Raw genomic sequence first — 49,195 nt, forward strand, 5'->3', positions numbered from 1 at the left:
ACCACCACAACAAAGATTAAATCCAAAATCTTTGAAATAAAAACAAAGATCAGGACTATAACTCAAATTTACCTAAATATTAAATTGTCAGCTTTCTCCTGAAACATAGTTTTAGGAGGGGACTCAATTTTACAATCTTTTAATTTTATAACTTAAAAATATAAACCCAAATGAAAGAAGTATATATCGTATCCGCAGTAAGAACACCATTAGGGAGTTTTGGAGGTAAATTAGCAGGACTGACAGCCATTGAACTAGGAAGCATCGCTATCAAAGGTGTAATGAGCAAAGCAGGCTTAGATCCAAAAGAGGTAGAAGAAGTGATCATGGGAAATGTGCTCTCTGCCAACTTAGGACAGGCACCAGCCCGTCAAGCAGCCATAGGTGCAGGCATTGGATATAATGTACCTTGCACGACTGTAAATAAAGTCTGCTCATCCGGAATGAAAGCGGTGATGTTTGCAGCTCAATCTATCATGACTGGTCAAAATGATGTTGTCATAGCTGGAGGAATGGAAAGCATGTCAAATGTGCCCTTTTATGTTCCGAAAGCTAGATTTGGCTATAAGTATGGAAATGCCGAATTCGTAGATGGTTTGGTGAAGGATGGCTTGTTTGAAGTTTACTACAAATTCCCAATGGGAAATTGCGCTGAGAATACAGCTAAGGAATTGAATATCTCTAGAGAAGATCAGGACAATTACGCTATCCAATCTTACACAAGATCCGCTGAAGCATGGAAAAATGGGTCTTTCAAGGACGAGTTAGTTCCTGTAGAAATTACAGGAAGAAAAGGTGAGAAAATCGTCATCGACGAAGATGAAGAATTCAAAAATGTCATGTTTGACAAAATACCTTCACTGAGACCTGTTTTTGACAAAGAAGGAACTGTCACTGCAGCAAATGCTTCTACAATGAATGATGGAGCATCCGCTTTGGTGTTGATGAGCAAGGAGAAAGTTCAAGAGCTTGGACTGACGCCTATTGCAAAAATCCGTGGTTTTGCAGATGCAGCACAAGACCCAATGTGGTTTACGACTGCTCCTGCCCTAGCTATTCCAAAAGCTATCAAAAATGCAGGCTTGACTGAGAATGATGTTGATTTTTATGAAATCAATGAAGCTTTTGCAGCTGTGGCAATCGCAAACCAAAAGCAACTAAACCTCGATAATGACAAGCTCAACGTGTTTGGTGGTGCAGTGTCTTTGGGTCATCCACTTGGAGCATCAGGTGCGAGGATTATTGCTACTTTGACCAGTGTGTTGGGTCAGAAAAATGGCAAAATAGGAGTAGCGGGAATTTGTAATGGTGGTGGTGGTGCTTCTGCAATCGTCATTGAGAAACTTTAAATAATCAAAACTTTAGATATCAATCTTTAGGAATGTAAATTCAGATAGATTCTATCCCATAAAGACAAAGGATTCCAAATAGTGAATTCTTTGTCTTTTTTCATTAATATTACCAAGTACAATACAAATCTTTGCCCACAAATGACAATAAAAACTATCTTCTTTGTCTTATTTTTAACTTTAAATACATGTATATTATTTGGTCAAAATCAAATGATTAAAACATACTATGATGAGCAAAAACCAGCAGTAAAGGAAATCATTGAGCAGCAAAATGGCGTTAAAAATGGCTCTTATTTATTTTACTACGAAAGTGGCAGTCTCGCAGTAAAAGGCAATTATGTGAATGGAAATAGAGAAGGAGTTTTTGTTGATTTTTTTCCTGATACGAATGACACATTGAGAATCACTCCCTATAGCAATGACAAAAAAGAGGGTGTTTCAAAATCCTTTTTTGAAAGTGGAAAGCCATCCCAAGTGGCTACTTACAAAAGTAATCAAATCGAGGGGGAATTGATTACATTTTACGAAAATGGAGAAATTCATAGAAAAGCTACATTTTCCAACAATACGCCTAATGGAATCACTGAAATTTTCGATGATAAAGGAATTTTGATTGAGAAGAAATCCTATCAAAATGGGGTTCTTGAAGGACTTCAAGAAAGTTACCATCCAAATAGTCAAATTCAAAAAACATCAAATTACAGAAAGGGACAAATCAATGGAGAAGTTCTCACTTATTATGAATCCGGTCGCCTGAGATCCAAAATAAACTTCAAAAATGGTTATCAAAATGGTGCTTTTGAAGAATATCATGAAAATGGACAAATTGCCAAACAAGGTAAATATAGAAATGGAGATCCCGATGGTGAATTTAAGAGCTTTTTCCCCAATGGGAAAACTCAAGAAATCACAAAGTACAAGCGGGGATTACCTATTGGTACATTTATGAGTTATTACGAAAGCGGTCAAATTCAGGAAAAGACGATTCATGACAAGTACTATGAAATAACAAAGATTATTGCTTACCATGAAAACGGCAAAGTTCAAAAAGAATTGAATTTCGAATTTGGAAATCAGCATGGCATAACCTACGTATATTTCCCTTCCGGTCAATTGAAAGAAGAGCTCCCTTACCAAAGAGGGAAAGTCCATGGAGTCCAAAAAGTATATTCGGAAAATGGAGAAATCATCATGGAGAGATTTTTCACCGAAGGTAAAGCAACTGGACTTAGAGAGCCGAAATAAAAAGAAAATGTCAATAATTCGAGCATTTCTGGTTTCAATCACAAATGCTTTTTCTATTTTTGTTCAAAGATTAAAACATGAATGGTGCAATAAAAGAAACCCATTTTCAATTTCCCGGACAAAAGGGATTTTACAAGGGTAAAGTTAGGGATGTGTATATGTTTGAGGAAACCATAGCAGTGGTCGCCACAGATCGTATTTCAGCATTTGATGTCGTATTACCCAAGCCGATTCCTTACAAAGGACAGGTTCTAAATCAGATCGCAGCAAAATTTCTCAAAGCAACAGCTGATATTGTTCCAAACTGGGTCACTTCCACTCCTGATCCGAATGTGACTGTAGGTAAAAAATGTGAACCTTTCAAAGTAGAAATGGTAATCCGTGGCTACCTTGCTGGCCATGCTGCCAGAGAATATGCTGCTGGAAAAAGACTTCTTTGTGGAGTAGCATTGCCGGATGGATTGCAGGAAAACGATAAGCTTCCAAAACCAATCATCACACCGACCACCAAAGCAGATGAAGGACACGATGAAGATATTTCCAAAGAATCAATTCTGGAAAAGGGCATTGTGAGTGCAGAGGATTACGATATCTTGGAAAAATATACGCATGCTCTTTATGAAAGAGGAACACAGATCGCAGCAGAAATGGGTTTGATCTTAGTAGATACAAAGTATGAATTTGGAAAATACGAAGGAGAAATCTATTTGATTGACGAAATCCATACCCCAGATTCATCAAGGTATTTTTATGCTGAAGGCTATGAACTAAATCAAAAACAAGGCAATACTCAAAAACAACTTTCCAAAGAATTTGTTAGACAATGGCTAATCTCCAATGGTTTTCAAGGAAAAGATGGACAGAATGTCCCTGAAATGCCTTTTTCATTTGTAGAAGAGATTTCTGAAAGATATATTGAGCTTTTTGAAAAAATAACGGGAGAAAAATTCATCAAAGCAGATACAGAAAATTTGGAAAAAAGAATTGAAAAGGCTGTTTTGAAGGAATTAAAAGGTTGAATTAATATAAAACACATACAAAAAATATCATTTAAAATACGAAAATGAAATACTCAGTAGATAAAAAAGAACAATACGTAGTGTTTACCCCTCTTGAGGAGAAATTGGATTCAGCACTTTCTCCTAAGTTGAAATCAGAGCTTTTGACCGTACATGCAGAAGGTTACCACAACTTAGTGATCGATATGAGCCAAGTGAAGTATGCTGATTCAAGTGGATTGAGTGCATTGCTTGTAGGAAATAGGGAATTTAGCCGTGATGGTGGAATTTTTGTGATTTCTGGACTTCAAGATCACGTTACAAAACTGATCAAAATATCAATGCTCGATAAGGTTTTCAATATCGTAGACACATTGGAAGAAGCAGCAGAGGCCATTTTTATCCATGAGATTGAGAATGGAGAAAGTGAAGAGGAAGAAGAAGAAAATTAATCTTGGAATTTGAAGTTACCATTTTAGGTTCCAATTCTGCGATTCCGGCCCATGGTCGAAATCAAACTGCGCAGTTGGTCAATGTAGGTTCTTCCTCCCTCCTTTTGGATTGTGGAGAAGGAACCCAAATCCAGCTGCGCAAATTTAAAACGAAATACAGTCGCATTGATTACATTTTTATTAGCCACCTTCATGGAGACCATTATTATGGACTGATGGGTTTGCTTTCCACCTACCACCTTCACAAAAGAGCTAAACTTCTTACAATCTATGGACCTGCTGGATTGGATGAGATTATTACAACCAACTTCAAATACAGTAATACACGATTGAATTTTCCATTAAGATTCATTGCCACCAACCCAAATGAAAAGGAATTGATATTGGAAGAAAATAACTTTAAAGTTTTCTCTTTTCCGCTCAAACATAGGATTCCTTGTACTGGTTTTATCATTCAGGAAAAACAAGGTATGTTAAGAATGAATAAGCAAATGTTGTTGGAGAACAAAATCAGTATTGAAGCGATCAACACCTTGAGGAGTGGTAAGGATTTTTTGGATAAAAATGGAGACCTTCTTTATTTGGTAAAGGATTATACCCTTCCTCCTGAACCGCTTCGTTCTTATGCTTTTTGTTCAGACACAATTTACGATCCTGTAGATTTGGTAGGGTATATCAAAAATACAAGTACAATCTACCACGAGGCCACTTTTGGTGATGAAGAAGAAGTCCGTGCGATGGAAACTTTCCACAGTACGGCCTCACAAGCTGGGAAAATCGCCCAATTAGTCTCTGCCAAAAAACTACTGATAGGCCATTATTCCACAAGGTATCTAGATTTAGAGCCTTTATTGCTACAAGCTAAAACCAACTTTCAGAATACCTTTTTGAGCGAAGAAGGTATTACCTATCAAATTGACTAAGGCATTTATCCATAACTAGCAACAATATGGAAATTAAAAAAAGCAACAAAGCTTTTCAATCAAAAAAAACAAACCTCTTTATCATACTGTCTGGAATCTTCCTGACCAATGCGATTTTGGCTGAAATCATTGGTGTCAAAATATTTTCTGGTGAAATGACCTTGGGCTTTGAACCAGTTGGATGGACGTTTTTTGGAGATTATGTTTTGGACTTTAACCTTACAGCTGGAGCAGTAATATGGCCTGTTGTATTCATCACTACTGATATTATCAATGAATATTTTGGAAAAAAAGGAGTTCGGAAAATCAGCTTTTTGACAGCCTTTTTTATAGCCTACATCTTTATTATCATTACAATTGTCACCAAACTTCATCCTGCACCATTTTGGCTCGATGTGAATAGTTCAGATCCTGAAGGCAATAGTTTCAATATAGACTATGCTTTCAATACCATCTTTAGACAAGGCTTGGGAATCATCTTTGGTTCTTTGGTTGCTTTCCTTTTGGGACAATTGATAGACGTTTTCGTGTTTCAAAAATTAAGAAAAATCACCGGGCCGAAAATGATCTGGCTCCGTGCTACAGGCTCTACACTTGTGTCTCAGTTCATCGATTCCTTTGTAGTATTAGGGATCGCTTTTTACATTTTCGGAAATTGGAGCTGGGCACAGATCGTATCGGTGGGAATCATCAATTACATCTACAAATTTAGCGTGGCAATCCTGCTTACTCCTCTACTCTATTTGGGACACCACTGGATTGACAGGTATTTGGGAAAAGAAATAGCTGAAAAGATGACAGAAGAAGCAATGGAGGATACTTCATTTTTATAATTTCAAGAATAAATTTTCTAAGAAAAGCTACCATTGGCCGAAGGTACAATATTGAAAAGAATGAAGTCTCGAATAGAACTCAATATCTTGTAAAGAATTCTTATACAAATGTTCTTGTAAATGAAGATAGAGTTGATTTGAAATCAAATGATTTTTTTTTGGGAAAAATTGTGGTTTGAAAAAAGGGCTTTGGATGTATCAGAAAAAGGATGGCAAAGTGAAAATAAATTTGAAATTTGTGAATCAACTGCTGTTTAGGTTCAATATGGATCAAAAAGAAACCACAGGATCATTGCGCTAGATCTCTCAACAATCAATATTGTTTTAATGGTCAACAGTTGAAACTCCCCTAATTTAAGTTTGGTAGCTACTCAACTGTTGACCAGATCCCCAAATAATCAATATTACTATAGAAACTATTAGGAATTTTTAGCAAACTTAAGAAGCGCTTGGAGGCATGGTAGGTCTCACTTCTATTTTACTTGGAAGTGTTCTCGAGTTCATTGCCATCAAGTCTGCAACCATTTGACCTAAATCTTCAATTTGGATTTTCCAAGCATCTTTTTCACTTGGCTGATGATCATTGAAGTAAGTAGCAACAGAACCTGGCATTATCGTAGTTACTCTAATTCCATGTTTTCTCACATCCAGCATAGCAGCTTGAGTAAAACCTGTCACGCCAAATTTACTTGCATTGTAAGCCGAACCATTAGCAAAGAAATTGGTCCCTGCAAGACTTGAAATTGAGATAAAATAACCTTTGGATTTCTTTAACCCTTCAAGACCGGCTTTGATGCTGTAAAAAACACCTGTAAGGTTCGTATCAATAGTTTCCTGCCATTGTTCCAATGAAATATCTTCGATGGAAGCAAAGTGACCAATTCCTGCATTTGCCACTAGCAAATCAAGCTGTCCCCATTTTTCTATCACTTTATCTACAGCTTGCTGTTGGGAATCGAAATTCCTAACATCAGCTTCCAAAGCTAGTGCTTCTCCTCTTCCCAATTTGTTCAATTCTTCTACAGCTTTGTCTGCTGCTGCTTGAGATCTACTTGTGATCGCTACACGCATTCCTTTTGCCATTAGCGCTGCGGCGATACCGTATCCGATACCTTTACTGCCGCCTGTAATCAATGCTGTTTTGTTGGTTAAATCTTGCATATTTTCATTTAGTTGGTTTATATCTACTTATTCCAATACTGCATAACAACCAAGAGAATTCTAAAATAGTTTGCCAATAAAGACTGATACGAAATGATGAGATAAAAAAAATGGGACAACATTTATTTAAAGATAAATGCCACCCCAATTTAATAAATAAATTTTTCTAAGTTTTTACTTTTTGCTAAGCTTGGAATAAATAAATAGCAAAAGAACAGCTCCTGCAATCGAAATAATCCAATTCATTGGACTCCAAAAACTTCCGTTGACTACAATTCCAGCAAGACCTGCTATCCACCTACCTACTACAGATCCTAAGATTCCGAGTAATATTGTGATAATCCATCCACCTGGATCTTTACCAGGATGAAGAATTTTGGCAATGACACCAGCTATCAAGCCAAAAATAATGTAAGCAATCCAACTCATAGTTTTTAAAATTTAGATTTTTTGAAAAATTAAAAGTATAAATAAATTCTAAATTTCATCAAGAAAAAACTACGCAAAACAACTGCACATTTAGTATTTAAACATGGTTATACCTCTTTCTTATTCCTTGATCACAAATCGGACTCATCCTTGAGAGCGATAACAAATTCTATCTCAATTGGCAATGATTACTTCCACATTATTTCTTTCCAACATCTTGACAAATTCTGGTTCTATATCTTTGTCCGTAATGACTTTATGGATTTTTTGGAAACCAGCGATAAAAGCAAAGCCAATTTTCTTGAACTTTGACGAATCCGCAACTACAATAACTTCTTCCGCAATATCTATCATCAGTTGATTGAGATAAGCCTCTTCCATATGGAAAGTATATACACCAACATCAGACTTGAAACCATCTACACCTAAAAACAATTTGTTGCAATGAAGCTGCTTAAAATTTCTCTCAGCCATCGGCCCTACCAAAGACATGGAGAATTCCCTCAAAAATCCACCAGGAACCATAACCTCTAGATTATCATAGTTTGCCAAATTGTTGATGATATCCAATGCATTGCTGATAACAGAAAGTCGGGTGAATTTTCCAAGGTTATTGGATATTTCAAATGTGGTCGTTCCTGAATCCAAAATAATAGAATCATTCTCTTGGATCATTTTTGCAGCGGCTTTACCGATCGCTTTTTTAGCATCTAGATTGATCTTTTTCTTTTCGGTAACAGGAATTGCCAATGAATTTGTTTTGAAAGCGCCACCATGGGCTCTCACTAAGAGTTTATTTCTTTCGAGATTAGCCAAATCATTTCTAATCGTAACTTCACTGACATTGAATTCTTTACTCAAGTCATTTACATTCACTTGTCCTTGACTTTCTAATGCATCTAGTATTTTTGAGCGTCTTAAGGCTGTTTTTTTCATTTTATATTCACTTTTTTATATCTCCAAAAACTTTGCGAGTTACCATATTCAAAACTAAAATATCGTATAAGCATTTTGAAATATATACAATTTTCTTTCAAATTGAAAAAATACGTAAGGTTTTGAGTATTATTCTTTTTTGAAAAGATCGGAAACCAAACTTTATAGACTCAATATATGTGATAACAAAAAGTTTCATATGGCGTTTTTTATTTATATTAAAATTTTCATTTTATTGTTTTTAAAAATAAAATATTTACGTTATGTTTGTTTTGTAAGCAAAATGTTTGCGACCTCATATTTTGATTATTGGGTTATTGAATTGGAAAGCCGGTTGGGACTGAAACCAGCCGGTTTTTTTCTTTCAATACTCCTATCATTTATTCAATCCACCACTCCTAATAAAAACCCAAAATGAAAACACTGTACCTTAAATTCATTCGATTAATGTCATTGCTTTTATTGATTTCATCCTAAAAACCCACCCAAAAGTGGATCTGTGGTAGAAGTTGATTTGGTGTCCACCCATCCTGCATAAGCCCATTCAAACCTGTTTTCTGAATCTGAAATCCTGAAATCATACCAACCTTTTACTTTTGAAATCTCCAACGAAATCACTTTTGTTTGCTGAGGTTTGATTTCGATGATGTTTCGTCGGGTTCTATTTGTTGATTCTTCCAGCTTTACACTTTGAGTTTTTGAACTTTGGTTTGTTATTTCTATAAGTAATTCTGCTACGCTATCTATTTGAATCCCTTGAAGCATCGTTAAATAATATATGTATCCGCCTTCTTACACGTAGCCAAACAATACATTGTTGGATTCGAAACACATAAAACCTCGTTTGATCCAACGTGCAACATTGCGGATACTCATATTAAATAATGGGTTAAATATTAAACCTAAAAATTTCAAAACATTATTATTAAATCATGATATTTTTAAGATGTCACCTAATTCTTTTTGATTAAAAAGAAGATGGAGATAATTAATTCCTAAACCAAAGCATTTATCGATATAATATTTCCTTTTCTAATTTTTTTTCATAAAACCTTTCAATTTCTTTCTATTTTATTTTTGAATTTTAAAAACATTATTTAGATTTAGAAAAATCTTTCCATATCCTTATAAATCAAGCGAAAAGAGAAAGACCACTCATTTTATCAAAACCTTATTTAATTATGAAGAAAAATTTATCTAGCATCATGCTTCTTTTGCTATTTCTATTTAATTGGGGAGCAAAAGCACAGTCTGTGCAAGTCACAGGGCAAGTATTGGACGCCCAATCATCAGAATCCCTTCCAGGTGTAAATGTATTGGTAAAAGGCAGTTCTATCGGAACAGTAACCGATATTGATGGAAAATTCAACATCGAAGCTGCAAGTGGAAGCACCTTGGTTTTTTCATTTATTGGGTATAGCACTCAAGAGGTGAGATATACAGGACAATCTTCCCTTACCATTTCACTTTCTTCGGATACGAAAGATTTACAGGAAGTAATCGTAACAGGTTATGGAACTCAAAAAAGGGAAAACCTGACTGGTTCAATTGCCACTGTGAGTGGAGAAAAACTTACGGATATCACATCTCCAAACATTGGCAACATGCTTCAAGGTAAAGTCGCCGGTGTAGATGTGGTAGCAAACTCTGGTGCTCCGGGTGCAACTCCCACAATTAGGATAAGAGGCCGGTCTTCTATCAGATCTTCTGCTACACCTATCTGGGTTGTGGATGGAGTAATTTGGCATGATACACCTATATTGAACCCAAATGATGTAGAGTCTATCTCTGTATTGAAAGATGCCGCTGCTGCAGCGCTATATGGTTCTAGAGGTGCCAATGGGGTAATTGTAGTGACGACAAAAGGCGCCAAAGCAGGCACAAGCAGCATTTCCCTAAATGTAAAAACTGGTGTCAGTATTTTCAATCGAAATGACTTTCAAGTAATGAATTCAAACCAGTTAGCTGATCTTTGGGATCAGTTCCCTAATACTAATGCAATTCCTGGCTGGTATGATGAATCTTTGAGAGAAAGAAATACCGATTGGCTAGACATTGGTACCCAAACTGGTCAAGTAAGGGATTACAACCTTTCATATTCCGGTACCACAGAAAGAGCAAGACTATTCACTGCTTTCAACTACTTCAATGAAACTGGGACAGTCAAAGGTGATACTTACGAAAGACTTTCTGCAAGGATAAATTATGATTATGACGTAAATGAAAAATTAACTTTCAAACCCAAACTAGCAGCGACTTATACGACAAATGACAATGCCAGACACAGCATTTACGACATGTACAGAAACCTTCCTTGGGATCAACCTTTCAATGAAGTCGGTGCACCAATCAATACGCTTGCCCCAGGTGCCAATTGGAGAGGAAGAGATAACAGAAACTACCTCTATGACTTACAGTGGAATTATGGAAATTCAGCTACTTTCAATATCCTGAGCAATTTGGATTTCCAGTATGATATCAATGAATACCTATCTTTCATTTCTACTAACAACCTTACTTACTTCAATTCAGAGTCATTTGGCTATACTGATCCAAGATCCAATTCAGGCTTGGCAGACAATGGCAGAATGTCTGTTGGAATGAACAAAAGGATCACACGATTTACAAATCAGATGCTTTCTTATACAAGAACTTTTGACAAGCATTTTGTGAATGTATTGGCTGGATATGAATTCAATGACTATATCTTCAACAATGTTTCTGCAACTGGTAGAGGGATTGCAGCTGGTGCACAAGTAATCAGCAATGCGTCAGAACCACAAGCCATTGGCGGAACCAAAAACGACTATGCATTCCAATCTTACCTTTTGAACGCTAATTATTCTTACGAAAACAGATACAGTGCCCAAGCATCCTTCAGACGTGATGGAGCTTCTAGATTTGGTTCAAACAATAAGTATGGTAACTTCTTCTCTCTTAGTGGTGCATGGAATATTCACAATGAAGCATTCTTCAATGTTTCTTCTATCAACTATCTGAGAGCTAAAGTTGCTTACGGACAAGTAGGTAATACACCTGACAGCTTGTATCCACAATTTGAGCTTTTTTCCCTTAATGCGCAATACAATGGGATGCCTGCAGCTGTAGCTTCCGCACTTGGAAACCCAAACCTGACTTGGGAAAAAACTGCAGCTTCCAATTTTGGTATCGAATTAGGTTTATTCAATAGAATTGATTTCGCAGCTGAGTACTACATCAAAAATACCACTGATTTACTACACTTTGTACCACTTCCAAATATCTCTGGTTTTGATGGCTACTTCGACAATATCGGAAGTGTGATCAATAGAGGTCTTGAACTAACCTTAGGAGCTGATATTATCAAGAGCAATGGTGCCAACTGGAGATTGGATTTCAATATTGGTATGAACAGAAATGAAATTACCGAATTGTTTGAAAACAGAAGACAAATATCAGGTAACAGAATCATTGAAGTAGGAGAAGATATCGATACTTGGTTTATGAGAAAGTGGGTCGGAGTAAATCCGGAAGATGGTACACCACTTTGGGAAAGAGTAGATCCTACTACAGGAGAAGTGACCCAAGTAGGAAACTACAACAACGCAACCTTACAAAAGGTTGGTACCTCAACTCCAAACTTCTTTGGTGGCTTGACTTCATCTTTTGATTACAGAGGCTTCTACTTAAATGCAAATATGGCATTTACCCAAGGTGCTATGGTGTATCATAGTGCAAGAGAGACTTTTGACAGTGATGGAGCTTATCCTACTTACAACTATATGCAGCTTCAACCAGGCTGGTCAAGATGGTCTCCTGAAAATCCGAATGCTACTCACCCACAGCCGATTTTTGGTGGAAACAATGAAGCACATAGACCTTCTTCAAGATTTATCGAAGACGTGAGTTTCTTGAGGATTAGAAATATCACTGCTGGGTACAGGCTTCCAGTAAGTGTAGTTGAGAAATTAAAACTCACAGGCTTGGAAGTATTTGTTTCCGGTGACAACCTATTCACTTTTACAAACTTCTCAGGTCTTGACCCTGAGGCTGCAATATATGGAGACACAGGGTCTCAATATCCACTTCCAAGAAGAGTTAGTGTTGGTTTGAACTTGAACTTCTAAATCAAAAACAATCATGAAAAAATTAAGCTATATATTTATAATTTCCCTTGGAATCTTTGCTATAACGTCTTGTGATATAGACAAATCCCCTTATGATTCCATCACTTCTGATGATCTTGCTCAATCAGAAACGAGTGCCATGAATGTAACCCTAGGTACTTACAGCAGAATGAAAGCTTGGACAGAAAATTGGCACAGGCTTTTCGAATACCCTGGAGACAATGTTGCTTTGAGTGGTACTACTTCAGATCCTTTGTTTTTTACTTATAATTACCAAAGAATCCCGAATGGAAGTAGAGCAGCTGGATTCTGGAGAAGTTCGTATCAAATTGCAGTATCAGCGAATCAGGTAATCGGAAATGTGGTAGAAGGAAGTTCAGAAAGCAACGACCAAATCTTGGCTGAAAACTACTATATCAGAGCCCTGATGCACTTTACGATGGTAAACATCTTTGGAAGACCTTACAATCAAGGAGTAAATAATCCAGGTGTTCCGCTAAAACTTGATGCAGAACCATTGAATCACCCTACGAGATCTTCTGTGGGTGAAGTTTATGATCAGGTAGAAGCCGATTTGTTGAAAGCAGCTGCATTGTTTACTGAGAGCAAATCGAATGTTTTTGCATCAAAAGAAGCAGCTTGGGCATTATTATCAAGACTATATCTGTATAAAGAGGACAATCAAAAGGCTATTGAATACGCTGATTTGGTATTGAATTCAGGTAGATTTTCTTTAGTTCCTACTCAGACATTGGGTGATTACCCAAAACTTTCACCAGAAAGCAACACCGAAACCATCTTTGCGGTGAAGTTTGTGAGAGATGTTGATTATGAGTCAAATGGCTGGTATACAATCGGATCATTATATGCCAATCTTCAAGGAGCTGGCTGGGGTGAATTGTATGCTTCAAGACCATATTTGGAGCTTGTAAGGGAATTTCCTGAAGATCAGAGAAACAACTTCATCCTGCCATTTGTGGTGAATGAGGATATTACTTGGGGCTTTTATGTAAGGGATAATCTCAATTATGGATGGACACCTTTGACTCCTGTAGGCGATGGATTTGAATATACTCACAATGGTACTACCAAAACTGTGGAAACATCCCTAAATGAAAGAGGTGGAATCAGCTATTACATGGATACTGACGAAGGTCGAAAAAGAATCCTCATAGACAAGCAGTTGGATCTTAGGAACAATTTCCCTAAGTACTTTATCACCAAATGCTCTGGCCAAGATGATCAAGCACACTTATGGTCACCAGTAGTATCAAGGCTAGCAGAGATGTATCTGAACAAAGCGGAAGCAGCGGCCAAATTGGGTCAAAATGCGGAAGCACTTGAATTGGTAAATGTAATCAGATCAAGAGCAGGTATTCCAGCCAATGGACTTTATACCATGGCTAACCTTGGTGGCAAATCTGTAATGGATGTGGTAATGGAAGAAAGAATGTTGGAATTGGCATGGGAAGGGCATAGAAAAATGGATGTTTTCAGAAACGGAAAAACCATGGACAGAAGATACCCTGGCACTCACTTGGTAGGAAACAATCCTAAAACTATGATTCAGCCAAATGACAATGCGATCATTGAATTTATTCCTGAAGCACAACTTCTTGTACATGAAGGATTGACACAAAATCCATCATAAATCAAAATGGTCTAGAGAGTTGAATCTCTAGACCATTTTTTTACCCAAAAATCAAAATTTGAGGAAATATCCAAAAAAAATCGATTTTAACAATCGAAACCTTGATGGATTGGTCGGTGAGGACACCGACCAAGGTGCTGATTGGTCGGTGAGGACACTGACCAAGGGGATGAAGGAAACCAACCAAGGTGATAAAATAATTTTCTCAATATTAATTTTATAATCATGCAAAAAAATATGCAATTATTCTTAATGCTTCTCCTTGCTTTTTCTTCTTGCAAAGATCCGGAAGACAATGTACCTGTGGATAATAATTATGACAATGAAGTCACGATTCCTCTAGGAGGTAACACTTATCAAGTATCGGGTTCAGTTTCAGAACCTATCAACCAAAATGGGATTTCAAGCTGGACTGACAACAATACTGTTTACAATGTTTTTGTAAAAACAACCGGTGCACAATCTATCGGTGTGATTCTCAATATCGAAAACCAACCTGATCAAGCTACCATCAAAGTCAAAATTGGGGAGACCGAAAAAGAGGTAACCATTGAAAACAATACCTCTGGAGAAATCAAAGTTGGAGATTTTGAATTTAAGCAAGGATATGAAAAAATTGAATTGACTGGTGTTTCCAAAACCGGGGATAATTTCGCTAAAATCAGAGATATTATTTTAGAACATTCAGGTGATATCAATGCTGAATATGTCAAAAACAATGATGACAACAATTTTTACTGGGGAAGACGTGGCCCTTCTGTTCATTTGGGATATCAAGTTCCTGAAGGCAAAGATTACCAATGGTTTTACAATGAAATGACAATTCCAGAAGGTGAAGATCCTTTGGGTTCATATTTCATGGCAAATGGATTTGGTGAAGGATATTTTGGGATTCAGGTAAATTCCGAAACGGAAAGAAGGGTTCTATTTTCTGTTTGGAGTCCATATGTCACAGACAATCCAAATGATATCCCTGAGGATGAAAGAATAATTGTTCTCAAAAAAGGTGAAGAAGTTTACACGGGTGAGTTTGGCAATGAAGGATCAGGAGGTCAGAGTTATTTGAGATTCAATTGGGTAGCTGGCAACACTTATAAATTCATCAATTCTGTGGAACCTGATGGAAATGGAAATACGATCTATACAGGTTACTTCTATGCACCAGAGGTAGGTGAATGGCAAATCATCGCAAGCTTCAAAAGACCGAAAACCGATACCTGGTATAAAAGACCACATTCGTTTTTGGAGAATTTCAATCAAAACTATGGCCATATTGGAAGAAAAGTTCACTATGACAATCAATGGATTAGGTCTACAGAAGGTGAATGGACGGAGTTGACCGAAGCTAGGTTTACGGGTGATGCCATTGCTACTATTGGTTTCAGGATGGATTATGCAGGCGGATCCGATGAGGGGAAATTCTTCCTTCAGAACTGTGGGTTCTTTGACCAAAACATAACCTTGAACAGCATGCACTCAAGATCTGCCAACAATCAGACTCCACAAATTGACTTTGAATTTTTGGAGACACTTGGGGTAGAAGTAATAGCACCAGAAAAAATTGATGAAGCGGATAAAACCAATTGGACAATTGTGGATTTCAGTTCTGAAGAGACATCAGGTGAGGGAGATACAGGTAGGGCAAATGATGTGATTGACGGGGATCTGACTACTTATTGGCATAGCAGATGGTCATCTGATGCTGCATCATATCCACATCATTTTACAGTGGATATGTCAGAAAATAAGGAAGTTGAAGGATTTGTGATCTCACAGAGAAATGGCTCAAGGAAAATCAAAGATTTCAAGATCTATGTAAGCCAAGACAATGAAAACTGGACAACATTGGTTGATAGCCAATTGCTCAATGATGCGTCCCAGCAAGTGAAGAATCTCGATGAAAAGACAACTTTCAGATACTTCAAATTTGAAGGTCTGAATGCACATGATGGACAGCAATTTGGCGCTCTTGCCGAAATCGGGGTTTACTAAATTCATAAAAAAGGGGGTGGCGAGTAATTGCCACCCCTTTTTTTGAATTTATTTTTTACACATTAAACCCATAGCCCCGATTGCAGTGGAAATCCTTTTTTGAGAGGAACGAACAAAAAAGATTGTAACGGAAAGCGGGAAATAGCTCCAAAAAAATCAGTACTTATAACTAGCTAAAAACATAGCAATTTTCCATCTACCACCCATGTCCTGTGTACTCACAGAACATTCAAATAAACTACTAGGATTTCGGTCTGTGAGGACACAGACCGAGGTAAAGAGGTAAAATTCAACAAAAAAACACCGAAGAAAACCCCGGTGCCTTTTTTCAACTAAACTAATTTACCCTATTAACAAATCATATTTACACTATTACTTTTGTGGTACCGCCACCATTGAGCGTGATATCCAAAGGTTTATTGGTTTTCCATGAACCACTGGTGAAGTCAGGTACATCGATAGAATTGGATCTATGGGCCACAGACCACTCACTCAAAGGTGATAGGGCCGACCATGATGCTGCATCATAGACATCTTGATCCAAAGGAAGTCCATTCCTTAGGCAATCGACCAATCGCCACTCCATCATGAAATCCATTCCTCCATGACCTCCGATATTTTTGGCCAACTCCCCTACTTTCTTCACAATCTCCGGAGTGTATTTTTCCTGTAATACTTTCATTTCATCGTCTTTGATCCACCCATGACCACTGGATATCTTCTGCATTGGATATTTCTGGGCAAAGGCCTTTGTACCACTCAATGCATGAAGTCTAGAATATGGCCTAGGTGAAGTCACATCGTGTTGGATCATCATAGATTTGCCATGCTTGGTCCTTACAATAGTAGTGTTGATGTTTCCACCAAATTTCTTTTCTACAAATGAGGAATAGAAATTATCCTTCTCTGCCAACTCTCTCGCTTTGTCAGCCATGTGGAAATCTGCCGAAGACAAAGATGTCAAGTAATCCATTTGGTCTCCTCTGTTGATATCCAAAAGTTGGGCAATCGGGCCTAGCCCATGGGTTGCGTACAAGTTTCCATCTCTATAATTTTCCTTCAATCTCCACATATCTTCATACGCATTTTTGGCAAAATTCAAGTCCAATAGATCATGAATGTATGCTCCTTCTGCATGGAGAATATCACCAAAGAATCCATCTCTTGCCATATTCAAGGTCATCAGTTCAAAGAAATCATAGCAGCAATTTTCCAACATCATGCAATGCTTCTGGGTCTTTTCGGAAGTCTCTACGAGTTGCCAACATTCCTCTAAAGTCTTGGCAGCAGGGACTTCTACAGCTGCATGTTTTCCTGCCTCCATGGCATAGACAGCCATCGGAGTGTGCCAATCCCACGGAGTGGCGATATAGACCAAATCCAAATCATCACGATCCACCATCTTTTTCCATGCATAGGCACTTCCTGAATATTTCTCAGGTTTGTGGGCAGTGTTTTCCAATGACTTGGCAATTTTGTCCACTTTCTCAGGTACTAGGTCACAAATAGCAATGATCTCTACTCCTTCTATTTTGCTCATCCTATTGACAGCCCCTGGGCCTCGCATCCCAAGACCTATGAAGCCAACTCTCACTTTGTCCAATTTGGGAGCAGCAAATCCACTCATGTTGAAATGTTGGATGCGTTTCCTTTTGATCATTTCTGGAAGTCTCTCCATTTCTTCGGCAGACTTAAAGCTGCTCATACCTGTTCCGATCAAACCCAATCCGGCCAATCCAGATAATTTGAGGAAGTCTCTTCTATTATTGCTCATGGTTATTTTTGATATGGTTAAATTAAAATTTGTACATTTTCCTTGCATTCTCGACAAAAAGCTTCCTGTTTACCTCCTCAGGAAGCTCCAAGCCAGTAAATTCCCCCTTAAATTCTGGTGCTGTCATTTTGTTGTTCGTAGTGAAATACTCCTGATGATATTCCCACAATGATTCGAACCTTTGAGCACATTGAACCTCGGTCAAAGAACCATCGTCTATCACATCCGAACCATAGATAATCCTATCCTGGTATTTGATGAAAAACTCCCTTACTTTTTCTCTGTCAACCATACTTTGAAGCTGAACATGGCAAATTCTTTCTGCCAGATCAACATGGAAGTTGGGATACAAATCAAGCCTTTTGGCAACTTCATCAAGATTCCATTCCATGCTTCCGAGATGTGCCCCGACAAAAACCAAATCCTTATGCTTTGCCAAAACCCTATCTCTTGCTGCTATTTGTGCATCATGATTTGGGACTTTTTGATTCAAATACATGTGGTATTCTGGATGATGAGTGAAGTATTCCCTATCGGAATCAACAGACATCTGATCCAATGGCAGCCAGCAGTTTTTGGGTTCACCGATATGGCCTATCATTGGGACTTTTTGTTCCGCCAAATACTTATAAATCGGGTCTAACCTTTGATCATCTGCAAGTAAATAGGTTCCGTCATTTTCTTGCAAAGCCATTCCAAAATTTTTCCAGATTTTGATGGCTGTAGCACCATTGGAAATTGTTTTTTTGATTTGGTTTAGCGCTTTGTTGATCCATTGATCCGAACCAAAGCCAGCTGATTCAAAAGACCCTATGTACCTCACTTGGTTAGGATATTTTTGCTTTAGTTCCAAGACTACAGCTTCCTGCTTTTCCAATGATTCAAAGAATGGAATATCAGTATTGATGGACACAAATGCGGCTCCTTTCTCCAAGGCCTTTTCTAACTTTGCTTCGGAGTTGGTATTCAAATGACAGTGTGCATCAATCAAGTTCATCTTATCTATTGTTTACAATGTTCAATTTGCCTTTTACCAATTCGGTAACTGCGTTTGTTGCTTTTGGAAATACTTTTCTTAAATCTATTTCCTCGTTTTGGGTTAATATATCCTGAAGGGTCTTCATAAAGATGTTTTTGATCTCCGTAGCCAAATTGACTTTGCAGATTCCATTTTGTATAGCTGTGCGAAGTTGTGATTCTGGTACTCCAGAACTACCATGAAGTACAAATGTAGCTTCAGTCACTTCTGCGACTATTGATTTCAATAAATCTATTTGGAGCATTGGTTCTTCTTTGTAAAATCCATGGGCAGTACCAATAGAAATTGCCAAAGCATCCACTCCTGTTTCTTCGACAAATTGTTTCGCTTCTTGGGGCTGCGTAAAACCATTGTGTGCGTGTGATTGTCCAAGTTTTGCGACAAATCCCAACTCAGCCTCAACATGAGCTCCATAGGATTTTGCTCTTTTCACGACCTCTTGTGTGAGCTTTACATTTTCGGAAAATGGCAACTCGGATCCGTCAATCATTACTGAATCAAACCCAGCATCCAGACAACTTTGGGCTAAGTCCACAGAGCCTCCGTGATCCAAGTGGATCCAACCTTCTACACCAAATTGCTTCAACCCTTCCCTTCCCATAGCTACAGCAGTATTCAAACCCATGTAGTCTATGGAACTTTGCGTCAATTGCAATATAATAGAATCTCCTGTTTGTTGTGCAGCACCAAGGACACCATGCAATGTTTCCAGATTGTAGAAATTGGTGGCAAGAAGTCCTCTTTTCTCTTCTGTAAGTAGTTTTAATTTATTCTTAAGATTCATAAATTATATATCCTGATTGAAAATTTCTTTAGCTATTTTGGTGAGTTGGGAGTTTGATTGAAATGCACCTGTACCACCTGCAGCTGTAGTATTGATCGCTCCAATCAGATTCCCGAATTTTAGGCAGTCAATTAATGGATCTCCAAAGAGGAATTTTGAAATAAAACCAGCATTGAAACTGTCTCCTGCACCAATGGCATCTACAAAGGAAGAATGTGAATATCCTCGTTGAACAGTTTGCTTTCCATTAGATACTAGGATACTGCCTTCTTCCCCCATTTTCAAAGCCACTTGATTGGCAAATGGACTTATTTTATCCAAAGCTTCTTCGACAGAATCAACTTTAGTGATACCAAGCAACTCAGATTTGTTTGGAAGGAAAATATCAACAAAAGGCAAGCATGCGGCATAGTCAAAATCAAAAGCTCCTTCGGGATCAGTCTGAAGGTCAAGGGATGTTGTCAGTCCAGCATCTTTTGCTTTTTTGAACAGTTGGACTATATCATTTTTGATGTTTTTCTGAAGAAAAAGGTTGGAAAAATGCAGGTGGTCAAATTGCTTTATCTCACTCCAGGGCACATCCTCTATGGTAAGGTTTTCCATAGCACCACAAAACGTGACATTGGCCCTGTCTTGATCATAATTCATCACTACGGTAACCCCTGATTGTTTATTTTTTACTTTTCTCAAAAAAGAACAATCAACTCCCCTATCTACCAATACCTTTTCAATAAATTCTCCAAAATAATCACTGCCCACCATTCCGCAAAAGGAGGTATCAATACCCAGAATCGAAATGTTCGAAGCAAATATTGCAGAACTACTTCCCAGAGTAAGATTCATATCATTGGCGATAATTTCATCTCCAATCTTTGGAAAGCCTTCTATATTATTCAATATCAGATCGACATTCAACTCCCCTACAACCAGAATTTTCTTGTTTCCCATTTCTCAGTTTTTTATTTCAACTCTGTCATAGAGCGTTTCAACATCATTTTTATACAGCATACCCAAATCTTCCCTAAGACAGTTGGCAGCTCCGCATGCCACGCCGAATTTTGCAATCTCTTCGATAGGCATACCTTTATTTACAGCGAAGCAAATCCCTGCTGTAAGACAATCACCACTTCCAACAGTGCTAATCACCTTATCCAAAATCACCTTAGCATGTATTTGACGATTGTTAAACCTTAGCTCCAAACCTTCTTTTCCTTTCGTCAATGCCAAGCATTCAATTTTCTCAAAAGCATTCTCACCAAAATCTTTACAGGTTTCCAAGTATTCAGATTCATTTAAATGAAGTCCAAAAACATCCTCTTTCAAGGCATTTTCCAATTGTTCCCCTGTGCAATCCAGAAAGACTTTTACATTTCCTTGATTTGCCAACTTTACCAATTGCTGACAAGCATCCCGAGGGCTCCCACTTGGCCAGGAACCTGAAATACAAACCATTGAGGCTTTTCGAAGTGAGTTTTTATAATTTTCCAAAAACTCCTTGAAATCAATTTCATTCAATTGTGGACCAGGCTCTAGAATTTCAGTATGATCTGATTCTGATTCTGTTGTGATAAATGTGAAGCATTTTCTATTAGATCCCTGAATGTCAATCCCTGATAACTTCACTCCCTGATTTGTGCAAGAATTTTTTATCCAGCTCCCAGTTGCTCCTGCCCAGATACCCATCAACTCCACATCCGCAACTAGCTCTTGGAGTGCCAATGCGACATGAATCCCTTTTCCTCCAGGAAATTCTTTTATTTTTTCAATCCTGTTGCTTAAACCCAATTTAATCGAAGGCAAATAAGCAAAAGTATCTATGGAAGGGTTTGGACAGACTGCTAAGATCATTTTAATGCTTGTTATAAATTTTCACTCCTTGAACTACCCTAGAAATAGCTCCACTTACAGAAGGACTATCAGGATGAAGACCTAAAGCCAACGATTTGTAAAATCCTAGTAACTGACCAATTAGCGTAGCTACCAACACATTGAAATCCCCAACAGTATTATCTGAAGAGCTATTGGAAACATTCAAAATGGAATCAAAATCATCCTTTTCTTGAATTCCAAAACTAATGGAAGGAATCTCCCTCAAATCCGATGAAATGCTTTTGGCTAAATCTCTTTCATACTGATATACATGTGCATCATGAGAAAAAAGGAATACTACTAAACTCTTTTCATTCAATACAGCTCTTGGCCCATGTCTAAAACCCAAAAATGAGTCATGCTTACAGACTACTTGACCGTCAGTCAGCTCCTGAAGTTTCAAATGACATTCTCTGGCAATTCCCAATAATGGCCCTGAACCCAAAAATATGACTCTTTCAAAGTCCAAATCAGCTATTTTTTGAAATTTGGGAGGATAATTATTCAAGATGTATTCAGCATACTTAGAGGCTGATGCGACTTCTTCTTTCTTCGAAATCATTGCCTTCAAATCTGAAATCAGCAAAACTGAAAGCAACATTGAAGTAAAACTGCCAGTCATAGCCAAGCTTTTGTCATTAGCTTCTTTGGGCAATTGCAGACAATGAGTATTTGATTTGTGTTGCCTCGCATATTCAGCCAATTGACCTTCTTCATTGCAAGTGATGATAAAATGGTATAGGTTGCTTGCATGTAAATCAGCAAGTCTTACCGTTTCCACACTTTCGGGACTGTTGCCTGATCTCGCAAATGAAATCAAAAGTGTAGGTACATCATCCATGAAAAACAATTCAGGATGCGTTACCAAGTCTGTAGTAGCAAGAGCCTGAGTGATTTTCCCTGTATTCTTCTGAACCAAACCTTGTGCTGCTTCGCCAATAAATGCCGAAGAACCAGCACCGGTGAGAATGATTCGGAGGTTGGGGATTTCAAAAATCGGGTCTAAAAATGCTAAAATTTGACTTTTGTTTGTGTCAATCAAATTCAATACATCTAACCAAAGATGAGGCTGATGCGCAATTTCCCTTGCGGTTTCATGTGCACCAACTCTCTCGGCTTTTTGATGGTCTAAGTTTAAGTAGGTTGTTGATATCATTGTTTTTTGGTTATTCTTTGTCTATTAATTTATATACAACTGCAAAGGCGAGGATGGATCCTAAAAGCATCCCATACCCTAGATTTGGTTCTCCTAATACAATTTTTCCAATCCCTATCAGTAAGGCATAAATTGCGATAACTCCTATGGCAAAAGAAAAAATAGCTTTTTGGAATCCAAACAAATTCTCATCCACTACAATCCCTGAATCTGTCTTGGCCAAAGCACGAACTTTCGCCCAGCCTCTACCAGGTACTTTTGTTATGGTCAAAAAATTCACCAATACTTTTTGATCTGTTGGCTTTGAAATGAAAGTAACTAAAACCCAACTAATAGTGGTAATAGCAACACCAATAACTAATTCAATATGAGTAGGTAAAGGATTGAAGTAAAGCTTGTGGACAAATGAAAAGTACAATGCCACCAAGAATGAAACGATCATAGCTGCCAATTCACTTGCCGCATTGATTCTCCACCAATACCATCTCAAAATGTATAACAGACCAGTTCCAGCACCGATTTGCAATAAAATACTAAAGCTTTGCAGTGCATTCTCCAGTTGTAGGGCAATCAATCCACCCAAAAGCATAATCAAAACAGTAGCGATTCTTCCAACATTCACGAGTGTTTTTTGGGAACTGTTTGGGTTGATGAATCTTTTGTAGAAATCATTGACAACATAAGATGCTCCCCAATTTAAATGAGTGGACAAAGTGGACATATACGCTGCCACAAGTGAGGTAACGACCAAGCCCATCAGTCCCACAGGCAAGAAAGATAACATCGCTGGATAGGCTATATCATCTTGGATAATATTAGAAGCAGTATTCGGAAATGCTGCACTGATGTCTGATAAATTTGGAAATACGATAATGGAGCATAATGCAACAATGATCCATGGCCAAGGCCTGATTGCATAATGCACTATGTTGAAAAGCAAAACTGAGCTAAAGGCATGTTTTTCATTTTTTGCCGCAAGCATCCTTTGTACTACATATCCACCACCACCAGGCTCAGCTCCTGGATACCATACAGACCACCATTGAATAAACAAAGGGATAAAAAAGACCATAACTGCCAATTCCATATTTCCGAAATCAGGCAGAATATTCAATCTTTTGCTCACTTCAGGATTTGCCAATAGATTTTCCATTCCTCCCACTGCAGGATGAGTTACTGCTATATAAGCTGCCGCAATAGCACCCCCAAGAGAAAGTCCAAATTGGATAAAATCTGTCAAAACCACTCCCCTCAAACCTCCTAATGAACTATATATAACTGTTACTACACCAGAAATCAAAAGCGTTTGCAATGGACTAATCCCCAATAATATCCCTCCAATCTTTATCGCAGCAAGAGAAACTGAAGCGATGATCACAACATTGAAGAAAACTCCTAGATATATAGCGCGGAAACCTCTTAAAAAGGCAGCGATTTTCCCACTGTAGCGCATTTCATAAAACTCAATATCGGTCAAAACCCCAGATCTTTTCCAAAGTTTTGCGAAGAAAAATACGGTCAACATGCCTGTCAGCAAAAAACTCCACCAAACCCAATTTCCAGAAATCCCATTTTTACGGACAATATCAGTAACCAAATTTGGGGTGTCTGTAGAAAAAGTGGTGGCCACCATAGAGATTCCCAAAAGCCACCAGGACATCGTACCTCCTGCATTGAAGTACTCCTCCTGACTTTTGGAAGCTTTCTTTGCTGTGTACAAGCCAATGACAAGCGAAACTGCAAAAAAGGCAATCAATATGATCCAATCAATCTGTTGTAAAAGCATTATTCTTTCGAATCTTTATGTTATATATTTTCTTATTAATTCTTAAATTTTAAAGGAACCGCTATAATTTTCCCCTAACAAATGCATTTTCCTTTATCAAATTTTGAGAATTGTGCCCAAACAAACTGATTCGGCCATAAAAACTCAAAAACAAACCCTTTTTTATTCAGCAAAGCTTAAGTTTTGTTTGATAGTTTCGGAATTTATCGAAATATAAAAACTTTCATTATTATATGAAACGAAATTAAAATATTTTCATTTTATTTTTTTAATAAAACAAAAAAACCCTGACAAGCGGTAGCTTATCAGGGCTTAAATAATAATGGAAAATGTAGTTTATTTTACTTCTATAGAATACACTGCACTTTCACGATTGGAAGGTGTCACAATAATATATTTTAGTTTTAAAGGACCCTGCCCATCTCCAGGGGTCGGCATCAAAAATTCACCCCTGTACAATTGTGAAGTCCTATCTGCCTGATGGCCATCATAAGTATAGTAGATTTGACTTCCTTTTACACTTGGTGTCATTTTGATAAATTTCTTTCCGTCAGCATCCGAAATTTCAATTTTTGCTTCTGGAATTCTAAAATTCACTTCCTGATATTCAAGTTCCGCTAGTCTTTTTGGAAGCCTTGAGGTAAAAAATGCATCATAGTCTTTATTCTCCTTAGGCATCCAAGCTACTTCAGACAATGCCAAAAGCCTTGGAAAAACCATATACTGCATCTTTGCAAATGAAGGGACATATTCTGTCCACATATTTGCCTGTACGCCCAAAATATGCTTTTGCTGCTCTTCAGTCAGTGACTCAGGTTTTGGATAATAACTGTAAACCTTCTCCAAAGGCAACAGACAACAAATAAATAAAGGCTCATCAGCCTGAGAACCTTGTCCGTGATCAATGTACATGTGACTGTTTGGAGTCATGATCACATCATGGTTCATCTTGGCTGCTTCAATACCTCCAGCTTCTCCCCTCCAACTCATCACCGTAGCATTTGGCGCTAACCCTCCTTCCAAAATCTCATCCCAGCCAATCAGGTTTCTCCCATTCTTATTCAAAAACTTCTCAATTCTCCTGATAAAGAAGCTTTGCAACTCATGCTCATCTTTCAATTTGTTTTTCTTGATGAAATCCTGGGCAATAGCGGAAGTTTTCCAATGATCTTTCGGAACTTCATCTCCTCCTATATGGATATATTCACTTGGAAAGATATCCATCACTTCTGTCAAAACATCTTCCAAAAACCTGAATGTAGATTCCTTTGGACCATAAATATTGTAAAGAACACCCCAATAGCCTGGTACTTTTGGATAAATTTCATTGTTATATAAATTACCCTTTTCATCTTTTGCTACAATTGTACCTTTTTGAACTCCACCATCTTTCACCTCAAAACTTCCCAATTCGGGATATGCTGCCAATACTGCGGATGTATGGCCTGGCAGCTCAATTTCCGGTATTACTGTTATTTTCCGATCGGCTGCATATTGTACCAATTCTCTAGCTTCCTCTTGCGTATAGTAGCCACCATGTTTGATCCCATCATAAATAAATGGTTTGAAATCTCCGTATTGTCCAATAATAGTCTCATCCCTCCATGCTGCTATCTCTGTAAGCTTTGGATACTTTTTGATCTCCAATCGCCATCCCTGATCATCCGTCAAATGCCAATGAAGTCTGTTCAACTTAAAATGTGCCATCAAGTCTACAATCTGCTTCATTTCATCAAGCGTCCTGAAATGCCTACTTACATCTATCATCAATCCCCTGTAACCAAACTCAGGCTTATCGTCAATTTCCAAAACCGGAACTGTCAATTTACCATCGCTTTCTTCGATTAATTGCAATAAAGTCTGAAATGCATAAAAAACACCAGCTTCTCCTCCTTTTATCTCAATTTTGCTTTGATCTACTACCAAATGATACGCTTCCGGATCAAGATTTTTATCGTAGGAAACTGAGATAAGTGTATTGGTTTGATTTTGGGATGAAATGCCAAGGTTTACGTGATATCTATTTTTTAGGTAGTCATTGAAGAGTGAAGCTGATTTTCTTAGTCCAGCACTTTCAGCAAAAACCAAAGCTCCATCTCCAATCTCCACATTACCTGTACCCATATTTACTTTCAATGGATAAGGAACTACAGATAAGGACTCACCTTGTTGTCCATATAGTAAAGCAATATTGAAAAAAATAGAAAGGCATCCTGCTATCACAAATTTAAATTGTTTCTTCATTTCAAATATTAATTAGATTTTAAATTGATCTACTTCACGATAAGCTTTGATCAGTGCTTTTTCTCCTTCTATTCCAGAAGAAGCATTTCCATGTTCCATCCCAACTATTCCCTCAAAGCCTTTTTCCGCTAAAAATTTGAAAACATTTTTATAATTGATTTCGCCAGTTCCAGGTTCTTTTCTTCCTGGATTATCGCCAACTTGGATATAGGCAATTTCATCCCAGCATTTTTCCATATTTGGTATTAAGTTCCCTTCGTTTCGCTGCATGTGGTAAGCATCATAGAGGATTTTGCATGCAGGGCTTCCTACCGCTTTGCAAATTGCATAGGATTGATCAGAGTTTCTTAGGAATAGTTCTGGAGTATCACTCAAAGGTTCAAGCACCATAGTCAAACCATGGGGTTCTAAAATTTCAGCTCCCCTTTTGAGTGCTTCAATGACATTTCCGGTCTGTATACCCAAAGGCAAATTTCTTTCATAAAAACCAGGGACTACAGTCATCCACTTTGCATTGACACGTTTGGCAACCTCTACAGATTTTTTGCATGTATTGATGAAGTTTTCCAAAAATTCTTCTTTTCCAGTAGTCAGAGAAATCTTCCAATTATCACCTCCATCTACTACAAATACACCCATGGTCATCTGAAGTCTCTCAAGTGCTTTCGCTATTCTCTCTTGTTCTTCTACCGGCCTTCCCAACATCCCATTATCTTCCAAAGATCGAAAACCTTGATCTGCCATAAAATCAAGCTGAGAGACGAGATCTTTTCCAGCATGATTTTGGAACATCCCAAAATGCGGTGCATAATCCAAATTAAACCTATCTGCTTTTCTCACAAAACTTTCTCCAGCAATCAGGTCAAACCCTGTCAATCCACCTATAATTGAGCCCAAAGAAACGTTTCTAATAAATTTTCTCCTTTTCATCCTTCTTAAATTACTTTGGTTTTACCAGGAACAGCAAAAGGATAAAATCCATCTGAATTGGGAAGGACTTTAGGATCAGCATCCCATGCTAATTTTTCAGGTTTCAAATCTATTTCGGAATTGATGGCATCTTCCCACAAAACAGTCTTACCTGAATAAGTAGCATATCGACCCATGATGGCTGTCATGGTACTTTTGGCTGCATTTTCTGCATCAGAGAATTTAAATTCGCCATTGAATATTGCCTCAAAAAGTACGTCATGCTCTTTCTGGTATGGATTTTTGTTTCCTCTACCATTGTGCTCATATATTTGGTTGCCATTTGCATCCCATAGCAATCCTTTATTCCCAGCACTTAGGTATGCTCTTCCTTTGGTCCCTTGAAAAGACTCATCGACCCTGTTGTGTGCACCTGGAAAATGTCTGCATTCCCCTAAAATAACCGAACCATCCTCATAGGTATAAGTCACTGAATGATGATCAAAGATCTCCCCATGATCTTTTCCTGTCCTGATCATTCGACCTCCAGTCCCCTCTGCTTTTACCGGATATCCTCTTTTCACCCAATTCACAACATCGAGGTTATGGACATGTTGTTCTACAATATGGTCACCACAGAGCCAATTGAAATAATACCAGTTTCTCATTTGGTACTCCATTTCGGTTTGTCCCTCCTCTCTGGGTTTTACCCAAACTCCACCGTCATTCCAATACACTTGTCCCGAAACAATATCTCCTATAGAACCATCATGGATTCTATTGACTGTTTGAATGTAATTATCCTGATACCTCCTCTGCAATCCTACTACAACATTAAGTTTTTTACTTTTTGCTTCTTCTGCTGCTTTTAGCACTTTTCTAATTCCCACGGCGTCAGTTGCCACAGGCTTTTCCATAAAAATCTGTTTGTTTTGGCTAACAGCTTCTTCGAAGTGGTCAGGGCGAAACCCTGGAGGTGCAGCAAGAATTACAACATCTGCTTCTTTGATAGCGCTTTTGTATGCATCAAAACCTACAAACTTTCTATCTTCTGGAACATCAACTTTGTCTTTTCCGAATTTATCCAAAATTGGCTTGAAACTTTGATCCAATCTATCTCTGAATGCATCAGCCATGGCTACAAGCTTGATGTTATATCCTGTTTCGAAAGCTTGGAAAACAGCACCTGTTCCCCTTCCACCGCATCCTATCAGGGCAATTTTGATGGTATCTGTTCCCGAGGCATATGCACCAGCAAATGAATAAGGATTTATCAATGCACCACCTGTCAGCAATGCAGATGTTTTGAGAAAATTTCTTCTTTGGTTCATGGTTTGGTTATTTTAGTAATCTAATATGGGTTGAGTATTATAATATTGTTCAATTTCTTCTTGTGAAGGAGTTTTCAATGGCCTCACCAACCTCAAACCTACAAATGGTGCTTCGGGAAACCACCATTTACTCTTTGGGATCTGAGGATCAAGTTGTTTCCAAATGGGGTCTGACACGAATCTTTTAGCTACTCTCAATTCACCTTCAATACTTTCATAATGTCCACCCCTGAGTACTCTTGGGTATAGGTTTTCGGGATTTTTGACAGGATTTTTGAGAATTCCTTGAGCTATTTCGTAAGGCTCATATTGGTCATATGTCCATTCCATTACATTGCCAATGATATCAAAAAGTCCCCATGGATTTGGATTCTTTTTTCCTACTTCATGAGTAGTACCACCACTATTATCTTCATACCAAGCATATGTATCCAATAGTCCTCTATCATTTCCAAAAAAATACCTGTCACTTGTGCCAGCCCTTGCTGCATACTCCCACTCTGCTTCTGTAGGTAATCTGTAAAATATCCCTGTCTTCTTATATAACCAATGACAAAATTGAATTGCTCCATACTGGGTCATGCCTATAGCAGGTTTGTTCTCCTTGCCCATACCGAATGTCATATCCAAATAAGGTGTACTTGGCCTGCTCAGACCATCTACATTTTTTGGCAATGGCTGGGTACTTATTGCTTTTTCATAATCTTTATCCAAAAACATTTCAAAGATATCCCATGTCACCTCGTGCGTTCCCATCCAAAACGCATCAATTTCCACCTCCCTTACTGGCGATTCATCTTCATCATGTCCTTCTTCACTTTTTGAACTCCCCATCATGTAGCTGCCCTCTGGTATTGGTGTCATGCTAAATGAAACTGTAGTATTGGGAATGTTTTGTTGATAAGGTTCAAATTTTTCTGATTGCATTCTGAATGAAAAAGCCAATATCAAAATGGCAACAGAAAAAAGAATTGAATATGGTTTATTCATTTTTTAGGTTTTGGGAAATCGCTGTAGGAAAGATGATTTTTAAAATTCAAGAACTTAAATATAAAAAAAATTAACAAAGCATTAAATCATTTGAAAATTTATCGAAAGAGATTAGAAAGAAAAAGAAATTATTCTGTTTTTTTTATGTGTATTGTTCCTAATAACAACCTGTGAATGATTGTCATTTGCAAAAAAGAGGTGTTTTTGATTGAAGATACTCTTCAATTAAGATGTTGAGACAATGGAATTTGAAGGGGTTTCGAATTTACGTTTACAGAAATTTTCCCGTCGCTTATCTAAATATTTTAAAGGCAAAACAACATTTTTACAAAACCTCAAAAGCCAACCTGGAAAAGTTTGGAAAACCCATTGATTAAGAAAAATTGCGAAACCATGGGTAAAGAAGCGAAAATACATGAAAAATTATATTTTTAAATTTAAAAACACATTATTTCATTAAAATATGCTTTTTATAAACACTATTATTCAATGTATTATAACATTTTTTGACTTTTTTTAAACATTTTTTGTAGCGTTTTGAGGAATGCTGTCGTATTGACTTCGTGAGCGTTCCACAAACATTATACAAACCAAACTAAAAGGATTATGAAGAATTTACTAAGAAAACTACCAACATTATTAATCGCCGCATTTGTCGTAATGAGTTTCAGTAGCTGTAGTGATGATGAAAACCCATGTATAGATGAAAATCTTGTTTCGTTTAAATTAGTGGTAATTGATGCTGAAGGCAACAATATTTTTGGAGAAGAAAGCGTATGGGACGCTGAGAATGTGTTGATCACATATTTGAACGAAGAGAATGAAGTAGAATCTGCAGACATTGAAGTGAAGCAAGATGCGGATGATGCAATTTATTTTGAATCAGCTGAGATTTCTGAACTAAGTCTTGATGGTGTTTTGGATTTTACGTTGGTTCTTGACAATGATAATAGCATAGATTTCGAATTTATCGTTACTGAAGTAAGCGGAACTGATTGCCTAGCTTTTGAATATGTTGCAAATGATGTAGAAGGAGAAAGCTTAGAAACGACTGGTTCCAATCCGACCGTCTATATTTTAACTTTTGACGCAACTGAAGAATAATCAATCTGAATTTACTTTATCGATTATGGAAAGCTGCTCACTTAAAGTAAATTTAAATTGATACATTTCTGATGTTTCATCAAAAACAAAAAAGGGGCTCATATTGAAGCCTCTTTTTTTGCTCGGCATTGTTCTTGTAAGGTTAAAAAAAACAAATAAAAAACACCATGAGTCGATTTTTGATCAGTTGCTTTGTATTAGTCTTGACATTTTCATCTTGTAGCCAGAAGGCAACTCAATTAGGAAAAGCATCCTATTACAATGATAAGTATCATGGTAAAGCAACTTCGAGTGGTGAGAAATATAGGAAAAACAAATTGACCGCAGCGCATAAAACACTGCCTTTTGGGACAAAAGTGAAAGTCATCAACCAAACAAATGGAAAGAAAGTTACAGTTAGGATCAATGACAGGGGGCCTTTTGTAAGTGGAAGAATCATAGACCTTTCAAAAAGAGCTGCAAAGCAAATAGATTTGATAGATGCTGGCGTAGCAGATGTAAAAATCAAATACAAGAAATAATGTAGCTGGATTGCTTATCTTTGCCGTATGACAAATCACACGGAAGCGACCCAGGAAATACTCAATCACCTTCAGATAAATGCCCTCAATGAAATGCAGTTGGATTTCATTGAGAGAGCAAAGCACCACGACAACCTTATGCTACTGGCTCCTACAGGATCCGGAAAGACTTTGGCATACCTATTTCCACTTTTAGAATTTCTGCAATCAGATCTTAGGGCAGTTCAGGCACTGATTGTCGTACCTTCTCGAGAATTGGCCATACAAATTGAGCAAGTTTTCAAAAGTATGAAAACTACTTTCAAAGTAAGCACTTGCTATGGTGGTCATTCCATGAAAATAGAGCAAAATAGCCTTGCTGAAGGACCTGCTTTAGTGATAGGAACTCCAGGCAGACTGAAAGATCATTTTGAAAGGGATTCATTTGACCCAAGTGCCATAAAAGTTGTGATTTTGGACGAGTTTGACAAATCCTTGCAACTTGGTTTTCATGATCAAATCAGAAATATCTTAAGGCCTATGGCTAGTACGCTTAAGTACTTTCTGACTTCAGCTACCAAAATGGACAGACTTCCTGAGTTTATCCCTTTCAGTGACCCTGAGACAGTCAATTATTTACAAGATGAAGACGAATCGAAACTAGAACTAAAATTGGTAAATACGCCAAGCATTGAAAAAGCAGAAACATTGATGCGCTTGGTAGCAGAGTTCAACAATGAGGCTTGCATTGTTTTTTGTAACCACAGAGATGCTGTAGATAGGATAAGCACATTGTTGACAGATTTTGATTTCCCCCATGGAATTTTGCATGGAGGAATGGAGCAAATTGACCGAGAAAAAAATCTTATTAAATTTAGATCTGGCGCACACAACTTGCTGATCGCGACAGATTTGGCTTCCAGAGGACTCGACATACCAGAAATCAAGCATGTGGTACACTATCAGTTGCCTCCAAAAGTAGAAGCGTTTACCCACAGAAATGGCCGAACTGCAAGGATGCATGCAGAAGGTCAAGGATATTTGATTTTGGCAAATGACGAAATGCTTCCTGAGTATATTGACAAAGAAGTAGAAGAAATATATCCTTCACAAAATTTTGTCAGTCCAGAACTCCCGGATTTTGAGTGTTTGTACATCAGTGCCGGAAAAAAGGATAAAATAAGCAAAGGAGATATTGTAGGTCTTCTGACCAAAAAAGGTGGACTTGATGGTAAAGACATTGGAGTCATCAGCATTTTGGATTTCTCAGCTTATGTAGCTGTCAAAAGAGAATTGGCAGAGAAAGTCCTCAAAAAAGTCAACCAAGAGAAATTGAAAAAAATCAAAGTCAAAATTGCTATTGCAAACTAAATAAAAGCGCCCCAAAAAGATTACTTTTTGGGGCGATTTCTTTTAAGTAAGCTTTAAATTTTCAAAATCAATTGGCAGGTAGTACTTTGGCACTCACCTCACCAAAACCTACTCTCACTCCGTCTTTTTCACAGTACCCTCTCATGACAACAGTGTCACCATCCTCGATAAACTTCCGTTCTTCACCATCTTCCAACTGAACAGGTTTGGTTCCTTTCCAGGACAGCTCCAACATAGAACCATAGCTATCCTCTGTTGGCCCTGAAATAGTACCAGAAGCATACATATCTCCTACGTTGATATTGCATCCATTGACCGTGTGATGTGCAAGTTGCTGGGCAATGTTCCAATACATATATTTATAATTGGAGCTACATACTTTATTTAGATTTTTACCTTCAGGCTGAATGAACGCCTCTAAAGTAATATCAAAAGCATGATCTTTTTCGCATTGCAAATACGGAAGTACTTCCTGATCTTGCTTGGGACCAGTCACTCTAACATACTCCAAAGCTTCCAAAGTTACTATCCAAGGAGAAATACTGGACGCGAAATTTTTCCCTAAAAATGGCCCTAAAGGAACATATTCCCAAGCTTGTATATCTCTAGCTGACCAATCATTGAACAAAACAAATCCGAAAATAAACTCTTCGGCATCTTCGGTTTTTACAGATTCACCCATTTTGGTTTGTCTTCCTGTAATGAAAGCGAGTTCCAATTCAAAATCCAATCTTCTGGTAGGTCCAAATTCAGGAACTTCCATATTTGCGTCTTTAAATTGACCTTTTGGTCTTGTGATTGGAATCCCGGAGGGAACGATAGACGATGCTCTTCCATGGTAGCCCACTGGCAAATGTTTCCAATTTGGCAAAAGTGCATTTTCCGGATCCCTAAACATTGTCCCCACATTGGTGGCATGCTCAATACTGCTATAAAAATCCGTATAATCGCCAATCTTTACAGGAAGGTGCATGATCGCTTCCTTGCGATTGACCATTGCTTTGCCCCTACATTGATGCTCTTTCAAATTTTCATTTTCTTCATCCAAAAGATCCTGAACCCGCTCCCTCACCTTTCTGGTTACTTGCTTTCCAAGGGAAATAAAATCATTGAGTGCATCACGTAAGAAAATGTCATTAGGCAATTGGGTGATATCAGAGAAAAAACCCTCATCGTGAAGTACCGAAAGATCTACGATTTTGTCGCCTATTGCTATACCTGCTCTTGCTGAAATTCTTTTGGTTTCAAATATTCCAAAGGGAAGATTATAAATAGTGAAATCTGAATTTTTGGGCACTGTAACCCAGCTGACTTTGGGTTTAATATTCTGGTGATTCATTATTAAAAATTTGTTTCTGTGGCAAAGTTAAGATTTAATATCACAAGTTAAAAAATGATTACAAAATTCATTGAAATAGTAAATTGATTAGAGTTCAAACAATAAAAACAAGTTTAAATCCAAACTATTTCGAGTCATTTTTGTGGAGCTTTCTTTTTATTTCCTTGACATTTTTTAGAACAATATCTCACTTCATCCCAATTCTTTTCCCACTTTTTTCTCCAAGAAAATGGTCTATTACAAACGATACAAATTTTAGAAGGCAAGTTTTCTTTTTTCACTAAAATCCAACTTACAAAATCTAGAAATTGTTTGTCATGGAAATACGCTATTTCGCCAATAGCTGTTTAAAATTATAGGTGTGTCCACAATATTGCACGTTGAATAGGAAGTAGCTTTGTAAGTTGTGGATACTCATCAGCAGGAAACAAAACCTCAATTCGTTCATCAAGCAATCTGTTGATTGGCTACATGCAAGAAAGCAGATAGTCATAAAAATCATGTTTTCATTACAACTAGTACTATCGACTCTCGCCGATTATCCGCCGGATTTTATATGAAAATTCACCCATAGTTTTCATTGCGGGTAATCACATTGCTCACTTCAATTTTTCATTGTTTTGGTGTCTGTCTTTGTCTCTTATATTTTTCTTTTCAAAATTTTTCTCAAGCGCCTCTGTAAGATTCACTCCAGTTTGATTGGCGAGGCAAATCAAAACCCAAAGCACATCTGCCATCTCATCAGCCAAATCCCCTCCTTTGTCTGATTCTTTATAAGATTGCTCACCATATTTTCTTGACATGATTCTAGCAAGCTCTCCTACTTCTTCCATCAGAATCGACATATTCGTCAATTCACCAAAATACCTGACTCCCACAGTTTTTATCCAATGATCTACATCCTTTTGGGCTTGTTCTATTGTGATTTGCTTTGATTTCGAATCCATAAGCTTTCTAGTTATATTTTATTTTGGCTGTCAATAGTGATTGTCACAGGGCCGTCATTGATCAGTGACACTTTCATATCAGCCCCAAAAACACCTGTCTGAATCGGCTTACCCAATTCTATTTGCAAAGCTTGTATGAACTTCTCATACATTGGAATAGCAAATTCCGCTTTTGATGCTTTGATGTATGAAGGTCGATTGCCTTTTTTGGTACTGGCATGCAAAGTGAACTGGGATATCAGAAGAATGTCTCCTCCAATGTCCAAAACACTCATGTTCATCACTTCATTAGAATCTGGAAAAATCCTCAAATTGACAATTTTCTTCGAAAGCCAATCTATATCTTCTTGCTTGTCTGCATCTTCTACCCCTATTAGGACAAGAAGTCCCTTCCCTATTTCTCCGCAAATTTTCCCCTCAACTTTTACAGAGGACTCTGTAACACGCTGTAAAACTGCCTTCATGACTTTTAAAAATTTTGCATTTCTTTTGATTGGATGACTTCTAACTTTATTTGTTTTGGTTCGTTAGCATGAAAAATCATGGCTCTAGCTACTTTATAATCATAAATAGGTCTGATTTTGTTCAAAACCTTCATCCAAGAGAGGGGTTTAGATAATATTTTTGCTACTTCTTCACCAAGTCTGAATTCAGAACGAGAGCCCAATAATAAAGAGGGCTGAAAAATCCCCAGATAATCAAAATGAATTATCTTTAGATCTTCCTCAATATCACCTTTGACTTTATTGTAGTATATTTTTGATTGCGGGTCAGCAGACATGGCACTGACAAACAAAAACCGCTTTGCTCCCAACTCAAAAACCCATTTTGCGAAATTGAAAACAAAGTCATGATCAACCATGTAAAATTTCTCTTTTGACCCAGCCGCTTTGATCGTTGTCCCTAGAGCACAATAAGCATGGACATCTACTTTTCTATCTTTTATACTTTGAATAGTGGGAAAAGTTATGCCACCCAAATCAGCCTCTCTCAATTTGCTTTCCCAATCCAAATTGATAATTCCTTTAAAATCCACCTCTAACTGAATCAATTTCTCGTGTTTCAAAGCCAAAGTTCTTCTTCCAACCGAAATGACTGTATCATAAGTCGATCCTTTCAACAACTCGTGCAAAAGTTGCATTCCGATCAATCCCGAAGTTCCTGAAATTATCGCTATTTTTTTCATTGTTTTCTGTTGTCTTTAATTAAATAAAATTTGTATCCGCTTATACATCAGTAGCCATTTCAAGCATTGTTTGAAGTTCCTTTCAAACACCTAACGTCGGATAAATGAGTACTCTTGTGTGCCGCGGCATAGTTGTCTATTATTCGCTTCTTTGCCAGTAGCTATAATTCCATGGTCGATTGCTTTTTTATGTTCAATATCTAAGAGTATCTAATATCAATTTATTCGGATCTAGGCTAAATCAAGCTTCTCTTTAGATAGTGGCAAAGTTCCGTATATCCATATAAATAAATTCACGTAAGCTATTTGAGATGCGTTTTTTCCCAAGCTTCAAAGTCCTCAATTTCATTTTTCAAAACGTTAAAAATTGCAATCACAACAGAGACATCATCTGCAAAACCTATAAAAGGAAGAAAATCAGGAATAATATCAATTGGCATGACAAAATACAAAAGTCCCAAGACCAGCAATCCGAGGGTTTTAGTGGACAATTTATGAGTCCCATTTTTGTGGGCATAAATCATCCTTTTGAAAACCATTATTGGTTCTATTGCAGCTTTCACATTGGGATTGTTTGAAAAGTCCTTCACTCTGGTTGTTGCCCTTTGAAGCAAATCTTTAAGTTTGCTCTCTTCACCAGCAATGATTTGGGCTTTTTCCATATAAAGCGTTTTAGCTTTTTGGTAAAAACTTGTCGATTTATCTTTAAAGGAAGCCATATTTTTGATTTAGAAGTAAATTCTTATTTCGGATTTGACTTGAGAAAGGGCAATTTGAATGCCATCATTTCTCTCATCCAATGATCTTTGGAAGATTCTTTTGGCTAAATCTATCCCTCTTGCCTCTTCATTCATGTCTTGGAATGAAGAATTCACAACAGTAACTACCCCTTCTACGGCGCGTTTTACTGCCTCCCATGTTTCATCAGAAAAATAAACCTGTTGGGACAGGTTATGGTTGAATTCCTCTCGAACCTCACGAATCAATTGCGTATGTAGATCTCTTGCTGAATATTCTGTCTGATTAATTCTCCTGACAAGATTGTTTGGGGTGATCCTTTCCAACAATAAACAGAGCCTTTCACCTGCCTGAAGCCGAATAGGCAAAATTGTTTGCGTATTTTGAGTTTTGAGATTGATAAGCAACTTTTCCCTTTCCTTATTTAAGAAAGAAACCACAGTCAGGTACATTCCATAAATAACCAATGCTGCAGGCAAAACTATTTTTAAAAGATCGGCGACGAAATCCATTTTGAAATTTTGATTGAGACGTGAATATCTGAAATAATTAACGATTTAAAACAAAAAAAGACCATGAATGAAATCATGATCTTTTTACTAAAGTGACTTTTACTCGATTTTCAAACAAATGCTTCTTTTGAAAAACCTTCAATCTCCAACAAATTCTTTTCAAAATCAGAGTAGTTAATTTCTTTGATCAGCATAATCAAAGTATGTGCAAATTCTTGTTTACACATCTGAACAGAAAACTCTTTTTGGTCATTATTGCTTTCCGCGATCCTTTTTTCATCAAAAATTCTCATCAATTCCTGCTTGTTTCTAGCCTTAACCAACAATTGATCCTGATTCATTTCACTTGTCACAATCGTAAAAATACCGTGGAGAGACGTAATTACCATAATTGTAAATTGTTGCTTTATTTTTGAGTCCTATTATAATAATCTTAAGTAACAATCACATTCGAAGTCCTATTTTCAACAAACTACTCACAAAAGACATCTAAATTGTGGTTCCTAAACTTTTTTGTAAATCTAAGAAATCTAAAATACTCAAAAAATACCCAGTAGTTGGTATTTTTCTACCCCTCAACCAAGAAATATGATTTTTTGTTACTATAAGAATATCAAATGTAAAAATTTATAGTAAATAAAAACACTATTAGACTTAATAACTTTAAAATTAATTATAAGTTAAAATAATGATAACAATAAGTCTTATTCAAGTTTCAATTTAAAAAGAGAATTTTTGAGTGATTTTAAAAATTTATTGATTGATAAACAGCATATTAAAACAAGCCCAAATAAATATTGATTATTTTGGACGTTTTAAGGGAAATCTATTTTGCTTATTTGAATAATATTCCTTTATATTTGCATCGATTTAGATGTTTCACAGTTCTAAAAAGTAGAATTAGAAATTTTCCAAAATCAATCCACTGGATATTCTATCTGTATTCAAGAAGATATTTAGACCGTATCAGTGAGTGGCTCAAACCACTGCGAAATTTCGGGATAAACAATTCTACGGACAAGATAAATAGAGAGTTGGGTGAGTGGCTTAAACCAGCAGTTTGCTAAACTGTCGTACGGGTAATTCCGTACCGGGGGTTCGAATCCCCCACTCTCTACCAAAACGGTGTTTAAACCTTTTAAATTCAATGATTTAAATGTCTTGATTTTTGTAAGGACTCACCAAAAAAACCTTTAAAACGGCTTAAATAGGCAGAAAACAAGGTTTTCAATCAATATTTTACAGATTTAATAGCAAAAAACTCACATTCAAAAGATGTGAGTTTTTTGCGTTTTAAGACTTCTTTTTATCAAATATTGCAAATATTTCAATCTTAAAATGCGTAATTCGGTGAGTCATTTTTATTGATGAAAATGACTCACCAGAGCGCTTGTAAAATATTGTTTTACAGGATGTTATATGATCGAATCTCTTGCCGAAGAACTCACTTTTTATTAAGTTTAAACCTAAAAAGTGAGCAAAAATGATTGAAAAAACATTCAGTATTCTCTTTTATCTCAAAGCTGCCCGAAATTTAAAGGGAAATCAAAAGCATGTTTATGCCAGAATAACGGTTGATTGTTTGCGTGTAGAAATCTCGACCAAACTTTCATGCGATAGTGTGACAAATGGAGTTCTTTGGCAAATAGGGCAATTGGAAAATCCGAAAAGTCTAAACAGGTAAATACCTACCTTGAGGCATTTACGATGAAGGTCCATCAAGCCAGAAAATACCTGATGGAGAATGAACAAGAAATTACAGCTGAAAACATAAAAAATATATTGCGTGGAAATACTCCTGACAACAGGATGATCATGGATGTTTTTACAGAACACAATATACAGATAGAAGCTTTGGTAGGGAAAGATTTTGCACCAGGTACCTTTATAAGGTATAAAACATCCTTTGATCATACAAGGTCATTCATCCAGTGGAAATACAAAAAAGATGATATACCAATTAAAAAGCTTGATTATGACTTCATCAGTGATTATTCTTTTTGGTTGAAAACTGTCAGAGGGTGTTCACATAACACTACTTTAAAATACCTTGCGAATTTCAAGAAGGTCGTCTTAACTTGTGTCAAAAAAGGTTGGCTTTCTCGGGATCCATTTATCGGATTTAAAATGACTAAAAAAGAGATTGAAAGAGACTATCTTTCATCAGAAGAATTGAAATACCTTACTGAGAAAGTTTTTAGGATTGAAAGGCTTGCACAGGTTAGGGATATATTTCTTTTCAGTTGTTATACAGGCTTGGCGTATATTGATGTAAAGAACCTCAAGAGAAATCAAATTGTAATTGGTATTGACAAGGAGAAGAGGATAGTTACAAAAAGAAAAAAAACTGATTCAACAGTTAAACTTCCATTGTTACCAACTGCACTAGATATCATCAGTAAATATAAGGTTCATCCGAAATGTACTTCTGAAGGAAGTGTACTTCCTGTATTAAGCAACCAAAAAATGAATGCTGATCTAAAGGAGATTGCTGATCTCTGTGGGATAGAAAAAGAATTGACCTTCCATATCGCCAGACATACCTTCGCAACGACTGTGACACTGGGAAATGGAGTTCCTATGGAGACCGTTTCGAAAATGCTTGGGCACAGCTCTCTTAAACAGACACAGCATTATGCCAAGATTTTAGACACAAAAATCAGTTCTGATATGCAAAAATTAAGAAATCTATTGGAAGAATAGAAGTGGTTTCAATTCATTAATCAGATCAATTGCATACGCTTATAAATTCAATTGAATTTAAGCGTATGTAAATTGTCTTTAAATTTTCTGGATAGGATAGATTTTGAAGATAACATTTAAAAAATTACCATAAAGAGAGGATGGCGTTCGAACCAAACCTATAAAATAATGATTATTAAACACTTATTTTCATTATTCAAAACCTACTATACGAACTAGAAATAGCCAATTTTTTAGGTAATTTTGAAACATTTAATTACTTAAAAAATTATTTTAATCAAATTTTAAACTATCCATGTGATCTGTACTCTTTGAAATTTTCGAGTGTTTTTGAAATTTCATTGACATCCTTACCCTATTTTCAAACAAAATGAACCACACTTCTTAGCTTTGGGTGGTAGGAAGGGCTGTAGGTGATGATGTTTTTCCTCACCAAATCTTTCATACATCTGTGGTAAGTACTCAGAGATTTGACCTGTAAGTTTTTCATGATCATTTTTCGGGTGATCCGAAAACGGCTCCTTCCCTGATTCTTTAGGAATTCTCCAATAAGGGCCATGCAGATTGCCATGTGGGATAATTGTATTGATTCATCCTTTTGAAGCTTGCTGTAGATTCCCAAGATCTTGTCTTGGGTTGATTTGAGATTATCATTGGCCATAATCAATTATTTGAATAGGTTCTCGATCTCTTTTGACTGATAATAATAGGAACCCCCAATTTTCTTGGGATTCAGAAGCCCTCTTATCCTTAGGTTCTGTAATGATCCAGGAGAAATTTTGAGGATCCTTCTCACTTCATCACTCTTTACCCAATCCCTATGATCTTTTTCCTTGGGCTTGAGCTTGAGCAGTTCTTGGAGATCTTCCAAGAGTTGTAATCTCAATTCTTCGAAATCTTCTTTGGTGATCAGTTATATCTTGGTCATGTGTAGGGACTTTGATGGATGGGTAATTTGGTATGCATGGGTAATTTGGTATGCATGGACTGGAAATGTTCACCCTTTGGCCACAAACTGTGATTATTTTTTTGTGAAAATTATTTTTTATTTTGTTGTATAAGAGAAGTTTAGACACTTAATTAGTCTTTAGGTTTTTGAAAAAAATATGTGGATGAATATATGGACTTGTAATTTGGTAGAATAGATTATCTGTTAAATGTTAATAAAGCCGTCTATATTTCTTTTAAATTGTTTTATATTTAAATACATATAAAATAAATATTTTCTTCATAATTATACTTTTTTACATATAAAACAATATCTTTGAACTGTATTATATTCAAATACATATAATGAAAAGACTTTCAGCCTTTGTTAAGGAACGAAGAAAAGAAACAGGAATGACCCAAGAGGAATTCGCAGATCGCTGTGGTGTAGCCTTAACTGTAATCAGAAAGATAGAACAGGGTAAGACCAACCTGAATCTCGATAAAGTAAATTTGGTGCTCCAAATGTTCGGACATGAACTGGCTCCGGTAAACAGTAAAATTATTAATGATGCGACAGGCGGAGATTTATTATAAAGATATTCTGGCGGGAATGCTTATCGAAACGGATGATGGGGAATACACCTTTCAATATACTGAGAATTATATTCAATCATTTCCCAATCAGTACATCACCTTCAGCATGCCGGTGATTGACAAACCTTATGTGAGTAACAGGCTGTTTCCTTTTTTTGAAGGACTGATCCCTGAAGGCTGGCTTTTGGACATCGCCTCAAAAAATTGGAAGCTAAACCCTAATGACCGTATGGGATTGTTGTTGGCTTGTTGTCAAAACTGTATTGGAGCTGTGCATGTTAAACCTATTACCCATGATCATGAAGGATAAGTGTCTTTACTGTTACAAACCTTTGGAAGAACAAGAAAAGGATTTTCATGCCAAGTGTGCTAATGAATTTTTCGGGACGCAGACATCACCCCTTATACCTTATTCCATTGATGATATGACAACACTTGCCAAGGATGTGATTGACCGTTCCATTTCAGTTCCTGGTGTACAACCCAAGTTATCTATGTCGTTAATCAAAGAAGTACAGGGACAAAGTGATCAAAGATTGACTGTTGTAGGCGCTTTGGGAGGCAATTACATCTTCAAACCTCCTACTGTTGCATTTCCTGAATTGCCAGCCAATGAACATCTAACAATGCGAATGGCTGAAGATTTTGGTATTCCTGTAGTTCCATCGTCTTTGATCCAATTGCAATCCGGAGAGCTTTCCTACATCACCAAACGAATAGACCGTACAGAGAATTTGGAAAAGATTCACATGATCGATATGTTCCAGATCACAGAAGCCTTTGACAAATACAAAAGCTCCATGGAGAAAGTGGGGAAAGCTGTCGGATCGTTCGCTTCTAATACCGTCTTGGATAAATTGATTTTATTCGAAATCACCGTGTTTTCATTTCTTACAGGAAATAATGACATGCACTTAAAGAATTTTTCCTTGATCGAAGCTTCATCAGGCTGGAAGCTGGCACCTGCTTATGACTTGCTTAATGTATCCATAGCCAACCCTGAAGACAAAGAAGAACTGGCACTTTCTATGGGCGGAAAAAAGAGCAGGCTCAAAAGGACAGATTTTGTCTCCTATGGCCAGAATCTTGGATTAACAGATAAGCAGATTGAAGGGGTTTTTAAGCGTTTCTTAAAGTTCAAAAAGAAAGGCATACAATGGATCCGAAATTCTTTTCTTACTGATGGGATGCAGGAAGCATACTTGGAATTGTTGGAGGAGAGATATAGTAGGATCTTAGAATAGTCTTATTTAAAACTCTTTTAATACCCAGGATATTTCAAATGCCAATCTTCATCATAATTAAAATAGGTGCTTTTAGAACCAATGGCTAAGTCATTCCCTATTTCCTCTACTATTTCTTTAAACATCAGATTTTCTTTCCATTCGGTTGGGATAAGATGCTGCCCAACTATAAGGCCTACGATGTTCCCTGTAATGGCGCCAGTACTATCAGAATCTCCATTGTGATTGATGGAGGTGGTTACTGCTTTTTTGAAATCATGCGAATAATGAAGTGCACATAGCAAGGAAATAGCTAATGCTTCTTCTGCTACCCAACCTTCGCCAATTAATTTTATGGCATCCTGGCTAATATCTTTGTTTATATATTTCTTGTGAAGAGCTCTAGCTTGGCTGACCTTCTGATAAACTTCCTCGTGATTTTTCCATTTTTTCAAAATCCTAAGTCCGTTGGAAATTGAAGTCTTCAAATCCAGACCAATTGACAGATCTGCGATTATAGAAGCCAATAATCCCCCACTCAAAAATCCAGATGGGTGACCATGTGTTATGGCTGATATCTTCACGCCTTCCTCAAATGCGATTTTTCGGTTATGGTTGAATATCAAACCAACAGGAGCTACTCTCATCACTGTACCACAGCCTTTACTATCATTGATTGGCGCTAAAACCGTACCCATCTTTTCAGATTTCAGAGCATTAATGCAAGTGCCTCCAGGGTCTCTTCTTTTGTACAATTCAGTCTTTTTGATTAGCCAACCTTCCATAAACCCATGTGATTTGACTGAGCCAATTACATTTACTCCTTGTGTATGCAGCCACCTCAGATAAGATTGGTAGGTAATTTGGGTTTGTGCTCCCCCAATGCCTTTCAACTCAGCCCTATGCTTAGCCCTCAATAATCCTTCAGCTGTAAAAAGCAACATCTGCGTATCATCCGTAAATTCACCCTTGCCATTTGGATGCTCTACATAAGATTGAACACCTGAAGCTCCGTATTTGCTGATGATGAATTCATAACTCAAAAATTCGATTGGAGCCCCCAAAGCATCTCCAATAGCTCCGCCCAAAATGCAGCCTAGGTATTTATCTTTCTTATCAAGGTTATTCATTGTTCAAAATTCTTAAGTTCTGGTTAAATTCTGCTTTCAAGATTGTGAAAATTAAACATAAAGAAGATTTTCCCTTTGTAAGTGAAGTTCATCATGCATTCTGTAAGCTACAAGTTTCCCATCCTTAGCAACACTGTAGTCTAGGCAACAAATATTGTCTTTATAAAGAGATGGTTCTCCTTTTAACCAATAATGCCCAAAAAACACTTTTTTGTCACTTTCAGGGTAATAATCTATTGAGCCTATTCCTGAGACATCTACCTGCCGATCAGGTAAATTATTGATGGGCTCAACACTGATCTCTTTATACGTCATTTGATTAGGGTCTTCCCACCATTTTATTCTGATTTCAGTTCTCCTTGCACCGTCCTTGTCTGTAAAAAAAAGTCCATCTGGTAATTTCAATTCCTTACCTTTCAAAGTTTGCTCAATAGCTTCATTGAGTGGAGATCCTTTTTTGACTGATTGATATATCAACTCATCAGTCAACTTACCTTCAACCAAATTTTCTTTCAGGTATTCAATGCTTGTCTTATCCCAGCAAGCATGAACTGCTCGGAACTCTTCAGTCTCGTAAAAAAGGGGAAGTGTCTTAAACCATTCCAAATACATTTCATATTCGTGCTGTTTATTCTGGAATTGGCTTAAGGTTGCTTGGTGCTGATTGATGTTTTTAGCAGAATGCTCTCTTAAATGCCCTCCACCCGCTGCCTTAAGATTAAAACAGATAGCATTGTATTCATGGTTTCCCATCAAAGCGATAGCATTTTCACTATCTACCATACGCTTTACGATTTCTAGTGTTTCTCTGATTTGAGGTCCGCGATCTATATAATCACCTACAAACAAAGCCTTTCTCTCAGGGTGCGAATAGGTTCCATTTCTTTTGGAATAGCCTAATTTTAAAAGTAAAGCTTCGAGCTTGTCTGCATGTCCGTGTATGTCACCAATAAAATCTATCATATTTTTGAGTTTTTCTATATGGCTAAGATACACACAGCCTCAGACAAAATATGTCTTAATAAAAAAAATAACACTGACATATTTTGGTGATACTTATGCTTATCTTTCGATCATGAGCAAGTTAGATTCATTAATTAGACAGGCTGAAATCATCAAATTAGCCAGAAGAAAGGCTTTTGACTGGGAAATCCTAGAAAATCACTTGGCAAGGAAAGAAGAAGACCTTGACAGGGAACTGATCATTTCGAAGCGTACATTCAGCCGGGATTTGGCCGAGATCAATGAATTTTTTGGCATCTCCATCAAATTTGATTTCAAATCCAGCCAATATGCCATCGATACCGAAGGAAGCAGCGAACAAAACATACAGCTCTTAGAAGTTTTTGATACCCTTCAACTCTTTGGAAAAAGAGGGAAAGTGCCTAGTTATGTTTTTATGGAGCAGAAAGTAGCTAAAGGGACAGAGTACTTTTCTACCATCATCAATGCCATAGAACACAGCAAAAAGATTCAAATAACTTATGGTAAATATTGGAAATGGGAAACAGAAGAAAGAATCCTAAAACCACTAGCACTGAAAGAGTTCAAACATCGTTGGTACTTACTGGCTTACGACGAAAATGATCAATTCAAAGTATTTGCGCTAGACAGGGTTCACGAGATAAGCTTAACCAAAGAAAGGTTTAAAGTCAATCGGAAGATTGATTTTGAAGCCTATTTCCGCGATCTATTTGGCGTTATCAATAAAACTGACAATCCTGTTGAAGAAGTAGTTCTGACATTCCCAGAATTCAAAGGTCGCTATATCAAATCTCTTCCATTGCATGCAAGTCAGGAGATTTTGGTAGATGATGACCAAATTCTAACCATCCGTCTCCGAGTCAAAATCGAATATGAATTGATAGCTGAAATACTTTCCCATGGTGACGAGGTCAGAGTTGATGCTCCAGAGAGGTTAAAGGAGATTGTTAGGAAAAAAGCGAGGAATATTGTTGGTGGTAAGATTAGGTAAGCTCTTAATTCTTTATTTTAAGATTTAGCGTGAACATTCATTTTAATATTCTATGAAAATATTATTCCATATTCCGATATGGAATAAACCACCATGAGCCGATTAAAAGATTTAATCATCTCAAAATATTATTTAGTTCAGGCAATTAATGGTAGCAAAAATAAAAAGAACAAGAAATTCTTAATATTTAGCGAATACAATGTAAAAGAATTTCAATTTTCTTTACATTAGTGTTTCACAAGATAAAGAAAATCAAAAAACTTTTTAGGTAAGGATCCGCGCAACCACATTTTGCAATAGCCTTACGCCAAAATAGAACACTTACAGAAAAACCTTCGCATCAGCCGTCCCACTGCTTCGGGATATCTCAATCAACTATCCAAAGATGGCGTCTTGATCAAAAAAGTAAGTAAACCCAATTATTACATTAATCCTTTTCTGACCAAGGCATTGACGCCCTAAATGAATATAGACATAATGGTTTAGGCAAATTAGCGATTGAAAGAAAAGTCAGGGTATATTGCTGAGAAAGAAATTAGATAGAATTCAAATGAAAGTATAAATAAAATCTATGCTTCATTTCATGAAAATAGAGAAGCAATTATTCCATATTCCGATATGGAATAAAACCACGCTGAGCCGATTAATTCTTTTAATTGGCTCAAAATATTGTTATATTTGAGCCGATTAGATAAAGTAATTGGCTCATGACTTACAACTGGCAGCATCAAAATTGGCCGAATTTCCAGTACGATTTGGAGATATTACAGCCTTTATTTCTAGAGTTCTCCTTGGAATGGGCTGAATTGAGCGGGATGGAAAAAGGACTCTCTACAGATTTGGAGGAAGAAACGGTCATCAACATCATGGTTTCTGAAGCTATAAAATCATCGGCCATTGAGGGTGAGTTTTACAGCCGAGAGGATGTCATGTCTTCTATCAAGAATAAACTTGGACTAAACAAAACACCTGCTAGAATAAAAAATCGCTATTCGGCTGGGATTGCTGAGTTGATGGTTGAGGTAAGAACTAGTTTTCAAGAGCCTCTGAGCACAGAGATGCTAAAAAATTGGCATAAAATACTCTTTGCTCTTGCCAAGAATTTACTTGTAGGCAATTGGAGAGAAGGAAAGGAACCAATGCAGGTCGTTTCTGGATCCATAGGAAGAGAAATAGTGCATTTTGAGGCTCCGCCATCAGATAAGGTGGCCAAAGAAATGGAGTTGATGGTTAACTGGTACAATCAGACAAACTTTCCCCAAATCAATGCTATCGGCTCAGCATTGTTGAAATCAGCTATCGTGCATCTTTATTTTGAATCTATACACCCATTTGAAGATGGTAATGGAAGAATCGGAAGAGCGCTTGCAGAAAAAGCCTTATCACAATTTCTAGGAAAACCCGTCTTGATGAGTATATCAAAAATCATTGAAGCGGATAAAAATGCGTATTACCAAGCTTTGAAAGATGCGCAAAGGGGCTTAGATATTACCGATTGGATAGCCTATTTTATTAAAGTAATCATCACCGCTCAACGAGATTCAAAAGCTTTGGTAGAATTTCTTTTGGGGAAAGTGAAGTACTTTGATAAATATAAAAACTACATGGACGATAGACATATCAAAGTTATTGAAAGAATGTTTGAAGCAGGGCCAGAAGGTTTCCAAGGAGGAATGAGTGCTAAAAAATACATGTCCATCACTCAGGTTTCCAAAGCCACGGCAACAAGAGACCTGCAATATCTTCACGAAAATGGACTTCTGATCCAATCAGGGGCAGGTAGATCTGTGAGGTATGCATTGAATTTACTAAATGTGAAATAACCATGATGGATCAAAAAGTTGAAGAAGAAAAGGAAAGGAGAAAAAGAAGAAATCAGAGATTGATTATGGCATTCTTTTTTGGATTATTTTTGATGTTTTTTATACTTCAGATGATCCTGCCCCCATTTTCTAAAGAAACTGAACTTAAGAGTTTATTAATGAATTGTAAGTGAAAATGAAAGTAAAAATAAAACCCTAACCCTTAAAAATGAATCTTTTGTTTTTCAACTCTCTTCTTCAAGTATTTATTAAAAATCTTTTTATGATTTCTTAACTGTTTTTCAATTGCCGGTTCATTCATGATATTTGAAGCCCTCTTGATATACGTTAAATAGTTTCCTCTAAAAGGTGGGAAGTGATTTTCGGTCTTGAATTTATAATACCCATATATGTTTTTTACAAGCCTTTTCCTTTTTTTGGGGAGACTTGTGGAATTTAGATTTTGATTAGTGAAGATGCGATAAAGTTGACGTTTGAAAACAGCTTTCACAATTTGATCATGTTCGTCAGTTTGAGTTTTTTTTTCAGCAATTTTCACTTTCTTTTTAATTGATGTTTTCATCCTTCTATAAAACTTTGATAGGTTTTTAGAAGCTATAAGAGTTTTGTGTCCATAAAAATCAAATCCTAAGTAGTTTAATGGATACTTAGTTTCAAAAGCATTTTCTTTTTTTAAGAACCCTATGATTTTTGTTTTACCCGTGGGTTCTTCTATTTTTTTAAAATGAAAAATTTCAGTCTTTTCTTCGCTAATAATTACTTCTCTTTCAAGTATTAGTTTTGTGATAAAATCTTTTGCCCAAATTTCTTCTTCTTTTTTTATAACTACCAAAATATCGTCAGAGTATCTTCTATAGTAGCCAATCCTTTTAATTACAACTTCATTAACCACCTCTAAATCGAATTTTAGCAAATACATGTTTGCTAAAACGGCGGAAATTGGAAGTCCCTGAGGAATACCCATTAATTGACCATCTGCTTTTGAACGAAAAGGGTTTGAGTAGATTTTTATTTCGCCAGCTTTGACAGCTTCTATAATCGACAAAACAAAACGTCCACAACTTCAAATCCAAACGTCCTTTGAAATTTATCACATAAAAATAATTTAAAGGTGATTTAAAACAGCATTAAACTGCCATTTGGGTTACTCAAATCATAAT

Annotated in this window: 47 protein-coding genes and 1 tRNA gene; 20 read left to right on the forward strand and 28 right to left on the reverse strand. The window is 36.9% G+C overall.

All coding sequences use genetic code 11. The features are described 5' to 3' along the window. Positions 1–170: 170 nt before the first annotated feature. From MM236_RS18050 to MM236_RS18075, 6 genes are all read left to right on the forward strand, one after another. Positions 171–1,349, forward strand: a complete 1,179-nt coding sequence (locus MM236_RS18050) for an acetyl-CoA C-acyltransferase (RefSeq protein ID WP_241276397.1) — start codon at positions 171–173, stop codon at positions 1,347–1,349. Positions 1,350–1,562: 213 nt separating this feature from the next. After that, the gene (locus MM236_RS18055; RefSeq protein ID WP_241276398.1) at positions 1,563–2,597 is read left to right on the forward strand and encodes a toxin-antitoxin system YwqK family antitoxin; all 1,035 of its coding nucleotides are present in this window, start codon (positions 1,563–1,565) and stop codon (positions 2,595–2,597) included. Positions 2,598–2,674: 77 nt separating this feature from the next. Continuing rightward, positions 2,675–3,616, forward strand: coding sequence for a phosphoribosylaminoimidazolesuccinocarboxamide synthase (locus tag MM236_RS18060; protein WP_241276399.1), 942 nt, complete (start codon positions 2,675–2,677; stop codon positions 3,614–3,616). A 44-nt stretch (positions 3,617–3,660) separates the two neighbouring features. Next, positions 3,661–4,047 carry an STAS domain-containing protein gene (locus MM236_RS18065; protein WP_241276400.1) on the forward strand — a complete coding sequence of 129 codons (387 nt, stop codon included), beginning with the start codon at positions 3,661–3,663 and terminating at the stop codon, positions 4,045–4,047. Between the two features lie 2 nt (positions 4,048–4,049). Continuing rightward, entirely contained in the window at positions 4,050–4,970 is a 921-nt protein-coding gene (locus MM236_RS18070) for a ribonuclease Z (RefSeq protein WP_241276401.1), read from the forward strand. Positions 4,971–4,996: 26 nt separating this feature from the next. Then, positions 4,997–5,803: a queuosine precursor transporter gene (locus MM236_RS18075; protein ID WP_241276402.1), complete on the forward strand. Its 807-nt coding sequence runs from the start codon at positions 4,997–4,999 to the stop codon at positions 5,801–5,803. Positions 5,804–6,241: 438 nt separating this feature from the next. Here the strand turns inward: MM236_RS18075 and MM236_RS18080 are convergent, their stop codons facing one another. The 4 genes from MM236_RS18080 to MM236_RS18095 all read right to left on the reverse strand — a co-directional run bounded on the left by MM236_RS18080 (position 6,242) and on the right by MM236_RS18095 (position 9,094). Next, positions 6,242–6,964, reverse strand: a complete 723-nt coding sequence (locus MM236_RS18080; RefSeq protein ID WP_241276403.1) for an SDR family oxidoreductase — start codon at positions 6,962–6,964, stop codon at positions 6,242–6,244. 174 nt (positions 6,965–7,138) lie between these two features. Beyond that, the gene (locus MM236_RS18085; RefSeq protein WP_241276404.1) at positions 7,139–7,393 is read right to left on the reverse strand and encodes a GlsB/YeaQ/YmgE family stress response membrane protein; all 255 of its coding nucleotides are present in this window, start codon (positions 7,391–7,393) and stop codon (positions 7,139–7,141) included. Between the two features lie 174 nt (positions 7,394–7,567). Then, positions 7,568–8,329, reverse strand: coding sequence for a transcriptional repressor AgaR (gene agaR / locus MM236_RS18090; protein ID WP_241276405.1), 762 nt, complete (start codon positions 8,327–8,329; stop codon positions 7,568–7,570). 468 nt (positions 8,330–8,797) lie between these two features. Further along, a complete protein-coding gene (locus tag MM236_RS18095; RefSeq protein WP_241276406.1) occupies positions 8,798–9,094 on the reverse strand; it encodes a hypothetical protein in 297 nt (98 codons plus the stop codon). 416 nt (positions 9,095–9,510) lie between these two features. On the opposite strand from MM236_RS18095, the gene MM236_RS18100 reads away from it, so the two are divergent. The 3 genes from MM236_RS18100 (at position 9,511) to MM236_RS18110 (ending at position 16,078) form a co-directional block, all read left to right on the forward strand. Continuing rightward, complete coding sequence (locus MM236_RS18100) at positions 9,511–12,435, forward strand: SusC/RagA family TonB-linked outer membrane protein (RefSeq protein ID WP_241276407.1); 2,925 nt, start codon at positions 9,511–9,513, stop codon at positions 12,433–12,435. A 13-nt stretch (positions 12,436–12,448) separates the two neighbouring features. Then, positions 12,449–14,086 carry a RagB/SusD family nutrient uptake outer membrane protein gene (locus MM236_RS18105; RefSeq protein WP_241276408.1) on the forward strand — a complete coding sequence of 546 codons (1,638 nt, stop codon included), beginning with the start codon at positions 12,449–12,451 and terminating at the stop codon, positions 14,084–14,086. A 237-nt stretch (positions 14,087–14,323) separates the two neighbouring features. Next, positions 14,324–16,078: a DUF3472 domain-containing protein gene (locus MM236_RS18110; protein ID WP_241276409.1), complete on the forward strand. Its 1,755-nt coding sequence runs from the start codon at positions 14,324–14,326 to the stop codon at positions 16,076–16,078. A gap of 364 nt (positions 16,079–16,442) precedes the next feature. On the opposite strand, the gene MM236_RS18115 is transcribed toward MM236_RS18110, so the two are convergent. From MM236_RS18115 to MM236_RS18165, 11 genes are all read right to left on the reverse strand, one after another. Further along, on the reverse strand, positions 16,443–17,852 hold the full coding sequence (locus tag MM236_RS18115; protein ID WP_241276410.1) for a Gfo/Idh/MocA family protein: 1,410 nt from the start codon (positions 17,850–17,852) through the stop codon (positions 16,443–16,445). 22 nt (positions 17,853–17,874) lie between these two features. Next, positions 17,875–18,849: an amidohydrolase family protein gene (locus tag MM236_RS18120; protein ID WP_241276411.1), complete on the reverse strand. Its 975-nt coding sequence runs from the start codon at positions 18,847–18,849 to the stop codon at positions 17,875–17,877. Position 18,850: 1 nt separating this feature from the next. Then, the gene (locus tag MM236_RS18125; protein WP_241276412.1) at positions 18,851–19,675 is read right to left on the reverse strand and encodes a class II fructose-bisphosphate aldolase; all 825 of its coding nucleotides are present in this window, start codon (positions 19,673–19,675) and stop codon (positions 18,851–18,853) included. Positions 19,676–19,678: 3 nt separating this feature from the next. Next, positions 19,679–20,623: a carbohydrate kinase family protein gene (locus MM236_RS18130; protein ID WP_241276413.1), complete on the reverse strand. Its 945-nt coding sequence runs from the start codon at positions 20,621–20,623 to the stop codon at positions 19,679–19,681. Positions 20,624–20,626: 3 nt separating this feature from the next. Continuing rightward, a complete protein-coding gene (locus tag MM236_RS18135) occupies positions 20,627–21,523 on the reverse strand; it encodes a 1-phosphofructokinase family hexose kinase (protein ID WP_241276414.1) in 897 nt (298 codons plus the stop codon). A 1-nt stretch (position 21,524) separates the two neighbouring features. Beyond that, positions 21,525–22,700 carry an SIS domain-containing protein gene (locus MM236_RS18140; protein ID WP_241276415.1) on the reverse strand — a complete coding sequence of 392 codons (1,176 nt, stop codon included), beginning with the start codon at positions 22,698–22,700 and terminating at the stop codon, positions 21,525–21,527. 10 nt (positions 22,701–22,710) lie between these two features. Then, entirely contained in the window at positions 22,711–24,486 is a 1,776-nt protein-coding gene (locus MM236_RS18145; protein ID WP_241276416.1) for a sodium:solute symporter family protein, read from the reverse strand. A 336-nt stretch (positions 24,487–24,822) separates the two neighbouring features. Continuing rightward, complete coding sequence (locus MM236_RS18150; RefSeq protein WP_241276417.1) at positions 24,823–26,730, reverse strand: beta-N-acetylhexosaminidase; 1,908 nt, start codon at positions 26,728–26,730, stop codon at positions 24,823–24,825. Between the two features lie 12 nt (positions 26,731–26,742). Continuing rightward, a complete protein-coding gene (locus tag MM236_RS18155) occupies positions 26,743–27,660 on the reverse strand; it encodes a hydroxypyruvate isomerase family protein (RefSeq protein WP_241276418.1) in 918 nt (305 codons plus the stop codon). Positions 27,661–27,665: 5 nt separating this feature from the next. Next, the gene (locus MM236_RS18160) at positions 27,666–28,970 is read right to left on the reverse strand and encodes a Gfo/Idh/MocA family protein (RefSeq protein WP_241276419.1); all 1,305 of its coding nucleotides are present in this window, start codon (positions 28,968–28,970) and stop codon (positions 27,666–27,668) included. A gap of 12 nt (positions 28,971–28,982) precedes the next feature. Further along, positions 28,983–29,960, reverse strand: coding sequence for a formylglycine-generating enzyme family protein (locus MM236_RS18165; RefSeq protein ID WP_241276420.1), 978 nt, complete (start codon positions 29,958–29,960; stop codon positions 28,983–28,985). 606 nt (positions 29,961–30,566) lie between these two features. Between MM236_RS18165 and MM236_RS18170 the strand changes: the two genes are divergently transcribed. The 3 genes from MM236_RS18170 to MM236_RS18180 all read left to right on the forward strand — a co-directional run bounded on the left by MM236_RS18170 (position 30,567) and on the right by MM236_RS18180 (position 32,935). Beyond that, positions 30,567–31,064: a hypothetical protein gene (locus tag MM236_RS18170; protein ID WP_241276421.1), complete on the forward strand. Its 498-nt coding sequence runs from the start codon at positions 30,567–30,569 to the stop codon at positions 31,062–31,064. Positions 31,065–31,231: 167 nt separating this feature from the next. After that, positions 31,232–31,585, forward strand: coding sequence for a septal ring lytic transglycosylase RlpA family protein (locus tag MM236_RS18175; protein WP_241276422.1), 354 nt, complete (start codon positions 31,232–31,234; stop codon positions 31,583–31,585). Positions 31,586–31,612: 27 nt separating this feature from the next. Then, positions 31,613–32,935: a DEAD/DEAH box helicase gene (locus tag MM236_RS18180; RefSeq protein ID WP_241276423.1), complete on the forward strand. Its 1,323-nt coding sequence runs from the start codon at positions 31,613–31,615 to the stop codon at positions 32,933–32,935. Positions 32,936–33,002: 67 nt separating this feature from the next. Here MM236_RS18180 and fahA read toward each other — a convergent pair whose 3' ends face one another. The 8 genes from fahA to MM236_RS18220 form a co-directional block, all read right to left on the reverse strand. Next, a complete protein-coding gene (fahA, locus tag MM236_RS18185) occupies positions 33,003–34,274 on the reverse strand; it encodes a fumarylacetoacetase (protein ID WP_241276424.1) in 1,272 nt (423 codons plus the stop codon). 134 nt (positions 34,275–34,408) lie between these two features. Next, entirely contained in the window at positions 34,409–34,555 is a 147-nt protein-coding gene (locus MM236_RS18190) for a DUF2256 domain-containing protein (protein WP_241276425.1), read from the reverse strand. Between the two features lie 318 nt (positions 34,556–34,873). Next, entirely contained in the window at positions 34,874–35,221 is a 348-nt protein-coding gene (locus MM236_RS18195) for a nucleotide pyrophosphohydrolase (protein ID WP_241276426.1), read from the reverse strand. A gap of 11 nt (positions 35,222–35,232) precedes the next feature. Then, positions 35,233–35,685 (reverse strand): D-aminoacyl-tRNA deacylase, encoded by a 453-nt coding sequence (gene dtd, locus MM236_RS18200; RefSeq protein ID WP_241276427.1) that lies wholly within the window; start codon positions 35,683–35,685, stop codon positions 35,233–35,235. A 5-nt stretch (positions 35,686–35,690) separates the two neighbouring features. Next, entirely contained in the window at positions 35,691–36,407 is a 717-nt protein-coding gene (locus tag MM236_RS18205) for an NAD-dependent epimerase/dehydratase family protein (RefSeq protein WP_241276428.1), read from the reverse strand. A 302-nt stretch (positions 36,408–36,709) separates the two neighbouring features. Next, a complete protein-coding gene (locus tag MM236_RS18210) occupies positions 36,710–37,126 on the reverse strand; it encodes a YkvA family protein (RefSeq protein WP_241276429.1) in 417 nt (138 codons plus the stop codon). Positions 37,127–37,135: 9 nt separating this feature from the next. Further along, positions 37,136–37,657 (reverse strand): DUF7935 family protein, encoded by a 522-nt coding sequence (locus MM236_RS18215; RefSeq protein ID WP_241276430.1) that lies wholly within the window; start codon positions 37,655–37,657, stop codon positions 37,136–37,138. Between the two features lie 110 nt (positions 37,658–37,767). Beyond that, positions 37,768–38,046, reverse strand: coding sequence for a hypothetical protein (locus tag MM236_RS18220; protein WP_241276431.1), 279 nt, complete (start codon positions 38,044–38,046; stop codon positions 37,768–37,770). A gap of 639 nt (positions 38,047–38,685) precedes the next feature. Here MM236_RS18220 and MM236_RS18225 point away from each other — a divergent pair. Then, positions 38,686–38,777: transfer RNA gene (locus tag MM236_RS18225), tRNA-Ser, on the forward strand. Positions 38,778–39,295: 518 nt separating this feature from the next. Beyond that, a complete protein-coding gene (locus MM236_RS18230) occupies positions 39,296–40,360 on the forward strand; it encodes a site-specific integrase (RefSeq protein ID WP_241276432.1) in 1,065 nt (354 codons plus the stop codon). 361 nt (positions 40,361–40,721) lie between these two features. Here MM236_RS18230 and MM236_RS18235 read toward each other — a convergent pair whose 3' ends face one another. Both MM236_RS18235 and MM236_RS18240 read right to left on the reverse strand, forming a co-directional pair. Then, positions 40,722–41,021 carry a hypothetical protein gene (locus MM236_RS18235; RefSeq protein ID WP_241276433.1) on the reverse strand — a complete coding sequence of 100 codons (300 nt, stop codon included), beginning with the start codon at positions 41,019–41,021 and terminating at the stop codon, positions 40,722–40,724. Between the two features lie 6 nt (positions 41,022–41,027). After that, positions 41,028–41,246 (reverse strand): helix-turn-helix domain-containing protein, encoded by a 219-nt coding sequence (locus MM236_RS18240; RefSeq protein WP_241276434.1) that lies wholly within the window; start codon positions 41,244–41,246, stop codon positions 41,028–41,030. 407 nt (positions 41,247–41,653) lie between these two features. On the opposite strand from MM236_RS18240, the gene MM236_RS18245 reads away from it, so the two are divergent. Genes MM236_RS18245 through MM236_RS18255 form a run of 3 tightly spaced genes read left to right on the forward strand, consistent with a single transcriptional unit; the run spans position 41,654 to position 43,128 of the window. After that, on the forward strand, positions 41,654–41,884 hold the full coding sequence (locus tag MM236_RS18245; protein WP_241276435.1) for a type II toxin-antitoxin system Y4mF family antitoxin: 231 nt from the start codon (positions 41,654–41,656) through the stop codon (positions 41,882–41,884). Continuing rightward, a complete protein-coding gene (locus tag MM236_RS18250; protein ID WP_369415221.1) occupies positions 41,856–42,194 on the forward strand; it encodes a HipA N-terminal domain-containing protein in 339 nt (112 codons plus the stop codon). The genes MM236_RS18245 and MM236_RS18250 overlap by 29 nt, the downstream gene beginning before the upstream one ends. Then, a complete protein-coding gene (locus MM236_RS18255; protein ID WP_241276436.1) occupies positions 42,184–43,128 on the forward strand; it encodes a HipA domain-containing protein in 945 nt (314 codons plus the stop codon). Before MM236_RS18250 ends, MM236_RS18255 begins: the two co-directional genes overlap by 11 nt. A 17-nt stretch (positions 43,129–43,145) precedes the next feature. On the opposite strand, the gene MM236_RS18260 is transcribed toward MM236_RS18255, so the two are convergent. Both MM236_RS18260 and MM236_RS18265 read right to left on the reverse strand, forming a co-directional pair. Continuing rightward, complete coding sequence (locus MM236_RS18260) at positions 43,146–44,237, reverse strand: ADP-ribosylglycohydrolase family protein (RefSeq protein ID WP_241276437.1); 1,092 nt, start codon at positions 44,235–44,237, stop codon at positions 43,146–43,148. Positions 44,238–44,288: 51 nt separating this feature from the next. After that, positions 44,289–45,200, reverse strand: coding sequence for a metallophosphoesterase (locus MM236_RS18265; protein ID WP_241276438.1), 912 nt, complete (start codon positions 45,198–45,200; stop codon positions 44,289–44,291). 112 nt (positions 45,201–45,312) lie between these two features. Here MM236_RS18265 and MM236_RS18270 point away from each other — a divergent pair, with 112 nt between their 5' ends. The 3 genes from MM236_RS18270 to MM236_RS18275 all read left to right on the forward strand — a co-directional run bounded on the left by MM236_RS18270 (position 45,313) and on the right by MM236_RS18275 (position 48,035). Further along, positions 45,313–46,212 carry a helix-turn-helix transcriptional regulator gene (locus MM236_RS18270; RefSeq protein WP_241276439.1) on the forward strand — a complete coding sequence of 300 codons (900 nt, stop codon included), beginning with the start codon at positions 45,313–45,315 and terminating at the stop codon, positions 46,210–46,212. A 312-nt stretch (positions 46,213–46,524) separates the two neighbouring features. Beyond that, the gene (locus MM236_RS19815) at positions 46,525–46,674 is read left to right on the forward strand and encodes a hypothetical protein (RefSeq protein ID WP_369415222.1); all 150 of its coding nucleotides are present in this window, start codon (positions 46,525–46,527) and stop codon (positions 46,672–46,674) included. Between the two features lie 245 nt (positions 46,675–46,919). Beyond that, the gene (locus MM236_RS18275; protein WP_241276440.1) at positions 46,920–48,035 is read left to right on the forward strand and encodes a Fic family protein; all 1,116 of its coding nucleotides are present in this window, start codon (positions 46,920–46,922) and stop codon (positions 48,033–48,035) included. A gap of 202 nt (positions 48,036–48,237) precedes the next feature. Here the strand turns inward: MM236_RS18275 and MM236_RS18280 are convergent, their stop codons facing one another. Continuing rightward, complete coding sequence (locus MM236_RS18280) at positions 48,238–49,080, reverse strand: reverse transcriptase domain-containing protein (protein WP_241276441.1); 843 nt, start codon at positions 49,078–49,080, stop codon at positions 48,238–48,240. Between the last annotated feature and the right edge of the window lie 115 nt (positions 49,081–49,195).

This window comes from Belliella calami (genome assembly GCF_022549695.1).
GTDB classification, from domain to species: Bacteria; Bacteroidota; Bacteroidia; order Cytophagales; family Cyclobacteriaceae; genus Belliella; species Belliella calami.

Excerpts from the sequence above, each read along its gene's own strand:
- MM236_RS18050 (WP_241276397.1), top strand. The coding sequence starts at position 171 with ATGAAAGAAGTATATATCGTATCCGCAGTAAGAACACCATTAGGGAGT.
- MM236_RS18055 (WP_241276398.1), top strand. The coding sequence starts at position 1,563 with ATGATTAAAACATACTATGATGAGCAAAAACCAGCAGTAAAGGAAATC.
- MM236_RS18060 (WP_241276399.1), top strand. The coding sequence starts at position 2,675 with ATGAATGGTGCAATAAAAGAAACCCATTTTCAATTTCCCGGACAAAAG.
- MM236_RS18065 (WP_241276400.1), top strand. The coding sequence starts at position 3,661 with ATGAAATACTCAGTAGATAAAAAAGAACAATACGTAGTGTTTACCCCT.
- MM236_RS18075 (WP_241276402.1), top strand. The coding sequence starts at position 4,997 with ATGGAAATTAAAAAAAGCAACAAAGCTTTTCAATCAAAAAAAACAAAC.
- MM236_RS18080 (WP_241276403.1), bottom strand. The coding sequence starts at position 6,964 with ATGCAAGATTTAACCAACAAAACAGCATTGATTACAGGCGGCAGTAAA.
- MM236_RS18085 (WP_241276404.1), bottom strand. The coding sequence starts at position 7,393 with ATGAGTTGGATTGCTTACATTATTTTTGGCTTGATAGCTGGTGTCATT.
- agaR (WP_241276405.1), bottom strand. The coding sequence starts at position 8,329 with ATGAAAAAAACAGCCTTAAGACGCTCAAAAATACTAGATGCATTAGAA.
- MM236_RS18095 (WP_241276406.1), bottom strand. The coding sequence starts at position 9,094 with ATGCTTCAAGGGATTCAAATAGATAGCGTAGCAGAATTACTTATAGAA.
- MM236_RS18100 (WP_241276407.1), top strand. The coding sequence starts at position 9,511 with ATGAAGAAAAATTTATCTAGCATCATGCTTCTTTTGCTATTTCTATTT.
- MM236_RS18105 (WP_241276408.1), top strand. The coding sequence starts at position 12,449 with ATGAAAAAATTAAGCTATATATTTATAATTTCCCTTGGAATCTTTGCT.
- MM236_RS18110 (WP_241276409.1), top strand. The coding sequence starts at position 14,324 with ATGCAATTATTCTTAATGCTTCTCCTTGCTTTTTCTTCTTGCAAAGAT.
- MM236_RS18115 (WP_241276410.1), bottom strand. The coding sequence starts at position 17,852 with ATGAGCAATAATAGAAGAGACTTCCTCAAATTATCTGGATTGGCCGGA.
- MM236_RS18120 (WP_241276411.1), bottom strand. The coding sequence starts at position 18,849 with ATGAACTTGATTGATGCACACTGTCATTTGAATACCAACTCCGAAGCA.
- MM236_RS18125 (WP_241276412.1), bottom strand. The coding sequence starts at position 19,675 with ATGAATCTTAAGAATAAATTAAAACTACTTACAGAAGAGAAAAGAGGA.
- MM236_RS18130 (WP_241276413.1), bottom strand. The coding sequence starts at position 20,623 with ATGGGAAACAAGAAAATTCTGGTTGTAGGGGAGTTGAATGTCGATCTG.
- MM236_RS18135 (WP_241276414.1), bottom strand. The coding sequence starts at position 21,523 with ATGATCTTAGCAGTCTGTCCAAACCCTTCCATAGATACTTTTGCTTAT.
- MM236_RS18140 (WP_241276415.1), bottom strand. The coding sequence starts at position 22,700 with ATGATATCAACAACCTACTTAAACTTAGACCATCAAAAAGCCGAGAGA.
- MM236_RS18145 (WP_241276416.1), bottom strand. The coding sequence starts at position 24,486 with ATGCTTTTACAACAGATTGATTGGATCATATTGATTGCCTTTTTTGCA.
- MM236_RS18150 (WP_241276417.1), bottom strand. The coding sequence starts at position 26,730 with ATGAAGAAACAATTTAAATTTGTGATAGCAGGATGCCTTTCTATTTTT.
- MM236_RS18155 (WP_241276418.1), bottom strand. The coding sequence starts at position 27,660 with ATGAAAAGGAGAAAATTTATTAGAAACGTTTCTTTGGGCTCAATTATA.
- MM236_RS18160 (WP_241276419.1), bottom strand. The coding sequence starts at position 28,970 with ATGAACCAAAGAAGAAATTTTCTCAAAACATCTGCATTGCTGACAGGT.
- MM236_RS18165 (WP_241276420.1), bottom strand. The coding sequence starts at position 29,960 with ATGAATAAACCATATTCAATTCTTTTTTCTGTTGCCATTTTGATATTG.
- MM236_RS18170 (WP_241276421.1), top strand. The coding sequence starts at position 30,567 with ATGAAGAATTTACTAAGAAAACTACCAACATTATTAATCGCCGCATTT.
- MM236_RS18175 (WP_241276422.1), top strand. The coding sequence starts at position 31,232 with ATGAGTCGATTTTTGATCAGTTGCTTTGTATTAGTCTTGACATTTTCA.
- MM236_RS18180 (WP_241276423.1), top strand. The coding sequence starts at position 31,613 with ATGACAAATCACACGGAAGCGACCCAGGAAATACTCAATCACCTTCAG.
- fahA (WP_241276424.1), bottom strand. The coding sequence starts at position 34,274 with ATGAATCACCAGAATATTAAACCCAAAGTCAGCTGGGTTACAGTGCCC.
- MM236_RS18195 (WP_241276426.1), bottom strand. The coding sequence starts at position 35,221 with ATGGATTCGAAATCAAAGCAAATCACAATAGAACAAGCCCAAAAGGAT.
- dtd (WP_241276427.1), bottom strand. The coding sequence starts at position 35,685 with ATGAAGGCAGTTTTACAGCGTGTTACAGAGTCCTCTGTAAAAGTTGAG.
- MM236_RS18205 (WP_241276428.1), bottom strand. The coding sequence starts at position 36,407 with ATGAAAAAAATAGCGATAATTTCAGGAACTTCGGGATTGATCGGAATG.
- MM236_RS18210 (WP_241276429.1), bottom strand. The coding sequence starts at position 37,126 with ATGGCTTCCTTTAAAGATAAATCGACAAGTTTTTACCAAAAAGCTAAA.
- MM236_RS18215 (WP_241276430.1), bottom strand. The coding sequence starts at position 37,657 with ATGGATTTCGTCGCCGATCTTTTAAAAATAGTTTTGCCTGCAGCATTG.
- MM236_RS18220 (WP_241276431.1), bottom strand. The coding sequence starts at position 38,046 with ATGGTAATTACGTCTCTCCACGGTATTTTTACGATTGTGACAAGTGAA.
- MM236_RS18235 (WP_241276433.1), bottom strand. The coding sequence starts at position 41,021 with ATGGCCAATGATAATCTCAAATCAACCCAAGACAAGATCTTGGGAATC.
- MM236_RS18245 (WP_241276435.1), top strand. The coding sequence starts at position 41,654 with ATGAAAAGACTTTCAGCCTTTGTTAAGGAACGAAGAAAAGAAACAGGA.
- MM236_RS18250 (WP_369415221.1), top strand. The coding sequence starts at position 41,856 with ATGATGCGACAGGCGGAGATTTATTATAAAGATATTCTGGCGGGAATG.
- MM236_RS18255 (WP_241276436.1), top strand. The coding sequence starts at position 42,184 with ATGAAGGATAAGTGTCTTTACTGTTACAAACCTTTGGAAGAACAAGAA.
- MM236_RS18260 (WP_241276437.1), bottom strand. The coding sequence starts at position 44,237 with ATGAATAACCTTGATAAGAAAGATAAATACCTAGGCTGCATTTTGGGC.
- MM236_RS18265 (WP_241276438.1), bottom strand. The coding sequence starts at position 45,200 with ATGATAGATTTTATTGGTGACATACACGGACATGCAGACAAGCTCGAA.
- MM236_RS18270 (WP_241276439.1), top strand. The coding sequence starts at position 45,313 with ATGAGCAAGTTAGATTCATTAATTAGACAGGCTGAAATCATCAAATTA.
- MM236_RS18275 (WP_241276440.1), top strand. The coding sequence starts at position 46,920 with ATGACTTACAACTGGCAGCATCAAAATTGGCCGAATTTCCAGTACGAT.